General features: G+C 74.2%; 46 protein-coding genes and 2 pseudogenes (1 of these 48 running past the window's edge). 17 read left to right on the top strand and 31 right to left on the bottom strand.

Features of this window, described 5'->3' with window-relative positions; genetic code table 11:
• Positions 1–670: pseudogene (locus IR158_RS02355) on the bottom strand (GTPase HflX); the annotation flags it as partial.
• A gap of 110 nt (positions 671–780) precedes the next feature.
• Here IR158_RS02355 and IR158_RS02360 point away from each other — a divergent pair.
• Both IR158_RS02360 and IR158_RS02365 read left to right on the top strand, forming a co-directional pair.
• Positions 781–1398, top strand: a complete 618-nt coding sequence (locus IR158_RS02360) for a methyltransferase (protein ID WP_291808984.1) — start codon at positions 781–783, stop codon at positions 1396–1398.
• Positions 1395–2849, top strand: coding sequence for an MFS transporter (locus IR158_RS02365; protein WP_291808986.1), 1455 nt, complete (start codon positions 1395–1397; stop codon positions 2847–2849). Before IR158_RS02360 ends, IR158_RS02365 begins: the two co-directional genes overlap by 4 nt.
• Before the next feature lie 20 nt (positions 2850–2869).
• Here IR158_RS02365 and IR158_RS02370 read toward each other — a convergent pair.
• From IR158_RS02370 to IR158_RS02385, 4 genes and pseudogenes are all read right to left on the bottom strand, one after another.
• Positions 2870–3133, bottom strand: a pseudogene (locus IR158_RS02370) (thioredoxin family protein); the annotation flags it as partial.
• Positions 3130–4071: a diaminopimelate epimerase gene (gene dapF / locus IR158_RS02375; RefSeq protein ID WP_291809534.1), complete on the bottom strand. Its 942-nt coding sequence runs from the start codon at positions 4069–4071 to the stop codon at positions 3130–3132. The gene dapF and the pseudogene IR158_RS02370, both read right to left, overlap by 4 nt.
• A gap of 41 nt (positions 4072–4112) precedes the next feature.
• Positions 4113–5069 (bottom strand): tRNA (adenosine(37)-N6)-dimethylallyltransferase MiaA, encoded by a 957-nt coding sequence (miaA, locus tag IR158_RS02380; RefSeq protein ID WP_291808989.1) that lies wholly within the window; start codon positions 5067–5069, stop codon positions 4113–4115.
• On the bottom strand, positions 5066–5827 hold the full coding sequence (locus IR158_RS02385; RefSeq protein WP_291808992.1) for a hypothetical protein: 762 nt from the start codon (positions 5825–5827) through the stop codon (positions 5066–5068). Before IR158_RS02385 ends, miaA begins: the two co-directional genes overlap by 4 nt.
• A gap of 126 nt (positions 5828–5953) precedes the next feature.
• Here IR158_RS02385 and IR158_RS02390 point away from each other — a divergent pair, with 126 nt between their 5' ends.
• A complete protein-coding gene (locus IR158_RS02390) occupies positions 5954–6535 on the top strand; it encodes a YbjN domain-containing protein (protein WP_291808997.1) in 582 nt (193 codons plus the stop codon).
• Positions 6532–7053 carry a YbjN domain-containing protein gene (locus IR158_RS02395; protein ID WP_291809000.1) on the top strand — a complete coding sequence of 174 codons (522 nt, stop codon included), beginning with the start codon at positions 6532–6534 and terminating at the stop codon, positions 7051–7053. Before IR158_RS02390 ends, IR158_RS02395 begins: the two co-directional genes overlap by 4 nt.
• Before the next feature lies 1 nt (position 7054).
• Here the strand turns inward: IR158_RS02395 and IR158_RS02400 are convergent, their stop codons facing one another.
• Together IR158_RS02400 and miaB are read right to left on the bottom strand one after the other, a co-directional pair.
• Positions 7055–8644, bottom strand: coding sequence for a TrkA C-terminal domain-containing protein (locus tag IR158_RS02400; RefSeq protein ID WP_291809003.1), 1590 nt, complete (start codon positions 8642–8644; stop codon positions 7055–7057).
• Positions 8645–8762: 118 nt separating this feature from the next.
• Positions 8763–10385 carry a tRNA (N6-isopentenyl adenosine(37)-C2)-methylthiotransferase MiaB gene (miaB, locus tag IR158_RS02405; protein WP_291809006.1) on the bottom strand — a complete coding sequence of 541 codons (1623 nt, stop codon included), beginning with the start codon at positions 10383–10385 and terminating at the stop codon, positions 8763–8765.
• Between the two features lie 144 nt (positions 10386–10529).
• On the opposite strand from miaB, the gene IR158_RS02410 reads away from it, so the two are divergent.
• The 4 genes from IR158_RS02410 to IR158_RS02425 all read left to right on the top strand — a co-directional run bounded on the left by IR158_RS02410 (position 10530) and on the right by IR158_RS02425 (position 13892).
• Complete coding sequence (locus IR158_RS02410) at positions 10530–11324, top strand: amino acid ABC transporter ATP-binding protein (RefSeq protein ID WP_291809009.1); 795 nt, start codon at positions 10530–10532, stop codon at positions 11322–11324.
• Between the two features lie 47 nt (positions 11325–11371).
• Entirely contained in the window at positions 11372–12244 is an 873-nt protein-coding gene (locus tag IR158_RS02415) for a glutamate ABC transporter substrate-binding protein (RefSeq protein WP_291809012.1), read from the top strand.
• Between the two features lie 92 nt (positions 12245–12336).
• The gene (locus IR158_RS02420) at positions 12337–13026 is read left to right on the top strand and encodes an amino acid ABC transporter permease (protein WP_291809014.1); all 690 of its coding nucleotides are present in this window, start codon (positions 12337–12339) and stop codon (positions 13024–13026) included.
• Positions 13023–13892: an amino acid ABC transporter permease gene (locus IR158_RS02425; RefSeq protein ID WP_291809017.1), complete on the top strand. Its 870-nt coding sequence runs from the start codon at positions 13023–13025 to the stop codon at positions 13890–13892. The genes IR158_RS02420 and IR158_RS02425 overlap by 4 nt, the downstream gene beginning before the upstream one ends.
• A 7-nt stretch (positions 13893–13899) precedes the next feature.
• Here IR158_RS02425 and rny read toward each other — a convergent pair whose 3' ends face one another.
• The 6 genes from rny to IR158_RS02455 form a co-directional block, all read right to left on the bottom strand.
• Positions 13900–15432, bottom strand: a complete 1533-nt coding sequence (gene rny, locus IR158_RS02430) for a ribonuclease Y (RefSeq protein ID WP_291809020.1) — start codon at positions 15430–15432, stop codon at positions 13900–13902.
• 235 nt (positions 15433–15667) lie between these two features.
• Positions 15668–16261 carry a regulatory protein RecX gene (locus IR158_RS02435; protein WP_291809023.1) on the bottom strand — a complete coding sequence of 198 codons (594 nt, stop codon included), beginning with the start codon at positions 16259–16261 and terminating at the stop codon, positions 15668–15670.
• A 5-nt stretch (positions 16262–16266) separates the two neighbouring features.
• Positions 16267–17307 (bottom strand): recombinase RecA, encoded by a 1041-nt coding sequence (recA, locus tag IR158_RS02440; protein ID WP_291809026.1) that lies wholly within the window; start codon positions 17305–17307, stop codon positions 16267–16269.
• A 233-nt stretch (positions 17308–17540) separates the two neighbouring features.
• Positions 17541–18341, bottom strand: coding sequence for an MBL fold metallo-hydrolase (locus tag IR158_RS02445; RefSeq protein ID WP_291809029.1), 801 nt, complete (start codon positions 18339–18341; stop codon positions 17541–17543).
• Positions 18338–20536: an alkaline phosphatase family protein gene (locus IR158_RS02450; protein ID WP_291809031.1), complete on the bottom strand. Its 2199-nt coding sequence runs from the start codon at positions 20534–20536 to the stop codon at positions 18338–18340. Before IR158_RS02450 ends, IR158_RS02445 begins: the two co-directional genes overlap by 4 nt.
• Before the next feature lie 5 nt (positions 20537–20541).
• A complete protein-coding gene (locus IR158_RS02455) occupies positions 20542–20781 on the bottom strand; it encodes a DUF3046 domain-containing protein (protein WP_291809033.1) in 240 nt (79 codons plus the stop codon).
• 64 nt (positions 20782–20845) lie between these two features.
• Between IR158_RS02455 and IR158_RS02460 the strand changes: the two genes are divergently transcribed.
• Complete coding sequence (locus IR158_RS02460; protein ID WP_291809036.1) at positions 20846–25933, top strand: DEAD/DEAH box helicase; 5088 nt, start codon at positions 20846–20848, stop codon at positions 25931–25933.
• A 12-nt stretch (positions 25934–25945) separates the two neighbouring features.
• Positions 25946–26767 carry a DNA-formamidopyrimidine glycosylase family protein gene (locus tag IR158_RS02465; RefSeq protein ID WP_291809040.1) on the top strand — a complete coding sequence of 274 codons (822 nt, stop codon included), beginning with the start codon at positions 25946–25948 and terminating at the stop codon, positions 26765–26767.
• Between the two features lie 34 nt (positions 26768–26801).
• Here IR158_RS02465 and IR158_RS02470 read toward each other — a convergent pair whose 3' ends face one another.
• From IR158_RS02470 to pgsA, 3 genes are all read right to left on the bottom strand, one after another.
• A complete protein-coding gene (locus IR158_RS02470) occupies positions 26802–27161 on the bottom strand; it encodes a helix-turn-helix transcriptional regulator (protein ID WP_227577605.1) in 360 nt (119 codons plus the stop codon).
• 235 nt (positions 27162–27396) lie between these two features.
• Positions 27397–27882 (bottom strand): CinA family protein, encoded by a 486-nt coding sequence (locus IR158_RS02475; protein WP_291809047.1) that lies wholly within the window; start codon positions 27880–27882, stop codon positions 27397–27399.
• Entirely contained in the window at positions 27879–28472 is a 594-nt protein-coding gene (gene pgsA / locus IR158_RS02480; protein WP_291809050.1) for a CDP-diacylglycerol--glycerol-3-phosphate 3-phosphatidyltransferase, read from the bottom strand. The genes IR158_RS02475 and pgsA overlap by 4 nt, the downstream gene beginning before the upstream one ends.
• Before the next feature lie 111 nt (positions 28473–28583).
• Here pgsA and IR158_RS02485 point away from each other — a divergent pair, with 111 nt between their 5' ends.
• On the top strand, positions 28584–29900 hold the full coding sequence (locus IR158_RS02485; RefSeq protein ID WP_291809052.1) for a CapA family protein: 1317 nt from the start codon (positions 28584–28586) through the stop codon (positions 29898–29900).
• A 42-nt stretch (positions 29901–29942) separates the two neighbouring features.
• Here IR158_RS02485 and IR158_RS02490 read toward each other — a convergent pair whose 3' ends face one another.
• Positions 29943–32117: an EAL domain-containing protein gene (locus IR158_RS02490; RefSeq protein ID WP_291809053.1), complete on the bottom strand. Its 2175-nt coding sequence runs from the start codon at positions 32115–32117 to the stop codon at positions 29943–29945.
• 10 nt (positions 32118–32127) lie between these two features.
• Positions 32128–34746 carry a DNA translocase FtsK gene (locus tag IR158_RS02495; protein WP_291809055.1) on the bottom strand — a complete coding sequence of 873 codons (2619 nt, stop codon included), beginning with the start codon at positions 34744–34746 and terminating at the stop codon, positions 32128–32130.
• 118 nt (positions 34747–34864) lie between these two features.
• On the opposite strand from IR158_RS02495, the gene IR158_RS02500 reads away from it, so the two are divergent.
• On the top strand, positions 34865–36016 hold the full coding sequence (locus tag IR158_RS02500; protein WP_291809057.1) for a crosslink repair DNA glycosylase YcaQ family protein: 1152 nt from the start codon (positions 34865–34867) through the stop codon (positions 36014–36016).
• Positions 36017–36102: 86 nt separating this feature from the next.
• On the opposite strand, the gene IR158_RS02505 is transcribed toward IR158_RS02500, so the two are convergent.
• From IR158_RS02505 to IR158_RS02520, 4 genes are read right to left on the bottom strand one after another with little or no spacing between them, the layout of a single operon-like run.
• Positions 36103–37788, bottom strand: a complete 1686-nt coding sequence (locus tag IR158_RS02505) for a ribonuclease J (RefSeq protein ID WP_291809060.1) — start codon at positions 37786–37788, stop codon at positions 36103–36105.
• A gap of 37 nt (positions 37789–37825) precedes the next feature.
• Positions 37826–38755: a 4-hydroxy-tetrahydrodipicolinate synthase gene (gene dapA, locus IR158_RS02510; protein WP_291809062.1), complete on the bottom strand. Its 930-nt coding sequence runs from the start codon at positions 38753–38755 to the stop codon at positions 37826–37828.
• A gap of 43 nt (positions 38756–38798) precedes the next feature.
• A complete protein-coding gene (locus IR158_RS02515; protein ID WP_291809064.1) occupies positions 38799–39299 on the bottom strand; it encodes a dihydrofolate reductase in 501 nt (166 codons plus the stop codon).
• A gap of 3 nt (positions 39300–39302) precedes the next feature.
• Positions 39303–40139, bottom strand: a complete 837-nt coding sequence (locus IR158_RS02520; RefSeq protein ID WP_291809066.1) for a thymidylate synthase — start codon at positions 40137–40139, stop codon at positions 39303–39305.
• Positions 40140–40174: 35 nt separating this feature from the next.
• Here IR158_RS02520 and IR158_RS02525 point away from each other — a divergent pair, with 35 nt between their 5' ends.
• The 4 genes from IR158_RS02525 (at position 40175) to IR158_RS02540 (ending at position 43317) form a co-directional block, all read left to right on the top strand.
• On the top strand, positions 40175–41644 hold the full coding sequence (locus IR158_RS02525; RefSeq protein ID WP_291809068.1) for an NAD-dependent succinate-semialdehyde dehydrogenase: 1470 nt from the start codon (positions 40175–40177) through the stop codon (positions 41642–41644).
• An 85-nt stretch (positions 41645–41729) separates the two neighbouring features.
• Positions 41730–42425 (top strand): AzlC family ABC transporter permease, encoded by a 696-nt coding sequence (locus tag IR158_RS02530; protein ID WP_291809070.1) that lies wholly within the window; start codon positions 41730–41732, stop codon positions 42423–42425.
• Complete coding sequence (locus IR158_RS02535) at positions 42422–42736, top strand: AzlD domain-containing protein (protein WP_227577591.1); 315 nt, start codon at positions 42422–42424, stop codon at positions 42734–42736. The genes IR158_RS02530 and IR158_RS02535 overlap by 4 nt, the downstream gene beginning before the upstream one ends.
• 29 nt (positions 42737–42765) lie before the next feature.
• Complete coding sequence (locus IR158_RS02540; protein ID WP_291809075.1) at positions 42766–43317, top strand: GNAT family N-acetyltransferase; 552 nt, start codon at positions 42766–42768, stop codon at positions 43315–43317.
• A gap of 18 nt (positions 43318–43335) precedes the next feature.
• Here the strand turns inward: IR158_RS02540 and IR158_RS02545 are convergent, their stop codons facing one another.
• From IR158_RS02545 to truB, 9 genes are all read right to left on the bottom strand, one after another.
• Positions 43336–43824 carry a hypothetical protein gene (locus IR158_RS02545; protein WP_291809077.1) on the bottom strand — a complete coding sequence of 163 codons (489 nt, stop codon included), beginning with the start codon at positions 43822–43824 and terminating at the stop codon, positions 43336–43338.
• On the bottom strand, positions 43821–44579 hold the full coding sequence (gene dapB / locus IR158_RS02550; protein WP_291809079.1) for a 4-hydroxy-tetrahydrodipicolinate reductase: 759 nt from the start codon (positions 44577–44579) through the stop codon (positions 43821–43823). Before dapB ends, IR158_RS02545 begins: the two co-directional genes overlap by 4 nt.
• A gap of 56 nt (positions 44580–44635) precedes the next feature.
• Positions 44636–45466 (bottom strand): hypothetical protein, encoded by an 831-nt coding sequence (locus IR158_RS02555; protein WP_291809082.1) that lies wholly within the window; start codon positions 45464–45466, stop codon positions 44636–44638.
• Positions 45467–45503: 37 nt separating this feature from the next.
• Positions 45504–46829: a pitrilysin family protein gene (locus IR158_RS02560; RefSeq protein ID WP_291809085.1), complete on the bottom strand. Its 1326-nt coding sequence runs from the start codon at positions 46827–46829 to the stop codon at positions 45504–45506.
• A gap of 1 nt (position 46830) precedes the next feature.
• Positions 46831–49062, bottom strand: a complete 2232-nt coding sequence (locus tag IR158_RS02565; RefSeq protein ID WP_291809088.1) for a polyribonucleotide nucleotidyltransferase — start codon at positions 49060–49062, stop codon at positions 46831–46833.
• 236 nt (positions 49063–49298) lie between these two features.
• Complete coding sequence (rpsO, locus tag IR158_RS02570) at positions 49299–49568, bottom strand: 30S ribosomal protein S15 (protein WP_013116749.1); 270 nt, start codon at positions 49566–49568, stop codon at positions 49299–49301.
• 116 nt (positions 49569–49684) lie between these two features.
• Complete coding sequence (locus IR158_RS02575) at positions 49685–50698, bottom strand: bifunctional riboflavin kinase/FAD synthetase (protein ID WP_291809101.1); 1014 nt, start codon at positions 50696–50698, stop codon at positions 49685–49687.
• Positions 50699–50820: 122 nt separating this feature from the next.
• Positions 50821–54117: a glycoside hydrolase family 9 protein gene (locus IR158_RS02580; protein ID WP_291809104.1), complete on the bottom strand. Its 3297-nt coding sequence runs from the start codon at positions 54115–54117 to the stop codon at positions 50821–50823.
• Positions 54118–54267: 150 nt separating this feature from the next.
• Positions 54268–55152, bottom strand: coding sequence for a tRNA pseudouridine(55) synthase TruB (gene truB, locus IR158_RS02585; protein WP_291809537.1), 885 nt, complete (start codon positions 55150–55152; stop codon positions 54268–54270).
• A 262-nt stretch (positions 55153–55414) separates the two neighbouring features.
• Between truB and IR158_RS02590 the strand changes: the two genes are divergently transcribed.
• On the top strand, positions 55415–57671 hold the 5' portion of the coding sequence (locus IR158_RS02590) for a sodium-translocating pyrophosphatase (RefSeq protein WP_291809107.1). It continues 419 nt past the right edge of the window; 2257 of the gene's 2676 nt are visible here — the first part of the coding sequence; it begins with the start codon at positions 55415–55417; the stop codon falls past the right edge of the window.

The raw sequence follows: 57671 nt of genomic DNA on the forward strand, positions 1-57671 counted from the left end.
GCCGGCTCATCGACTCGCCCCAGCCGCGCAGGCGCGGCAGCAGGTACTCGAGCTGTGCGAGCTCGACCTGCGCCTTGCCCTCCCGGGACTTGGCGTGCTGCGCGAAGATGTCGAGGATCAGTGCCGTGCGGTCGACGACCTTGACCTTGACGATGTCCTCGAGCGAGCGGCGCTGCGACGGCGCCAGCTCGCCGTCGACCACGACCGTGTCGGCGCCGACGGCGGCCACGAGGGTCGCCAGCTCGGCCGCCTTGCCGGAGCCGAGGAACGTCCCGGGGTCGGGCGTGCGTCGACGCTGCAGGAGGCCGTCGAGCACCTCCGAACCGGCCGTCTCGGCGAGCGCCGCGAGCTCACGCAGCGAGTTCTCCGCCTCGTCCGCCGTGCCCGCGCCCCACAGGCCCACCAGCACCACCCGCTCGAGCCGCAGCTGCCGGTACTCGACCTCGGAGACGTCCTGCAGCTCGGTCGACAGGCCGGCCACACGCCGCAGCGACGTGCGCTCCTCGAGGTCCAGCTGGTCCCCGTCGTACGACGTGTGCGACGTGCCGCCCTCCTGCACCGCGGTACCGGCCCGGGCGAGCACACGAGCGACGACGTCGTCGGCCACCTCCTGAGCGCTGCGCGCCGGCGCCTCGTGCGCCTCGTCGGTGGTGTGCTCTCGGTCGTCCACGCGGGTCCTCTCGTCGTCGGTCGGCTGTGTCCAGGATCGCACGCACGTACGACGCCCGCGACGGGATTTCGCTGCAGGCACAGGGCGCGCGCACCGTTAGCCTCGGTCCGGTGAGCGGCACCGACGACCCGCAGGGCGACCACTACTTCACGGCCCGGCCGGCCTCCGCCGAGCAGCGCCGGACGCTGCACGTGCGGCTGGCAGGGCGCGACCTGGAGGTCGAGACCGCCGGCGGCGTGTTCTCGCCCGACCACGTGGACCTCGGCACGCAGGTGCTGCTGCGCACGGTCCCCCCGCCGCCCGCGGGCGGCGACCTGCTCGACCTGGGGTGCGGCTGGGGTCCGGTCGCGCTGACGCTCGCGCTGCACTCCCCCGACGCCCGCGTCTGGGCCGTCGACGTCAACGAGCGCGCCCTCGACCTCGTCCGGCGCAACGCCGCGCGTCTCGGCCTGCGCAACGTGGTCGCGACGACGCCCGACTGCGTCCCGGAGGACGTGCGCTTCGCCACGCTGTGGTCGAACCCGCCGGTGCGCATCGGCAAGCCCGCGCTGCGCGCGCTGCTCACGCACTGGCTCCCGCGCGTCGCGCCCGGCGGCGAGGCGTGGCTCGTCGTGGGCCGCAACCTCGGGGCCGACCCGCTCCAGCGCTGGCTGACCGACGAGGCCGGGCTGCCCACGACGCGTGAGGCGAGCGCCAAGGGGTTCCGCGTGCTGCGGTTCGCACCATGACCCTGCGCGCGGACAGCACCTCGCCCGACGCGATGTGGCGCGCCCGGCGCACGACCGCGTACGCCATGTTCGCGCTCGTGGTGCTGGTGGCTTTCGAGTCCTTCGCCGTCACGACCGTGATGCCGCAGGTCGCCGACATCCTCGACGGGCGGACCCTGTACGCGTTCGCCTTCGCCGGCCCCCTGGCGACCGGGGTCGTCGGGATGGTCGTGGCGGGCGCGTGGTCGGACCGGCGCGGACCCGCCGCGCCCTTCGCGGCCGGTGTCGCGCTGTTCGTCGTCGGGCTGGTGGTCGCCGGGTCCGCCGCCCACATGCCCGTCCTCGTGGCCGGGCGCCTGGCGCAGGGCCTCGGAGGCGGTGTCGTCAACGTCACGCTGCTCGTCGCCGTCGCGCGGGCCTACCCGCCGGTGCTGCACCCGCGGGTGTTCGCCTGGTTCTCGACCGCCTGGGTCCTGCCCTCGGTCGTGGGTCCCTCGCTCGCGGGCCTCGTCGCGGACCTCGCCGGGTGGCGCTGGGTGTTCCTGGGTGTCGCGGTGCTCGTGCTGCCCGCCGCGGTGCCCCTGCTCCGGACGGTCCGAGGCCTCGGGGCGGCGGTCCAGGACGCGCCCGGTCCGCGCACGGACGGCGAGCCGGACGACGCGCTGCGCCGCGTCGGCTGGTCGGTGCTCGTCGCCGTCGCGGTCCTCGCACTCAACCTCGCCGCACCGTTGCCGTCACCGTGGTCGCACGTCGTCGCGATCACCGCGGTGCTCGTCGCCCTCGTGGCTGCCCGCCCGCTGCTGCCCCGGGGCGCGCTGCGTGCCCTGCCGGGCCTGCCGGGCGTCATCACCACGCGCCTGATGCTGTCGGGTGCCTTCTTCGGGGCGCAGGTGTACGTGCCGTACCTGCTGGTCGAGCGCGACGGCTGGGGCACCACCGCGAGCGGGCTGGGCCTGTCGACGGCCGCGCTCGCCTGGTCGGGGGCCTCGGTGGTCCAGGGGCGGCTCGGGGCGAGGCTGCCGAGCAGGACCGCCGTGCGGATCGGGACGGCCCTCGTGCTCGTGGGCGTCGGGGGCGCGGCCGCCGTGACGGCGCTCGGCCTGCCGGCCTGGGCGCTGGTCGTCGTCTGGACGGCTTCGGGAGCCGGGATGGGGATCGGGTCCTCGCGGCTGAACGTGCTCCTGCTGGGCTGGTCCACGCCGCAGGAGCAGGGCCGCAACAGCGCCGCCAACTCGATCGCCGACTCGGTCGGTGCGGCGCTCGCGCTCGCGCTGACGGGTGTCGTGTTCGTCGCCGCAGGTGGCGACGAGGGCTACGCCGACGCCGGCCCGTTCGTGCTGGCGTTCGCCCTCACGGCGGTCCTCGCGCTCGGTGCCGCCGCCGTCGCACCGCGCGTGGGTGTCCCGCCGACCGAGCGCCCGGACGGCGCCTCGGCCTCCGGGACCGCGAGCGCCAGCGCTCCGAGGACCTGAGACGACGTCGGCACGCCCTGCGCCCGCACGACCACCGCGCCGGCGGCGTCGAGCACCACGACCGTCGGCGTCGCCGTGACCTCGAGGGTCGCCGCGAGTGCGGGGGCGTCCGCCACGTCGACGTCCACGTGACGCACGCCCGGCACGGCGTCCGCGACGCGCGCGAGCACCCGGTGCGCGGTCCGGCACGGTGCGCAGAACGCGGTCGACACCTGCAGGAGCGTCGCGCGCTCCCCCAGCGGGGCGCCGACCTGGTCGGCGGTGAGGGTCAGCGTCACGGTCACGCGGGCAGCGCGGCCAGGTCCACGGTGGCGTCGGCCACGAGGACCGCCGGTCCGGCGAGGTCGGCCCGGCCGTCGGCGTGCAGCGTGACGCGCACGGTGCCACCCGGGACGTCGACGAGCCACACGCCGGGGGCCTGGGGTCCGCCCCACGCGCGCACGGCAGCGGCTGCGGCCACGGCACCGGTACCGCACGACCGGGTCTCACCCACGCCTCGCTCGTGCACCCGCATGCGGATGCGGCCGACGACGGTACCGTCGGCCGCCGTCCGCTCCCCCAGCGGCACCACGAGCTCGACGTTCGTCCCGTCGACGGGGACGGGCTCGACGTCGGGCGGCACGGTCAGGTCGGCGGCATCCAGGTCGGACTCCTGCGCGAGCACGACGACGGTGTGCGGGTTGCCGACGTCGACCGACAGCCCGGGGCGCGGCACGGCCAGCCCGGCGACGTGGACCTGTGCGTCACCACCCGACCCGAGCGCCGCCGAGCCCGCCGGGAGCACGACCGCGCCCATCCCGACGGTGAACCAGGGCTCGTCCCCGCTCTCGGGACGCGTGGCCACGACGGTCCGCACGCCCGCACGCGTCCCGACGTCCAGCGGCCCGGTCGCCGGGTCCCACAGGCCGAGCCGGTGCGCGTACCGCGCGAAGACGCGGACACCGTTGCCGCACATCTGCGCGACCGACCCGTCGGCGTTGCGGTAGTCCATGAACCACGTCGTGCCCGTCACCGCGCCGGGCGCCTCGGCGAGCCGCTGCGTCGCGACCAGCCGGATCACGCCGTCCGCGCCCAGGCCTGCACGTCGGTCGCACAGCCGCCGGACCAGTACCGGCGTGAGGTCGAGCTCGCCGTCGCGGTCGTCGAGGAGCACGAAGTCGTTCTGCGTGCCGTGGCCCTTGGTCACCGCGAGCGTGCCCGCGCGCGGTCCGTCGGCCTGCAGCACGCCGGTGGTCGCGACGGGGCTCGGGGCGGTCGGGGTGGTCACGAACCCAGCGTACGGCGCACAGCCGTGCCCGGTTCCGGGTGAGGCAGCCGACCCGCGTCGGCGGCGGCCACGAGGTCGAGCGCCCGTGAGACGAGGTCCGGGTCCTGCGCGTCGAGCCAGTGCACCCGCGGGTCACGACCGAACCACCCCATCTGCTTGCGGGCCAGACGCCGCGTGCCGGCAGCCGTCGCGGCGCGGGCGGCGTCCGCGTCGAGCGTGCCCTCCAGCTGGGCGAGCGCCTGCGCGTAGCCGACCGCACGCGACGCGGTGCGTCCCATCCCGTGCTCCGCGAGCCGCCGGACCTCCTCGAGGAGACCCTCGTCCCACATCCGCTCCACACGCCGTTCGATGCGCGCGTCGAGCGTCGCGCGGTCGCAGTCGAGGCCGATCTGCAGCGCCGGGACCTCGTACTCGTGGCTCGGCAGGCTCGCGGAGTACGGCCGGCCGGTCAGGGCGATGACCTCGAGGGCGCGGACGATGCGGCGGGCGTTCCGCGGTCCGATGCCCTCGGCCGCCACGGGGTCGGCCGCCGCGAGCTCGGCGTGCAGCGCTCGGGCGCCCTCGTCCTCGACCCGCCGCTCGAGCGTCGCCCTCAGCTGCGGGTCCGTACCGGGGAACTCCATGCGGTCGAGCAGCGCCCGGACGTAGAGCCCCGACCCGCCGACCGCGACGGCGCGGACCGCGCGGCGGGCGAGGTCCGCCAGCACACCGCGTGCGCTGTCCTGGTAGTCGGCGACCGACGCCTCCTCCTGCGGGTCCAGCACGTCGAGGAGGTGGTGCGGCACGCCCCGCCGCTCGTGCGGCAGGAGCTTCGCGGTCCCGACGTCCATCCCGCGGTACAGCTGCATCGCGTCGGTGTTGACGACCTCGGCGCCCAGCGCCTGCGCGAGGTCCAGCGCGAGGTCGGACTTCCCCGTCGCCGTGGGGCCCACCACGGCGACCACGAGCGTCACGGCGTGCCCTGCCAGGCGACGACCGCGTGCCCCGCGCCGCGCCACACCGTGGCGTGCACGACGTCCGGCGCGGGCACGTCGGCGCCGCCGGCGTCGAGCGCCCCGACGAGGACCTGCCACGGCGCCCAGCCGGTCACCCCGAGGGCCACCGCCTGCGCGACGTCGAGGCCCGCGAGCGCGTCCCGTGCCGACGCGCCGCCCGCGCGGAGCGCCGCCAGCAGCTCGCGCTCCACCGCGGCCGCGCGGTCGTCGTGCGGCAGCGGCGCGTCGTGGCCGTGCCTCGCCGCACCGGACCCCACGACGACGAGCGCCGTCGGCCCGTCGGAGGTGGTCGACCCGCCGAGCTCCCGCAACGGGGCGGCACCACCCGGGGCGACCTCGACGACGTGGAGGCGGGAGGCGGGCACTCCCGCCTCCAGCGCGAGCCGCACGCCGGTGGCCGCGCCCGTCCCGGGTGGCCCGGGGACGTCCGCCGGGCCACCGGGCGCGCGCCCGAGCAGCACCCGCGGGACCTCGCCGGCCAGCAGGTGGTCGGGCACCCCTGCGGCGCCCGCGCCCGCGTGGACCACGCCGGTGACCGACCTGTCGACCGGTCCCGGCGCGACGACCACCACCCGGGGCGCGCGCTCGACGGCCCGGGCCACGGCGGTCGTCGCCGCGGAGCGCAGGGCGACGAGCTCGGGGTCGTCAGGGCCGCGCCCGGCCGCACCGGGCAGCAGCAGGACGGTGTCGGGGACGAGGGCGGCGGCGACGAGCACGGACCGACGGTAACGCCCAGCCGCGTGCGACCGGGCACCGCCCGACGCTGCCGGGACGTGCCCGTCACTGCCGGGCGGAGCCGGACCGGCGGGCCGGGCGTCCGCGTCGGCGGGTAGGGTCGGCGCATGGGGTGGTTCCGTCAGCTCGCCCGCCGATGGGTCGGTGCACGCCCGGCGGCGGACGCGTCGCACGCCCAGGTCGACGACGTCGAGCTGCACGACCGGGTCGCCGAGCTCCTCGTCCGCGAGCTGGGCACGGCCGAGCACGCGAGCACGGTGCCCACCGCCGTGTCGCCCGCGAGGATCGCGTCGTGGATGACCGACAACCAGTTCTCGTACTTCATCGACAACGACGGGGACCTCGGTGGCCTGTGGCGAGGCCGCCTGTTCTACTTCTTCCTGTTCGGCCAGCAGGCCGAGATCCTGCAGGTCCGCGGCCAGTGGCACCGCGAGCTGGCGATCGAACGGCTCGAGGAGGTGCTCGACCTGTGCAACGAGTGGAACGCCGAGCGCATCTGGCCCAAGGCGTACGTACGGGTGCGTGACAACGGCCGCGTCCACGTCGTCGCCGAGGTCGCCACCGACCTCGAGCACGGCGCGACCGACGCCCAGCTGAGCCAGATGCTGTTCTGCGGGCTGTCGACCGGCAGCATGCTGTTCGACGCGCTCGACGAGCGGTACCCGGACCCGGCGGGGGCGGCGCCGTGAGCACGCCCGGCTGGCTGCTGCGCGTGCTCGGCGGTCTGCCGAAACCGACCAAGGGCCACTCGCTCGACGACGAGCCGCCGCGCCCGCTGACGCGCGACCGCGTCGCCGACTACCTCCTCGCGCGCGGGTACCGGTTCGTGGTCGACGACGACGGTGACCTGACAGGGACGTGGGACGGCAGCCGCTTCTGGTTCCTGCTGCTCGGTGACCAGCAGGAGATCCTGCAGGTGCGAGGTCGTTGGCACCGCTCGCTGCCGCTGGAGCAGCGCCGCGCTCTCGCGCTGGCGATCAACGACTGGAACCGCGAGCGCATCTGGCCCAAGGCGTACGTCCGCGAGGAGGAGGGGATGCTCGCGGTCTACGCCGAGGTCTCCGCCGACCTCGAGCCCGGCGTCACCGACGTCCAGCTGGCGCAGCTGCTCGCGTGCGGCCTGGGGACCGGGGTGCAGCTCTTCGCCGCGCTCGACCCCATCGTGCCCGCGGACGGCGCCCCTCCCGCCGACGTGCCGGACAACTGAGTCACAGACCCCCGAGGATGCGTCCCACGACGATCTTGGTGATCATCGCCGCGGGGTACACGAGCGCGTAGCCGAGGGCCACGCGAGCGTCGTACCCGGTGCGCGCGTTGGCGAACGCCAGGACCGCGGGCTGGGTCTGCGCGCCGCCCATGATGCCGGAGAGCCGGGTCCCGCCGATCGCGAAGACGCGCCGCATGACGAGGTACAGCCCGGCAGCGACGACTGCCGTGACGACGACCCCGAGCGCGAGGATGCGCAACCAGTCGCCCGACGTGAAGGCGGCTCCGATCTGCGCGCCGGCCTTGGAGCCCGCCTGTGCGAGGAAGACCAGCAGGCCGAGCTCGGCGATGGCCTGCGCCGCCGTGTACGGCATCGCGGTGACCACCGGGCCGATGCGGCCGATGCGGCCGAGCACCAGGCCGACGAGGAGCGTGCCCGCCGCGGACCCGATCTTGAAGACGCTGCCGCCGACCGGGATCGCCGCCGCGCCCAGCAGGATCCCCAGGGCCATGCCGACGCCCAGCACGACCGGCATGATGTCGGACAGCCCGCGCGAGGAGTCGCCGAACCACGCCGAGACCTCCGCCATGCGCTCGCGCGGGGCGATGACCCGGACGCGGTCCCCCAGCTGGAGCTGGAAGTCGTCGGTGGCGACGACGTCCACGTCGCCGCGACGCACGCGGGAGATCGTGGCGCCGAACCGGTGCAGCAGGTCCAGCTCGGCGATCGTGTGACCCGCGGCACGCTCGTCCGAGACCGTGACGCGGCGCACGTCGAGGTAGAGCCTGTCCGCCTCGAGACGGTGCGACGACGTGTGCCCGAGCTCGCGCGTGACCGCGTCGACCTCCTCCGTCGGCCCGACGACGGTGACGAGGTCGTCGAGCAGCAGCAGGTCGGTCGCGTCCGCCGTCTTGATGGGCGACTGCTCACCGCGACGCACCCGCGAGAACTTGATGCGGTCGCCGTGCTGGTCCTCGAGGTCCTGGATGCGGGGCCGTCCCGTGACCTCGACGCGCACGGTCCGACTGACGAGCGTCGGCGGCGCGTCGGTGTCCTGCTCACGGTGGCGCAGCGCGGCGGACACGGCGACGAGCATCCCCACGACGCCGAACAGGTACGTCACGGCGTACCCGATGGTGGGGCCCGTCGCGTCACCCGCGGCGTCGCGTGCGGCCGCGAGCGCCGGTGTGTTGGTCACCGCCCCCGCCCAGGCCCCGGCGACCACCGCGCGGTCCAGGCCGAGCAGACCTCCGACCGCCACGGCGACACCACCGCTGGCCGCCAGCACGCCCGCCATGGCGAGGATGGGTCCGAGGCTGCGACGCAGCGAGGAGAAGAAGGTCGCGCCCGAGACGAGCCCCACGCAGAACGTGAACAGCGCCAGGCCGAGCGTGCCCAGCGCCTCGGTGATCTCGAGGTCGATGCCGTAGGACGACGCCCACGCCGACAGCGCGATCGCGAGGAACAGCACCGCGGCCGCACTCAGTCCGACGCCGCGCACCTTGACGTGCCCGACGGCGGAGCCGACGCCGATGACGATGAAGAGCAGGAGGACAGGCTGCTGGGCGAGGAAGACGAAGACCTCGGACATCACGGCTCCACGGGACGCTGCGGGCGCCGCGGGACGACGGCGTTGCCTCCCCCCATTGAAGACCTCGCCGCGTCCGGCTGCGTGGTCCCAAGGGCCCGGTCCGGGCCGGCGGCGTCCGTCAGCCGGTCGGGCGCCCGACCCCCGGCAGGCCGAGCACGACGGGACCCGTGGGCGCGCCGGTCGTGCCGCAGCCCGTGCCCGCGTCGCCGTGGGCGTGCTCCTCGCGGCCCTCGGCACGCGCCTGCCAGGCGTCCCCCGCCCGGGTACGACGCACGAGGAACGTCCCTGCGGGTGACAGCGCCGAGTCCGCCACGAGGTGGTGCGGAGCGGCCTGCGTGACCTGCACGGTCACCAGGTCCCCGGGGCGCGGTGCGTCGGCCGGTGCCAGACCTGCGGGCAGCGCGAGGTGCACGAGCCGGTTGTCCTGCGCCCGGCCCGAGATGCGGGCGGTCGCGCCGTCCTTCCGTCCTTCCCCCTGCGCGACGAGGACGTCGACCGTGCGGCCGACCTGGGCGGCGTTCTCCTCGCCGGAGATCCGCTCCTGCAGCGCGACGAGCCGCTCGTACCGCTCCTGCACGACGCTCTTCGGCAGCTGGTCGGGCAGGTCGGCGGCGGGCGTGCCCGGCCGTGGCGAGTACTGGAAGGTGAACGCGGACGAGAAGCGCGCCGCCTCGACCACGCGCAGCGTCTCGAGGAAGTCCTCCTCCGTCTCGCCCGGGAACCCGACGATCACGTCCGTCGTGATCGCCGCGTGCGGGATCGCGGCGCGGACGCGCTCGAGGATCCCGAGGAACCGGTCGGACCGGTAGGAGCGACGCATCGCGCGCAGCACCCTGTCCGAGCCCGACTGCAGGGGCATGTGCAGCTGCGGCATGACCGTCGGGGTGTCCGCCATCGCCTCGATCACGTCGTCGGTGAAGGCGGCCGGGTGCGGCGAGGTGAAACGGACCCGCTCCAGCCCCGGGACGGCACCCACCGCGCGCAGCAGCTTGCCGAACGCGTGCCGGTCCCCGAACCCCACGCCGTACGAGTTGACGTTCTGGCCCAGCAGGGTGACCTCGATGGCGCCCGTCGCGACGAGCGCCTCGACCTCGGCGAGGATCTCGCCCGGTCGCCGGTCACGCTCCTTGCCCCGCAGGTGGGGGACGATGCAGAACGTGCACGTGTTGTTGCACCCGACACTGATCGACACCCATCCCGCGTACACCGACTCACGACGGGTGGGCAGCGTGCTCGGGAAGACCTGCAGCGACTCGGCGATCTCGACCTCGGCCGCCGCGTTGTGGCGGGACCTCTCGAGGAGCGCGGGCAGCACGTCGAGGTTGTGCGTGCCGAACACCACGTCGACCCACGGCGCCCGCTCGACGATCCCCGCCCGGTCCTTCTGGGCCAGGCACCCGCCGACGGCGATCTGCATGCCCCCCGGACGCGACCTCTTGGTCCCCGCGAGGCGACCGAGGTTGCCGTACAGCTTGTCCGCCGCGTTCTCCCGGACCGCGCACGTGTTGATGACCAGGACGTCGACGTCCTCGGCGGCGGCGGCCGCCGCAGGAGCGGCCACGTAGCCGGCCTGCTCGAGCATGCCGGCCATGTGCTCGGAGTCGTGGACGTTCATCTGGCAGCCGAGCGTCTTGACGAGGTACGTGCGCGGGGTCCCGTCGGCGCGCACGGACCCGCCGACGGGGTCGGTCGCGGGATCGGGCGCGTCCGCGGGGGCGGGGGCAGGCAGGGTCGTGGACATCGCCTCCAGGGTACGACCCGACGCTCCGCGGACCGCGCGTCCGCCACGCGTCGGCCGCAACGGGCCATTACGCGCGAACCGGCCGTTACGGGACCGTGACGTGCAGTCATGGCGCCGGCAACAAGTCACCCGTAGGTTCGACCAATGGCCGACAGCATCACGGCGGGGCCCCGGCCCGCGGACGTCACGACACGACCCACCGGCGAGCCACTGATCGTCCTGGACCACGTCGACAAGCACTTCGGGGACCTGCACGTCCTGCGCGACGTCAACCTCACGATCCACCGGGGCGAGGTCGTCGTCGTCATCGGGCCGTCGGGCTCGGGCAAGTCGACGCTGTGCCGGACGATCAACCGGCTGGAGACGATCGACTCCGGCACGATCTTGGTCGACGGCAAGCCGCTGCCCGCCGAGGGGCGCGAGCTGGCGCGCCTGCGCGCGGACGTGGGCATGGTGTTCCAGTCGTTCAACCTGTTCGCGCACCGCACCGTGCTGGAGAACGTGACGCTCGGCCAGGTCAAGGCCAAGGGTGTGAAGCCCGCGGTCGCCAGGGCGACGGCCATGGAGCTCCTCGACCGGGTCGGGGTCGCGGACCAGGCGGCCAAGCGGCCCGCTCAGCTCTCCGGCGGGCAGCAGCAGCGCGTCGCCATCGCCCGCGCGCTGGCCATGAAGCCCCAGGCGATGCTCTTCGACGAGCCGACCTCCGCGCTCGACCCCGAGATGATCAACGAGGTCCTCGACGTCATGGTCGGCCTCGCGCACGACGGGATGACGATGGTCGTGGTCACGCACGAGATGGGCTTCGCGCGGCGCGCCGCGAACCGCGTCGTGTTCATGGACGCCGGCCAGGTCGTCGAGGAGGCCGATCCCGAGACGTTCTTCACGGCGCCGCGCAGCGGCCGTGCGAAGGACTTCCTGTCCAAGATCCTGACCCACTGACCCGCACCTCAGACGGACCGATGATGGACGAACGAAGGGAAGCGCTCATGCGTGCACGACGACTGGCGATCGCCCTCACCGCGGTGGCAGCACTCACGCTCGGAGCCTGCTCGGGCAACGCCGACGAGGCGGACGACGCCGCGGACCCGGGTGCCGCAGAGACCGAGACGAGCGAGGGCGGTGCCGAGGGGACCCTGCGCATCGGCATCAAGTTCGACCAGCCAGGCCTGGGCTACCAGGACGGCAGCGACTACACCGGCTTCGACGTCGCGGTCGCGAAGTACGTCGCCGACAAGCTGGGCTACGGCGCCGACCAGATCGAGTGGGTCCAGGCGCCGTCCGCGCAGCGCGAGACCATGCTGCAGAACGCCCAGGTCGACATGATCTTCGCGACGTACTCGATCACCGACAAGCGCAAGGAGGTCGTCGGGTTCGCCGGGCCGTACTTCGTCGCCGGGCAGGACCTGCTGGTCGCCGCCGACGACGACTCGATCTCCGGCCCCGAGGACCTCGAGGGCAAGAACCTGTGCTCGGTCACCGGCTCCACGTCGGCGCAGCGCATCAAGGACGAGTACGCGGCCGGCACCGAGCTGCTCGAGCAGCCGGGCTACGCCGAGTGCGTCACCGCCCTGGTGGCGGGCACCGTCGACGCGGTCACGACCGACGACATCATCCTCGCCGGTCTCGCCGCCATCCCTGCCAACGAGGGCAAGGTCAAGGTCGTCGGCAACCCGTTCTCCGAGGAGAACTACGGCGTCGGGCTCCCCAAGGACAGCGACGTCTGCGAGGACGTGAGCGCCGCCATCACCGAGATGATCGAGGACGGCTCCTGGCAGGAGGCGCTCGACGAGAACGTCGGTGCCTCCGGCTACGTCCCGAACGACGAGCTGAACCCGCCGACGGTCGCCGCGTGCGCCTGACCATCGCCTGACCGCCGCCCCCGGGGCCGGTCCCGCCCACGGCGGGACGGCCCCGGGGCACGCCCACCGCACCGCACCCTCGGGAGGCCCGGGTGGACGAGGGGTACCTCGACCAGTTCCTGTCCCTGTTCGACCAGTTCGACGTGCTCGGCGCGTTCTGGGTGAACATCCAGCTCACGCTGTACGCCGCCGTCATCGCCCTGGTGGTCGGCACGGTGCTCGCGCTCATGCGGATCTCACCGGTCCCGAGCCTGCGCTGGGCCGGTGCCACGTACGTGACGCTGCTGCGGAACACGCCGCTGACCATCATCATCGTGTTCTGCGTGCTCGGCCTGTGGGGGCAGCTGGGTCTCACGCTCTCGAGCGACTTCCAGACCAACTTCTTCCGGCTCGCGGTGCTGGGCCTGGCCGTCTACCACGCCGCGTTCGTGTGCGAGGCGCTGCGCTCGGGGGTCAACACGGTCCCCGTCGGCCAGGCCGAGGCGGCCCGTGCGATCGGGCTGGGGTTCTGGCCGGCGGCGCGGCTCGTCATCCTGCCCCAGGCGTTCCGCGGTGCGGTCGCGCCGTTGGGCAACGTGCTCATCGCCCTCATCAAGAACTCCACGGTCGCCGCCGCCGGCTCGGTGGCCGAGACGTCAGGACTCATGCGGACCATGATCGAGTTCCGTCCGGACGTCATCTTCGCGATCTTCCTCACCTTCGCGATCGGCTACGTCATCATCGTCGTGCCTGTCGGCCTCGCGACGACCTCCCTGTCCCGACGCCTGGCGGTGGCCCGATGAGCGAGCTCGTCCTCTTCGACGTCCCCGGCCCGCGCACGCGGCGGCGGATGGTCGTCGTCAACGTGCTCGCCGTGCTCCTGGTGGCCGCGCTCGGCGCCTGGGCGCTCGTGCTCCTCGGTCGCAAGGGCCAGCTCGCGGCCGACCTCTGGCAGCCGTTCCTCGCCAGCAGCACATGGGTCGACTACCTCCTGCCGGGCCTGCGCGACACGCTGCGAGCGGCCGGTCTGGCGATCGTGGCGTCAGCGGTGTTCGGACTCGTCTTCGGGCTCGGGAGGCTGTCGGGCTCCCGAGTCGTGCGCTGGCTGTCGGGCACCGTCGTGGAGTTCTTCCGGGCCGTGCCCGTGCTCCTCATGATGATCTTCTTCTACCAGGGCATCTCCCAGCTCCGTGTCGTCGAGCCCCGGGACGTGCCGTTGCTCGCGGTGGTGCTGGCGCTGACCCTGTACAACGGGTCGGTGTTCGCCGAGCTCGTGCGCTCCGGGGTCCACAACCTGCCGCAGGGGCAGCGCGAGGCGGCCCTGGCGGTCGGCCTGCGGCCGGCGCAGTCGCTGCGCCTCGTCGAGGTGCCGCAGGCGCTGATCGCGATGCTCCCGGCCATCGCCTCGCAGCTGGTCGTCATCCTCAAGGACACGGCGCTCGGCGCGATCATCACGTACCCGGAGCTGCTGGACGCCTCCCGACGCTTCGGGTCGGGCAACGGCAACATCCTGCAGTCGCTGCTCGTCGCCGCGCTCGTGTTCATCGTCATCAACTACGCGCTGACGTCGTTCGCGCAGCGGCTCGCCTCCCGGGTGGGGCGGCTCACCGCAGGCGCCGCGAAGGCCGAGGCGCCTCCGCTCGTGGTGGCCACCGGCGCGGACCGCTAGACGGGTCTCAGCCGGCGGTCGCACTCGCCCGCAGCTCGCGGACGACCGTCACCCGGATCTCCCCCGGGTACGTCAGGTCGGCCTCGATGTGCTTGGCGATCGACGACGCGAGCTGCGGCAGTGCGCGGTCGTCCACCTCGTCGGGCTCGACGACGACGCGCACCTCGCGGCCCGCCGCCATCGCGAGCGCCCGCCGGACACCGTCGTGGGCCGCGACGAGCGCCTCGAGCTCACCCATCCGCTCGACGTACTGGTCGATCTCCTGGCGGCGCGCACCGGGCCGTGCCGCCGAGATCGCGTCGGCCGCCTGGACGAGGACCGCCTCGACGGTCGTCGCGGGCACCTCGTCGTGGTGCGCAGCGATCGCGTTGACGACGGCGTCGGACTCACCCAGCCGACGTGCCAGGTCGGCGCCGACCGCCGCGTGCGTCCCCGGTACGTCGCCGGTGAGCGCCTTGCCCACGTCGTGCAGGAAGGCGCCCCGACGCGCGACCGTGACGTCGGCGCCGACCTCCGCCGCGATCCCGGCCGCGATCTGCGCGCTCTCGACGAGGTGCTCGAGCACGTTCTGGCCGTAGGAGGACCGCAGCCGCAGGCGGCCCATCGTGCGGACGAGCTCCGCGTGCAGCCCGTCGATCCCTGCTCGCTCGGTGGCGTCGTGCCCGGCGGCGTCGTGGCGGTCGTCCGCTCCTGCGAGGGCCTCGGCGTAGGCGGCCTCGATGCGCTGCGGGTGGATGCGCCCGTCTGCCATGAGCGCCTCGAGTGCGACCTGGGCGACCTCGCGGCGCTCGGCGTCGAAGCAGGACAGCACCACCGTGTCGGGCGTCTCGTCCACCAGGACGTTGACCCCGGTGAGTGCCTCGAAGTGGCGGATGTTGCGCCCTTCCTTGCCGATGATGCGGCCCTTCATCTCGTCCGAGGGCAGCGGCAGGATCGACACGACGGGTTGAGCACTCGTGGGCACGGCCACGCGCTGCACGGCGGTCGCGACGATGCGCCGCGCCCGGGCCTCGGCGGTGCGTCGTGCCTGGGCCTCGGCGCGCCGCACCTGGGCGGCCGCGGCAGCGACCGCCTGGTCCGTGATGCGCCGGGTCAGCTCGGCCAGGGCCTCGTCGTGGGTGAGGCCGCTGACCGACTCCAGCTCGGCGCGCGCCTGCTCGCGTGCGTCGGCGAGCCGCTCGTTCGCCGCACGTTCGGCGTCGGCCAGCGTCCGGGCCGCGGCGCGTTCGGCCTTGTCGAGCTCACGGGCGCCTGCTCGCCTCAGCTCGGCGAGAGTCTCCGCCTCGCTGCGGGCCCGCCGCTCGAGATCGGCCAGCTCGCCACGTTCGGCAGCGAGCTCGCGCTCCCGGTCTGCGACCCGTCGCTCGCGCCTCTCGGCGTCGGCGAGCATCGCCCGCGCGTCGTCACGGATCCGCGCGACGTCCTCGGTGGCGCCACGGCGGTGCTGGTCGGCCTCGCGGCGGGCGGTGAGCACCAGGATGAGTGCGACGAGGCACGCACCGAGCAGTCCCACGACGGTGGCGATCGGACCCGGCTCCACAGGACCTCCTGACGGGGACGTCCTGGGCGGACGCCACACCACCATTGTCACCGCTCACCGGGGCGGAACCGCCTCGCCGCGCCCGGCCGGGCGCCCGCCGACCTCGCCGGGCCGTGCGACGTCGGGGGCGGTCGCCGTCGATCGACCGGCACCTGCCGCCCGATCTCCGCCACGCCGTCACACCCCTGGGCATGCAGCAGCGGCCCGACCTGCCGCCCGACCCTCCGCCTGGACGTCAGACCTCGAGGTCGCCCAGGGACTCGTCGTCAACGTCCTCGGAGGCCAGTTCCTCGCGGACGATGCGGGCGACGAGGCCGGCCGAGTAGCCCTTGCGGCCCAGCGCACCGTAGATGCGCCGGATGCGCACCGCTGTCTCGAGGCCTGCGGTGGTGCGCAGCCGACGCCGGACGAGCTCACGAGCCGCCTGCTCCTCGTCGGCGTCGTCGACGTCCTCGAGTGCGACCGCCGCCGTCTCGTCGTCGATCCCCTTGCGCCGCAGCTCGACACCCAGCGCGCGACGGGACAGACCGCGCTCGGCGTGCCGCGACCGGACGAACATCCGCGCGTACTCCTGGTCGTCGATGAGCCCGACCTCGGTGAACCGGTCGAGCACCCGCGTCGCGACGTCCGAGGGGACGTCGCGACGGGCGAGCGCGTCGGCCAGCTGCCCGCGCGACTGCGCCGCAGCCGCCAGGCGGCGCAGGACGATCGCCCGGGCCAGGGACTCAGGATCGGGTTCGGCGTCGTGCGCTGCCGAACCACCGTCCGGCGGCTCCGGAGCCGACCGGCCGCGGCGACGTGCCGCGGGCCGGCCGGTACGGTCTGCCACGCCTGTCAGAAGTCGACCGGGGCCGGGGCGTCGGCGGGAGCGTCGACCTTCGCACCGATGCCGAGCTTCTCGAGGATCTTCTTGTCGAGCTCGTTCGCGAGGTCGGGGTTGTCGCGCAGGAACTTGCGGGCGTTCTCCTTGCCCTGCCCCAGCTGGTCGCCCTCGTACGTGAACCACGCACCCGACTTGCGGACGAAGCCGTGCTCCACGCCCATGTCGATGAGCGACCCCTCGCGGGAGATGCCCACGCCGTACAGGATGTCGAACTCGGCCTGCTTGAAGGGCGGGGCCATCTTGTTCTTCACGACCTTGACGCGCGTGCGGTTGCCGACCGCCTCGGTGCCCTCCTTGAGGGTCTCGATGCGGCGGATGTCCATGCGGACCGACGCGTAGAACTTCAGCGCCTTGCCACCGGTGGTGGTCTCGGGGCTGCCGAAGAACACGCCGATCTTCTCGCGCAGCTGGTTGATGAAGATCGCGGTCGTGCCCGAGGCGTTGAGCGCGCCCGTGATCTTGCGCAGCGCCTGCGACATGAGCCGCGCCTGCAGACCCACGTGCGAGTCGCCCATCTCGCCCTCGATCTCCGCCTTGGGCACGAGCGCCGCGACGGAGTCGATGACGATGATGTCGATCGCGCCCGAGCGGATCAGCGTGTCCATGATCTCGAGTGCCTGCTCGCCGTTGTCCGGCTGCGACACGAGGAGGGCGTCGGTGTCGACCCCCAGCTTCTTCGCGTACTCGGGGTCGAGCGCGTGCTCGGCGTCGATGAACGCCGCGATGCCGCCGGCCTTCTGGGCGTTCGCGACGGCGTGCAGCGCGACGGTGGTCTTGCCGGAGGACTCGGGTCCGTACACCTCGACGACCCGGCCGCGCGGCAGGCCGCCGATCCCGAGCGCCACGTCCAGGGCGATGGAGCCGGTCGGGATCACCTCGACGGGGGCGCGGCCCTCGTCGCCGAGACGCATGACCGATCCCTTGCCGAACTGGCGGTCGATCTGGCTGAGTGCGGCCTCGAGGGCCTTGGAGCGGTCCGGAGCAGCGGCCATGGGGTCCACCTCGTCGTCTCGTGCAGCGTCGTGCTGCGCCTGCGGGGGCTGGTCTTGTCGCGGTGACGCTATGCCCGACCACCGACATCGCGACCGGACCTCGCACGGACCCGTGGACCGGCTCGTCGCCGGGCGGGGCTGTGGTCGGTTCGACCGTGTCACCGTGGGCCACGCTACCCGAACACGTGTTCGATCACGCGCCACGACACGCGCGTGCCGTCACGCGCGTGTCGTCACGCGCCGTCCACCTCGCCGGTCGCCGCGACGACGACCGCACCGCCCGGGCGCAGCACGCACGGTCGCACCTCCGGTGCGAAGCGGTGCACGGCCGCCTCGAAGGCCGGGCCCGCCCGGTCCATCCAGCCGGGCGGCAGGCGCCGCGACGCCGGCGCGTGCAGCGTCCCCCAGTGCACGGGCACCGCGACGCGAGCCCCGACCAGCGCGCACACGCGTGCGGCCTCCACCGGGTCCAGGTGCCCGCCGGAGAGTCGCGGGCCCCACCCGCCGACCGGCACCAGCGCCAGGTCGACGGCCGCCCCGGCGAGCTCCGGCACCCGGGCAAGGCCGGGGAATGGGCCCGTGTCGCCCGCGAACCACACGGTGAGGCCGCCTCCCCGCACGACGAACCCCGTCGCGGCGTTGGGCCGGTGCGGCATCGGACGGTGACCGTGCTCCGCCGGCACCGTCCGCACCCGGGCCGTCCCTCCCGTCGCGCCCGTGACCGTGCACCACTCCCCCGGCGCGACGCCCACGCCACGCAGGCCGTTCTCGCTGAGCCAGTGCGCGCTCGACGGCGCCGCCAGCACGGGCACGGGGCCGAGCTTGCGCAGCGACCCGAGCTCGGCGTGGTCGTGGTGCAGGTGCGACACGAGCGCCGCGTCCGCGCCGCGCCAGTCCGACGTGCGCGGCGCCACCCCGCCGCGTCGACGCAGCAGGCCCGCGTGCCGCCGCAGCAGCGGATCGGTCACCATCCGCACCCCGCCGACGTCGAGCACGACGGTCGCGTGCCCGAGCCAGCACACCCGCACGCTCACACGTCCTCCCGGACCCGCCGTGCCGCCACGACCCCGGGCCGCACACCGCGCTCGACGAGCCACGCCACGAGCTGCGCGTGCACGGCGTCCGGCCCGACGAGCATCCGGTGCCCGCCGACCTCCTCGCGCCGCGCGTCGTCGACGACGAGGTCCGCCGGGTGCAGCAGGAACGCGAGGTTCTGCGCCCCGCCCAGGCCGCCGTGGGAGCCGACCTGACCCTCGAACGCGTGCACGTCGTCCCGCGGGCCGACCGCGGAGACGAGGAGCAGGTCGCCCGTGTCCGCCAACCGCGCCGCGCGCGTCAGGTCGGCGCGCGCCCGCGCCGGGTACGGCGCGAGGGGGTCCTCCCCCTCGACGACGTCGCCGTCCGCCTCCAGGAGCCGCAAGCCGCGTGCCCCGACCGCGACGAGCCCGCGCGTGCGGGAGTCGACGACGACGACGCCGACGGCGGGTCGGGCGGCGAGGCCCGGGACGAGGCCGGGCCACCGCTCCTGGAGCTCCTCCAGGAGCATCCTGCCCGGCGCGTCGGGGAACCAGACGAGGCCCAGGTTCCCGGAGCCGACGACCACGACGTCCGGCACGTCCCCCGCCGCCGGGTGGGCTCGGCCGTGCTCGCGGACGCGCGGGACGCCCTCCTCGCGGCGCGAGCGTCCGCGCCGCCGGTCCGTCCCCGCGTCCGGGCCGAGCACGACACGGTCACCGGGTCGGCCCAGGACACCCGTGAGCAGCGCGTTGACCGGGCCCCACTGCTCACCGTCGGTGCTCTGCAGGCCCTCGGCGTCCGGGTCCGCCATGAGCGCCCGCACGGTGTCCAGCAACGAGCGCCCCTCGACCTGCTCGAAGGTGGCGCCGAGCGTCTGCCCGTGGTCCGAGAGCACGACGAGGTCGTAGGCCCGCGGCGCGATCCTCGCCACCTCCTCCAGGATGCGCAGCACCTGGTCGAGCCCCTCGAGGGAGCGCAGCGACTCGGGTCGCGTCGGCCCCGCGTGGTGCGCGACCTCGTCGTAGTCGACGAGGTCGACGAACACCGTCGGGTCACCGCGCACGAGCGCGTCGGCGACGAGCGACGTGGCGAGGTCGCGCAGCAGCACGTTGCTCACTGCACGGAGCACGACGTACCACCCGCCGCGCGGCACCCGCGGACGCACGTCGTGGACCGCCTGGCGACGGGCCTGGTAGAGCTCCTTGACGACCTCCCCCACCGTGAGGACCACCGCACGGGCGAGCACGAAGGGCCGCGCGAACACCCGCGCGTAGCCCGCGCCCGGGCCGAGCCCGTGCCGACGGCCCCGGCTCATCACGAGGAACGCCGACGACGCGTCACCCGAGAACATGGTGGCGACGGCCGTCCCACCACCGGAGAGCAGACCGTGCCCGTCGCTGAGCCGCTCCTCGACCAGCGCCGCGTCGTCCGGGTGGTTCGTCACCACCAGGCGGCCCAGGCCGCGGTCCCACCACCGGAACGCGGGGATCCGGTCAGCCGCGCCGTGCAGCAGGCCCGCCTGCGCGGCCGGCGTCGTCGAGGGGACGGTCGACCACCAGGGCTCGACGCGGTGCGTGCCCTGCTCGACCCACCGCTGCATCGTCGGCACCAGACCCGCGTCCACGGCCTGGTCGAGGACGGGCGCGCTCACGCCGTCGAGCTGGACCACGAGCAGCCCGGGCGGTCGCGCGGCTCCCTCCGCGGCGACCCCCCGGGTGTGGCGACGTGCGCGCCGCACGACGTCCGCGACGACGTACTCGTTGTCGCTGGAGCCCCACACCCACCGGCCGACGGCCATCACCACGGAGGCGAGGAGGAGCACCCACACGACCGACCACCCGGAGGCCAGGGTGACGCCCGGCACGATGCGCAGCGCGAGCCACGTCACGAGCACCTGGGCGGCCACGCCGGCGATCAACGCCCCCCCGGCACCGGCGGCTGTCGCGAGCAGCCGCAGCGGGGCGCGCAGCACGAGGTCCCCGAGCCCGACGGCGAGCGCCACGAGCACCACCGCCCACGGTGTGGTCAGCGTGACGCCGTCGACCAGGGCGATCGCGGCAGCCAGGCCGAGGGCTGTGACGACGAGCGAGACGAGGGCGTCGGAGACGTCGCCCGCGCGCGGCAGCCAGCGCCCGCGGGCCGACCGCTGCGCGCTCCGGCGGTCTCCGTCCGTGTCACCGGCGCCCTCCGGCGCCGGGGCGACGCCGGTCATCGACGTCAGCGCCCGGGCCGCGGCGGCGCCTGCCGGTGCTGGTCCGTCCCCCAGCGGGCGGTGTCCGGGATACCGAGCGCGTCGCACAGCGCGTGCCACACGACCCGCGGCTCGACGCCGTCCGCGAGGGCCTGGGCACCGGTGCGGTGACCGAGGTCGCCGATGACGAGCTCCTCGAGCAGCAGCCGGCCCTCGACGGGGCCGAGGACGTCGGCGACAAGGTCGGCAAGCTCGCGGTTCCTCACGGACCCAGCCTGCCACCGGCGGGGGCGCCGCGCGCGTGTCGGTCCCTGCCGACACAATGGCCCGGTGGTGCTCGACCGCTTCTCCGACCCGACCCGGACGTGGTTCACGGGGGCGTTCGACGCACCCACCGCGGCGCAGGCCGGCGCGTGGGAGGCGGTCTCCGGCGGCGACCACGCCCTGGTCGTTGCCCCCACCGGGTCGGGCAAGACGCTCGCCGCCTTCCTGTGGGCCCTCGACGGGCTGCTGACGGGACAGGCCCCGCCCGACCCGGCGAGCCGGTGCCGTGTGGTCTACGTCTCCCCCCTGAAGGCGCTCGCCACGGACGTCGAGCGCAACCTGCGCTCCCCGTTGGTGGGCATCCGGCAGGCGGCGACCCGGCTCGGCTCGACCCTGCCGGAGGTCACGGTCGGCATCCGCACGGGTGACACGCCCCCCGCGGAGCGGCGCGCGTTCGCGACGACGCCCCCGGACGTGCTCATCACGACGCCCGAGTCCCTCTACCTGGTCCTGACGTCGGGGGCGCGGCGCGGCCTGGCAGGCGTCCGCACCGTGATCGTCGACGAGATCCACGCCGTCGCGGGCACGAAGCGTGGTGCGCACCTCGCCGTGAGCCTCGAGCGTCTGGACGCGCTGCTCGAGGCCGAGGGCGGACCGGGCCCGGCGCAGCGCGTCGGTCTGTCGGCGACCGTGCGCCCCGTCGACGCGGTCGCGGCGTTCCTCGGCGGGGCACGTACCCCGGCGGACGGCGGGCGGCCGGTGGTCGTCGTGCAGCCGCCGTCGCAGAAGGTCATCGAGGTCGAGGTCGTGGTCCCCGTGCCGGACCTGGGCGACCTCGCCGCCGCAGCGCGGCCGGGTGCGGGCGGCACGACACCCGGCACGGTCAACCGCTACGGGGGCCCCGGCATCGACCCCGATCTCGCCGGCTTCGGTGCGCCGGACCCCGGTGCGGCGGCCCCGGTCCTGCCCGACGCCGAGCGGCCGCGCGCGTCGATCTGGCCGCACGTCGAGGAGCGGGTGGTGGACCTGGTGGCGGGTCACCGCTCGACGCTGGTCTTCACCAACTCCCGGCGCGGGGCCGAGCGGCTCACGGCGCGCATCAACGAGGTCTGGGCGGAGCGGCAGGGTGCCGAGCCTCCCGACCCCGGCACGGTCCGGGCCGCGGCCGTGCCCGGCCAGTCGGGCACGGCCGCGGGCGTCGACACGCGCGACGCCACGACGATCGTCGCCCGAGCGCACCACGGGTCGATGAGCCGTGCCGAGCGGACCCGGACGGAGTCCGAGCTCAAGGCGGGTCGTCTGCCCGCGGTGGTCGCGACGAGCTCGCTCGAGCTCGGGATCGACATGGGTGCACTCGACCTGGTCGTCCAGGTGGGCTCACCGCCGTCGGTCGCCAGCGGGCTCCAGCGCGTCGGGCGCGCAGGGCACCAGGTCGGGGCGGTGTCGCGCGGCGTCGTGTTCCCGACGTACCGCGGGGAGCTGGTGCCGGCGGCGGTGACGGCCCAGCGGATGCGCACGGGCGAGCTCGAGGCGCTGGCCGTCCCGGCGAACCCGCTCGACGTCCTCGCGCAGCAGGTGGTCGCGATGGCGGCGGTCGACGACTGGCCCGTCGAGGACCTCGCCCGCGTGGTCCGGCGCGCGGCGCCGTTCGCGAGCCTGGGTGACGCGACGCTGCACGCGGTGCTCGACATGCTCGCGGGCCGGTACCCGTCCGAGGACTTTGCCGAGCTGCGGCCGCGCGTCGTGTGGGACCGCGTGTCCGACGTGATCTCGGGCAGGCCCGGCGCCCTGCGTCTCGCCGTGACGAGCGGCGGCACCATCCCGGACCGCGGCCTCTTCGGGGTGTTCCTCGCGGGCGGGGGCGAGACGAGCGACGTCCCCACGGACGCCGAGCGCTCGGGGGGCCGGGTCCGGGGCGGCAAGCGGGTCGGCGAGCTCGACGAGGAGATGGTCTACGAGTCGCGCGTCGGCGACACGTTCACGCTGGGGTCGAGCACCTGGCGCATCGAGGACATCACGCCCGACCGCGTGCTGGTCACGCCCGCGCCCGGCGTCCCGGGCCGGCTGCCGTTCTGGAAGGGCGACGCGCCGGGACGTCCGGCCGAGCTGGGTCGTGCCGTGGGCGCCTGGGTCCGGGAGGTGGCCGCCCTGCCCCCCGCGGCTGCGCGGGCGCGCGTCGAGGCCGCCGGGCTGGATCCCTGGGCGGCCGACAACCTGCTCGCGTACCTGGGCGACCAGCAGGAGGCGACCGGTCAGCTGCCGAGCGACGCGGTCGTCGTCGTCGAGCGGTTCCGCGACGAGCTGGGCGACTGGCGCATCGTGCTGCACTCGCCCTACGGGGCGCGGGTCCACGCACCCTGGGCCCTCGTGCTGGCCGCACGCCTGCGGGAGCGGTACGGGGTCGACGCCGCGGCCATGCACGCCGACGACGGCATCGTGCTGCGCCTGCCGGACGTCCTGGACGAGGCTGCGGACGAGGCCTGGGGCGACGATCCCGGTGCGGCCGCCGGTCCGCGGCTCACGCTCGAGGACCTCCTGATCGACCCGGACGAGGTGCTGGCGTCCGTCCGTGACGAGCTCGGCGCGTCCGCGATGTTCGCGGCGCGGTTCCGGGAGGCGGCCGGCCGCGCACTGCTGCTGCCCCGCCGGCGCCCCGACCGTCGCCAGCCGCTGTGGCAGCAGCGGCAGCGCGCAGCCCAGCTGCTCGAGGTGGCCGCCCGCTTCCCCGACTTCCCCATCCTCCTGGAGGCCGTGCGCGAGTGCCTGCAGGACGACTTCGACACCGAGGCGCTCATCGGGCTCATGCGGGACGTCGTCACCGGCCGGGTGCGCGTGGTCGAGGTGACGACGCCGCACCCGTCACCCTTCGCCCAGTCGCTGCTGTTCGGGTACACCGCCCAGTTCCTGTACGAGGGTGATGCCCCGCTCGCGGAGCGCCGTGCCGCCGCCCTCACGCTCGACCCGACCCTGCTGGCGGAGCTGCTGGGCACGGGGGGCGAGTCGCAGCTCGCGGACCTCCTGGACCCCGAGGCGGTCGAGCGCACGGAGGCCGAGCTGGCCGGCACCGCGCCGGACCGCCAGGCGGGATCGCTCGAGCAGGTCGCGGACGTGCTGCGGCGGCACGGCCCGCTCACGGCGCCGGAGGTCGCGGCGCGCGCCCGACCCGACGTGCGCGACGCCGTCCCCGACTGGCTCGAGGAGCTCGCGGCCGCCCGGCGCGCGATCCGGGTGCGCCTCGCGGGTGTCCCGGCCGACCGGGCCGAGCAGTGGGCGGCCGTCGAGGACGCGGGGCGGCTGCGTGACGCGCTCGGGGTCGCGCTGCCCGTGGGCGTCCCCGAGGTGTTCACCGAGGTGCTGCCCGACCCGCTCGCCGACCTGCTGCGCCGGCACGCCCGCACGCGCGGCCCGTTCCCGGCGGCACAGGCGGCCGCCCGGTTCGGGCTCGGGATCGCGGTGGTCACCGACGTGCTGCGCCGCCTCGAGGCGTCCCGCGTGCTGGTGCAGGGCCGGCTGCGCCCCGACGTGCTCGGGGGCACCGGTGACGAGTTCTGCGACGCCGACGTCCTGCGCCGGCTGCGCCAGCGGTCGCTCGCAGCCCTGCGCGCCCAGGTCGAGCCCGTCGACCCGCAGGCGCTGGGCGTCTTCCTGCCGCTGTGGCAGGGCGTGCAGGTCGTCGGCCGCCGCCCGAGCGGGCTGCGCGGCGTCGACGCGGTGGCACGGGCGGTCGAGCAGCTCGCCGGCTTCGCGGTGCCCGCCTCCGCGCTCGAGTCGCACGTCCTTCCCGCCCGCGTCCCCGACTACGTCCCCGGGATGCTCGACGAGCTGACGGCGGCCGGCGAGGTGCTGTGGGCGGGCCACGCGCCGCTGGCCGGGCACGACGGTCTGGTGTCGCTGCACCCGGCGGCCGTCGCCGACCTGACGCTGGCACCCGTGCCGGACCTCGACGACCCCGACGCACCGGCAGCCGACCGTGTCCACCGCGCCGTGCTGACCGCGCTCGAGGGCGGAGGGGCGTGGTTCCTGGGTGCGCTCGTCGACCGCGTGGCCGCGGTGTGGCTGGACGAGGACGCGCCGCCCGACGGCCCGGGCGTGCTCACCGCGCTGTGGGACCTGGTGTGGGCAGGCCGGGTCACGAACGACGGGCTGGGCCCGCTGCGTGCGTGGCTCGCGGGCGGTCCCACGGCGCACCGCACCCGCAGCACCCCGGCACGGGGCCGGCCGATGCGGCCGCGGCTCGGGCTGCGCGCGGGCGGACGGCTCGGGCTGCCGGCGTCCGCGCGTGACGGCGGCCTCGCGCGCGCGACCGGCACGACGTCCGGACCAGGGGCCGGCCGGTGGTCCCTGCTGCCGGCGCGCGAGCCGGACGTCACCGTCCGTGCGCACGCCCTCGCCGCACAGCTGCTCGACCGGCACGGGGTGCTGACGCGGGCCGTGGCGCCCGCCGAGGGCATCGGGGGGCGGTTCGCCGGCGTGTACCGGGTGCTCGCCGCTCTCGAGCAGTCGGGGCAGGTGCGCCGCGGTTACTTCGTCGAGCGGCTCGGGGGGTCACAGTTCGCGCTGCCGGGCGCGGTGGACCGGCTCCGCACCGACGCGGAGGTCGTCGAGCGGTCCCGCGAGCGCGCGGCGGACCGCCGGGACACGGCGCCGTCCGGCCCGCACCTGCCGTGGCAGGACGTACCCCCACCCGCGTGGGGAGCACCGTCCGGACCGGCGCCGTGGTCGGCGCAGATGCCTGCCCGCTCGTCGTCGCAGGACGACCCGTGGGTCGTCGTGCTCGCCGCGACGGACCCCGCCAACCCCTACGGGGCCGCGCTCGCGTGGCCCGATCCTCCCGAGGGCCGCGACGGGTCCGGCCATCGTCCCGGCCGCAAGGCGGGAGCCGTGGTCACGCTCGTCGACGGCGCGCTCGCGATGTACCTCGAACGCGGGGGCCGCACGCTGCTGACGTTCAGCGACGACCCGGTCGTGCTCACCGCTGCGGCGTCCGCGCTCGCGAGCACCACGCGGGCCCGCCACCTCGGGCGCCTGACGGTCGAACGCATCGACGGTGCGCAGGTGCTGTCCTCCGAGGTGCTCGGGTCACCGGTCGCGACCGCGCTGACGGCCGCCGGGTTCCTCACCACGCCGCGCGGCCTGCGCCTGCAGGCGTCGTGACGGGGAGGTGCGGTGCCCGAGGGTGACGTGCTGCGCCGCACGGCCGCGCACCTCGACCGCGCGCTCGCCGGACGCCGCCTCGTCCGCGCCGACCTGCGGTGGCCGACCGCCGCGACCGTCGACCTCACCGGCAGGACGGTGCTCGGGACGCGTCCCTACGGCAAGCACCTGCTGACCCGCTTCGACGACGGGCGCACGCTCCACACGCACCTGCGGATGGACGGGACGTGGCGTCTGGTCCCCACGACCGCGCAGCGCGCGGCGGCGCGGTCGCCCCAGGTCCGCGCCGTGCTGGGCGACGAACGGTGGACGGCGCTCGGGTACCAGCTCGGCATGCTGGACGTGGTCCGCACGAGCGCCGAGCGCACGCTTCTCGGGCACCTGGGACCGGACGTGCTCGACGGTGACTTCGACACCACGCCCGGCGTGCCGTGGGCCGGCCCGCCCGTGCTGGACCTGCCGACGCCCGGCATCGAGGAGGCGCTGCGTCGCTGGGCGACGCAGGGTTCCCGGCCGGTCGCGGAGGTGCTCCTCGACCAGCGCGTCGTGGTCGGGATCGGGACCATCTTCATGGCGGAGTCGCTGTTCGCACGCGGCTGGTGGCCCTGGGCCCGCGCCGACGACGTCGTCGACGCCGACGAGGTCCTGCGCTCGGCGCGCGCGCTGCTACGGGCGTCCGTCGCGACCGGCAGGCCGTCGTCGGCCGTGTACGGCCGCGCGGGCCGCGCGTGCACCCGTTGCGGCGCCCAGGTGGCGCGCGGCGACGTCGGCGCTCCCCCGACGCAGCGCCAGGTGTACTGGTGCCCCGGCTGCCAGGTGCGCGGCCGACGCTGAGCGCATCGCCACGGGTGGTGACCGACCGCTCGGCTCAGCCGACCGGTGCGAGCTCCGAGCGGGGCATCGCCCATCCGGCGTCGCCCCCGATGGCGCGGTCGATGCCCAGCCCCGCAGCGACGGTGAGGTCCGCCGGGACCGTGTCCGGGATCAGCAGCCCCTCGGCCACTGCGACGCGATCGCTCACCTCGCGCAGCACGAGCGACAGCGGGACGTCCAAGGCGTCGCAGATGCTGCTCAGCAGCTCCGACGACGCTTCCTTCTGCCCGCGCTCGACCTCGCTGAGGTAGCCCAACGACACGCGGGCCGCCGAGGAGACCTCTCGAAGGGTCCGCCCCTGGCGCTGGCGCGCGTCTCGCAGGACGTCGCCGATCTCTCGTCGTAGAACGACCATCCGGGCTCCTCCCCTCACGTCGTGTCCTCGGTCAGCTGACGGACCCGCCCCCCGCGGGACCGTCGAACCTGCTGCCCCCGGCCGTGCAGCCGGGAGACGTCCACCGTACCTCGCACCGCCCACGCGTGCTCCTGTCCCGCGCACCGGCGGTCGGGTCGTCGTCACACAGTCCCCAACGCGACCGCACCGCCACGTGTTCCCCAGCAGGTCGGTCGCCGCGGCGAACGGCATGGTGTCACGCGTCGTCGGCGAGGGCGTCGACGGCGAGGGCCAGGGCGCACGCGCACGCCGCCGCGCGCACGGCCGCCCGGTCGCCGGGCAGCTCCAGGCTCCGGACCAGCACCGATGCAGGCGTGGCCACCGCCACGTGGACCGTCCCGGGAGCGTGCCCGTCCTGCGGGTCGGGCCCGGCGACGCCCGTGGTCGCGAGCCCCACGTCGGCACCCAGCCGTCGCCGCACGCCGGTGGCCATCGCCGACGCCACGTCCGGGTCGACCGCTCCCCGTCGCTCGAGCAGCCCGGCGTCGACCCCGAGGACCGAGTGCTTGAGGTCCGTCGCGTACGCGACGACACCCCCACGCAGCACGGCCGAGGCACCCGGGACCTCCACGAGGGTCGCCGTGACCAGCCCGCCCGTGAGCGACTCGGCCACCGCGAGCGTCCACCCCCGGCGCGCGAGGGCGGCCAGCAGCCCCGCCGCGACGTCCCGCGCCGCGCTCACAACCCTGCGGCCGGCGGCAGCCCGGCGGCCCGTCGGATCCGGACGGCGTCGCGCACGTAGTCCAGCCCGGTCACGACGGTCACGACGACGGCGACCCCCATGACCACCGCGGCGACCACGGAGACGAACCCGGGCAGGTGCGCCAGCGGCAACAGGTAGAGCGAGATCGCGACGGCCTGCAGCACGGTCTTGAGCTTGCCGCCGCGTGACGCCGGCAGGACCACGTACCGCAGCAGGAAGAACCGCATCACGGTGATGCCGAGCTCGCGGACCAGGACGACGACCGTGACCGCCCACCACAGGTCCCCGAGCCACGACAGCAGCACGAGCCCGCTGCCGATGAGCAGCTTGTCCGCGATCGGGTCCAGGAGCTTGCCCAGGTCGGTGACCTGGCCGGAGCGTCGGGCGAGCCAGCCGTCGAGCCGGTCGGTCGCGGCAGCGGCGACGAACAGGGCGGTCGCCAGCAGTCGGCCCCCGACGGTGTGCCCGCCGTCGTGGAGCAGGGCCAGGGCGAAGACCGGCACGACGGCGATCCGCAGGGCCGTGACGACGTTGGCCGGGTTCCACACGGAGGGAGCGTCGTGAACCACCCGCACAGCCTACGGTCCGCGGCGGGGACGCCCGACCGCGCTCCGCTTCGCTCGCAGCACCACCCGTCCGGCGGCATTCACCTGGACGGATGACCGACTATCCTCCCGGGCGTGCCTCGACATGCCCGCGACCCGCACCGGCCGGTTCTCCCGGTCGCGGTCGCCGGTGCCCTGACGGGCCTCGTCCTGGTCGGTTCGGTCGGTGCCGCCGGGGCCTTCGGGACGACCTCCCGACAGGCCCCGCTCCCGCCCGCCCCTGCCGTGGCAGGCGCGTACACCTCCACGCCACCGTCCGTCCCGAGCCCCACGGCCGAGAGCACACCGGAACCCGACGTCGAGCTCAACGTCGTCGCAGCCGGCGACGTGCTCCCTCACATGCCCGTGCTGCGCTCCGCGCGCGACGGCGAGGGTTACGACTTCGGCCGACTGCTCGACCCGCTCGACCCGTGGGTGGAGCAGGCCGACCTCGCGCTGTGCCATCTGGAGGTCCCGGTCGCCCCGCAGGGGTCGGCCCCCTCGGGCTACCCCGTCTTCGGAGCACCGGCGCAGCTCGCCGGCGGCCTCGCCGACCAGGGCTGGGACGGCTGCTCGACCGCGTCGAACCACTCCGTCGACCGCGGGTGGAAGGGAGTCGGCGCGACGCTCGACGCGCTCGACGCCGCCGGGCTCGGCCATGTGGGGACCGCGCGCTCGGCCACCGAGGACGCGCAGCCGCAGCTCTACCGCCTCGAACGAGCGGGGCGCACCGTCACTGTCGCCCACCTGGCCGCCACCTACGGGACCAACGGGATGCCCGTCGACGCGGACAAGCCCTGGTCCGTCCAGCTCCTGGACGGCGACGACCTCGTCCGCCGCGCGACGGGTGCCCGTGCAGCGGGCGCGGACGTGGTGCTCGTCAGCCTCCACTGGGGCTCGGAGTACCGCACGGCACCGACCGAGGGACAGCGGGAGCTGGCGCAGAAGCTCGCGGAGTCCGGCGCGGTGGACCTCGTCATCGGGCACCACGCGCACGTGCCGCAGCCCGTGGAGCACCTCGCCGGCGGTCCCGGCGGCCACGGCATGTGGGTCGCGTACGGCCTGGGCAACTACGTGTCGAACCAGGACGACGCGTGCTGCGTCGCGCAGACCGCGTCGGGCCTGCTGCTGGCCGCGCAGATCGTGCTGCCGGGGCGTGGGCCGGGAGACGCGACGGCCGGTCCGGCACGGGTCACCGGCGTGCAGTGGACGCCGATCACCGTCGACCGGCAGGGCGGGCACCGCGTGCACGCACTCGTCGACCTCCCCGAAGGCACCGCCACGCTCGGTGCCGCCGAGATCGCGCGTCGGCTCGAGCTGGTCCGGGCGGCGGCCGGCGACGCCGCCGAGGAGCGCACGACGCCCGTGCTCGCGACGGGGCCGGCACCCGTCGTGCTGCCCCGCACGCGCTGACCGCACCGGCCGAACGCACGGGTCGTCGGGCGTGGCGTGCGCTCACTCCACGGGCCGCGCACCCCCGTACAGCCATCCCTGGCCGTACCGCCACCCGTTGCGCCGCAGGAAGTCCGCCTGCTCCTCGTTCTCGATGCCCTCCGCGATGGTCACCATCGCCAGCTCACGGGCCAACGCCCCGAGCGCGCGCACGACCTTCCCGGCCGTCGGGTCGTGCGGGATGCCGGACGTGAACGACATGTCGAGCTTGACGCCCGCGACCGGCAGGTCCCGCAGGTAGGACAGCGGTGAGACGCCCGTGCCGAAGTCGTCGAGCAGGATCGGGACGCCGGCCGCCGAGAGCTGCGTGAGCTCGTGCCGGATCCGCGTACCGGAGGCGACCAGGGACGACTCGGTCAGCTCCAGGACCAGCCGGCCGGCCGTCACCCGGTGCCGCGACAGGTCCTGGAGCAGACGCGTGGCCAGCTCCGAGTCCCCGAGCTGGTCCGCCGAGACGTTCACGGAGACCCACCGGCCGTCGTCCGCGTGCGTCGCGAGGAACTCGACGACCCGAGTCGCGACCAGCTGCCCGAGCAGCACCGAGGCACCTGCGTCCTGCACCTGGGACAGGAACGCCCCGGGCAGCAGCAGGCCGCGGTGGGGGTGCTGCCACCGCACGAGCGCCTCGTAGCCGACGACCCGGGCGTCGGACAGGTCGACGATCGGCTGGTAGTGCACGACCATCTGTCCGCTCTCGATGGCGTGCACCAGCTCGCGGTGCACGTTGGAGGGGGCGGCGAGCTCCATCGACGTGTCGTACACCTCGGTCCGTCCGCGGCCGCTCTGCTTCGCGCGGTAGAGCGCGGCGTCCGCAGCGGCCAGGAGCGTGGGTGCACCGGCCTCGACGAGGTGCGGCTCCGCGAGCGCGACCCCGATGCTCGCCCGCACGCCGAGTCGCCGGCGACCCACCCGTACCGGCTCGGAGAGCCCCGAGTGGATCTCGTTGGCGACCTCGAACACAGCCTTGGCCGCGTGCACGTCCTGCACCACCACGACGAACTCGTCGCCGCCGAGCCGCGCCACGGTCCCGTTGCCGGCCGAGGCAGCCCGCAGCACGCCCCCGACGTGGACGAGGATGTCGTCACCGGCCGCGTGCCCGTACCGGTCGTTGATCGCCTTGAACCCGTCGAGGTCGCACGCGAGCACGGCGATCCGGTCGACCGCACCCGGCTGGGCGAGCGCGGCCTGCAGCACCTCCTGCAGCAGCGTGCGGTTCGCCAGACCGGTGAGCGGGTCGTGCATGGCGCGGTGCGTGAGCATCTCCGCCTGCATCTTCGACTCCGTGGCGTCGCGGACCTGGACCACGAAGTGGTCGGCCTCACCGTCGGCCGCCCGCACGAGGGCCGCGTCGAGCACGACCCACACGAGCTGCTCGTCCGCGCGCCGGCACCGCATCTCGAGCGAGAAGCGCTGCTGACCGCCCCCGAGGAGCTTGTCCACCTCCATGCGCTGCGACGCGCGGTCCTCGGGTGCGCTGAGCTCGTCGACCCGGTAGCCCCGCAACGCCGCCGCATGCGTCCCCAGCAGCTCGGCCAGCGCCACGTTGGCCTCGGTGATGCGCCAGTCGAGGTCGACGAGCGCCATGCCGATCGGCGCGTTCTCCATCGCCACCTTGAACTGCGTCTCGCTGCGTGACAACGCCACCTCGACGTCGTGCCGGGCGGTGATGTCGACGATCGTCGTGAGGACCGCCGTCTCGCCGCCGTCGTCGCCCGGCATCAGGCGGCTGGTCACCTGCACGACCGACGGCCGCACACCCGGGCCCGGCGGGACCAACGTGACCACCGTCGTCCGCTCCGCGGTCTGTGCACCGTGCCGGCCGAGCACGAATCCGGGGTTCACCGCCAGACCGCGGTCGTCGAGCAGCACGACCGGCATCCGTGACACCGGCAGCCCGACGACGGCCTCGCGCGTGACGCCGAGGATCTGCGTGGCGCGCTCCGACAGGTCCAGCACGAGCCCGTCCCGGGAGAGCACGACCACACCTTCGCTGGTCACCAGCTGGAGCGCGTCGTACCGCCGGTGGAGGTGACCCGCGACGCGCACGAGCTCGGCGTTGCGGCGCGTCTGCGTGCGTTCCCTTCGGAGCAGGACCAGCACGGTGCCGAGCGCGATGATGGCGACCACCGCGATGACCGTCGTGACGACGCCGTACGGGCCGACCAGACCTGCGTCCACGCCGCGCCGCTCAGTCGTCGTCGACGGGGCCGCGCCCGCCGTCGCTCTCCTCGTCGGAGTGCGACGGTGCCGCCGGCTCGGGCTCGCCGCGCAGCATCGCCAGGGTGCCCGGCAGGTCGTCCGGCTGCAGCAGCACCTCACGCGCCTTGGAACCCTCGGAGGGCCCGACGATCTCACGCGACTCGAGCAGGTCCATCAGGCGCCCCGCCTTGGCGAACCCGACGCGCAGCTTGCGCTGCAGCATCGACGTCGAGCCGAACTGCGTCGTCACGACGAGCTCCGCGGCCTGGAGCAGCAGGTCCAGGTCGTCGCCGATGTCGTCGTCGACCTGCTTCTTGACGGCCTGGACCGCCACATCCTCACGGTAGATCGGCTTGAGCTGCGTCTTGACGTGCTCGACGACCGCGTGGATCTCGGACTCCGAGACCCACGCGCCCTGGGTGCGCATGGGCTTGGCGGCACCCATCGGCAGGAACAGCGCGTCACCCTGGCCGATGAGCTTCTCGGCGCCGGGCTGGTCGAGCACGACGCGTGAGTCCGTCAACGAGCTGGTCGCGAACGCGAGGCGCGACGGCACGTTGGCCTTGATCAGCCCGGTGACGACGTCCACGGACGGACGCTGCGTCGCCAGGACGAGGTGGATGCCGGCCGCACGCGCGAGCTGGGTGATGCGCTGGATCGACGCCTCCACGTCGCGTGGGGCGACCATCATGAGGTCCGCGAGCTCGTCGACGATGACCAGCAGGTAGGGGTAGGTCGCGATCTTCCGCTCGGACCCCGGCAGTGGCTTGACCTTGCCGACCCGCACCGCGGCGTTGAAGTCGTCGATGTGCTTGTAGCCGAACATCGCGAGGTCGTCGTAGCGCGCCTCCATCTCCCGCACGACCCACTCGAGAGCCTCGGCGGCCTTCTTGGGGTTCGTGATGATCGGGGTGATGAGGTGCGGGATGCCCTCGTAGAGGGTCAGCTCCACCCGCTTGGGGTCGACGAGGATCATGCGGACCTCGTCGGGCGTCGAGCGCATGAGGATCGACACGATCATCGAGTTCACGAACGAGGACTTGCCCGCGCCGGTCGCGCCCGCCACGAGGAGGTGCGGCATCTTGGCGAGGTTCGCGACGACGTACCCGCCCTCGACGTCCTTGCCGACACCGATGACCATCGGGTGCTCGCTGCGCTTGGCCGCCGACGAGCGCAGGACGTCACCCAGCGCGACGGTCTCGCGGTCGGTGTTCGGGATCTCGATGCCGATGGCCGACTTGCCGGGGATCGGCGAGAGGATCCGCACGTCGGCACTGGCGACCGCGTACGCGATGTTCTTGCTCAGCGCGGTGACACGCTCGACCTTGACGGCGGGGCCGAGCTCCACCTCGTACCGGGTGACGGTCGGGCCGCGCGTGAAGCCCGTGACCTGCGCATCGATCTCGAACTGGTCCAGGACCGTCGTCAGCGACTCGACGACGCGGTCGTTCGCGGCCGAACGCACCTTGTGCGGCGGGCCCTTCGCCAGGACGTCCTCGGTCGGCAGGATGTACACGACGTCGCCCTCGAGCATCGGCTGCTCGCCGCGGGGGACGCCGCTCGTGGGCGGGGCGGGCAGGTCGGCCTCGACGACCGCCGTGGGGGCGTCCGCGGGGGTCGAGGCCATGCGGCGGGTCGCGACGGCGTCGGCAGCAGCGGCAGCGGCGGCCTCCTCCTCCTCGCGCGCCACCACGGCGGCGCGCTCGAACGCCTCGTCGCCCACGTACTCGTCGAGGCGGCCCTCGTCGGGTGAGGCCGCGTCCTGTGCGCGACGGCGGCCCAGCAGACGACGGGGGGTCTTCACCGGCGGCTCCGGGCGCGCGCTGTGCAGCGCCTCGATCACGAGCGGCTCGTCCGGGTCCTCCGCCGCGTCGTCGGGGTGGCCGGTCAGGCGCCGGTACAGGCCCGCGAGCCGCGGCCCGATGAGGTGCACGGGCGTGGCCGTGACCACCAGGACGCCGAAGAACGCGAGGATCGCCAGGAGCACGCCCGCGACGACCGTCGTGAGCAGCGCCGCCAGGGGTGTGCCGACACCGAACCCGACGATGCCGCCGGCCGCACGCACCGCGGCCATGTCCTGCGTGGTCGGCAGGCCCTGCACGAGGTGGACGATGCCGCACACGGCGACCGTGATCGCCGTCAGCCCGATGCCGATGCGCGAGTTGGCCTGCACGCGGTCGGGGTGGCGCATGAGGCGGATCCCGAGCCCCAGCAGCACGACCGGGACCGCGATGCCCACGACACCGAACGTGCCGGCGACGATGTTGTGGATGACGTCGCCCGCGGAGCCCGACAGGTCCCACCACTCGCGGGCGGCGACGACGACCGCGAGACCCACGAGGGTCAGCGCGAGGCCGTCGCGCCGGTGCGCGGGGTCGAGCTCGCGTGCACCGGCGCCGACGTGACGCGCGGTACCGCCGACGAGGTGGGCCGCCCCCATCCAGACGCCGCGCACGATCCGCAGCGGGAGGGCGGGCCGGGCCGGCGCCGGGGCCTGGCGGCCCGCGGGACGCGTGCCCCCGCGCGCCGGCGTGCCCTTCGGTGACCGGGACGCCGCACCGGAGGCACGCGTCGGACGCGCGGGGCCGGGGGTCGTACGGGTCGCCATGGTCCTCACGGTAGCGTCGCGACGGCCCCAGACCCTGCTGGAGGGCGTCCGTGTCGCCCGTCAGGAGGACCGCACGCGTGCCGGCGGCGGTGTCGGTGGCCCGTGGCACGATGCCCGCATGGCACCCGCAGGGGCGGCGCGCGCAGCGGTCACGGTCGACCGCGTGACGGTGCTGCGCCACCGTGCCGGTGTGCAGCAGCTCGACCGCGCGCACGGGTCCGTGGCGGAGTGCACGGATGCGGACGTCCTCGACGGGGGCGTCCAGGACACGGGGCCCGACGGCGCCCTGTGGGCGCTCGCGGTGCGCGGCGTCGCGGTCTCGGCGGCCGACCGGCCCGGGGCCCTCGCGTACGCCTGGACGCTTCGCGGGGCGCCGCACGCCTACCGCCGGGCCGACCTGCGCGACGTGGAACGGGCGCAGCGCCCGTGGTCGGACGCGGACGCCGCCAAGCGGGTGTTCGACGCGGCGCGCCCGCTGCGTGCCGCAGGCATCCCCGTCACCCAGGCGCTGGCCACGGCTGCGCGCACGATGCACGACGTCGTCGGGCGGCCGATGGTCAAGGGCGAGGTGTCGACCGCCATGACGGCCGCGCTCCCCGAGCCGTACCTGCGCTGGTGCCGTCCGTGCGGCGCCACCCACATGTACGAGCAGACGTTCCGCCTCGCCGCGCTGCACGGGGGCCTGGAGCTCGAGCCCGGCACCTCACCACCCGTCATTCGCCGGATCCCGCGCTGGCCGTCCTCACAGGTCGGGCGCACGGAGCCGGCGGCGGCCGGCGCCAGGCGCGACCCCGTCCGCACGGCGCTGCACCTGCTCGGACCGAGCACACCCTCGCTGGTCGCCGAGCACCTCGACGCGCCCGTGCGCGAGGTCGCGGCTCGCTGGCCGTCCGACGTGGTCGGCGTCGACGTCGAGGGCCGTGCGCGTCAGGTGCTCGACGCCGACCTGGACGCGCTGCGCGCGGCCGCGACGGTGCCGCCCGCGTCCACCGTGCGCCTGCTGGGGCCGTACGACCTGTTCCTCCAGGTCCGCGACCGTGACCTGCTCGTCCCTGACCCGGCGGGCAGGAGCGCGCTGTGGCCCGTGCTCGGTCGCCCCGGGGCGGTGCTCGCCGACGGCCAGATCGTGGGGACGTGGCGGCCACGGGCACGCGGTGGCACCCTCGGTCTCGACGTCACCCCCTGGGGCCGGTGGACGCGCGCGCTGCGCGAGCAGGTCGCGGAGCAGCACGAGCACCTCGCGAGGTTCCGGGGGTTGCGGACCGCCTGACGTGTCGGACCACGATCAGGCCGATGCCGGCGCCGAACGTCACGAGCCTGCGGCGAGGACCACCGCGCCCTCGCTCCGCTCCCGGCTCAGGCCTCCACGACGACGGGGATGATCATCGGCCGACGGCGCAGCTTGTTGGACACCCACCGGCCGACGACGCGACGCATCACCTGCTGCAGCTGGTGGGTGTCGGTGGCACCGGCACGCACGGCCTCCTCGAGCGCCTCGGTGAGCACGGGCAGGATCTCGTCGAAGACGTCGTCCTGCTCCGCGACGCCCCGTGCGTGGATCTGCGGGCCCGCGAGCACCTTGCCGTCGCCGGAGGACACCACCGCGAAGATCGAGACGAACCCCTCGTCACCGAGGATCCGCCGGTCCTTGAGCTCGGCCTCCGTGAGCTCTCCGACGCTCGACCCGTCGACGTACACGTACCCGCACGGCACGGCCCCGACGACCTGCGCACGACCGTCGACGAGGTCGACGACCACGCCGTCCTCCGCCAGGACGACCCGGTCCGCCGGCACGCCCGACTTCACCGCGAGCGCGCCGTTGGCGATGAGGTGGCGCACCTCGCCGTGGACGGGCATCACGTTGCGCGGGCGCAGGATGTTGTAGCAGTACAGGAGCTCGCCGGCGCTCGCGTGGCCGGAGACGTGCACCTTCGCGTTGCCCGAGTGCACGACGCGCGCGCCCAGGCGCATGAGGCCGTTGATGACACGGAAGACGGCGTTCTCGTTGCCGGGGATGAGGCTCGAGGCGAGCACCACCGTGTCGCCGGTACCGACCGAGACCTTGTGGTCACCGTTCGCGATCCGCGACAGGGCCGCCATGGGCTCGCCCTGCGACCCCGTGCACATGAGGACCACGCGGTCGTCGGGCAGCTTCTCGATCTGCTTCTGGTCGACCAGCAGCCCGTCGGGCACCCGCAGGTAGCCGAGCTCGGCGGCGATGCCCATGTTGCGGACCATCGACCGGCCGACGAGCGCGACCTTGCGCTCGTTCGCGGCGGCCGCGTCGATGACCTGCTGGACGCGGTGGACGTGCGACGCGAACGACGCCACGACGACGCGCCCGGTCGACTCCGCGAACACCTGCTCGAGCACCGGGCCGATCTCCCGCTCGGGCGTGACGAACCCGGGCACCTCCGCGTTCGTCGAGTCGACCATGAACAGGTCGACGCCCCGCTCGCCGAGGCGGGCGAACGCCCGCAGGTCGGTGATGCGTCCGTCGAGCGGGAGCTGGTCCATCTTGAAGTCACCCGTGTGCAGCACGGTGCCCGCGGGCGTGTGGACGGCGACCGCGAGCGCGTCGGGGATCGAGTGGTTCACGGCGACGAACTCGCACTCGAACGCGCCGAGCTGCTCGACCTGACCCTCGCGCACCGTGAGGGTCAGCGGGGCGATCCGGTGCTCCTTGAGCTTGGCCTCGACGAAGGCGAGCGTCAGCTGCGAGCCCACCAGCGGGATGTCGCCGCGCAGCCGCAGCAGGTACGGCACGGCACCGATGTGGTCCTCGTGGCCGTGGGTCAGCACGATCGCGTCGATGTCGTCGAGGCGGTCCCGGATGTAGTCGAAGTCCGGGAGGATCAGGTCGACGCCGGGCTGGTGGTCCTCGGGGAAGAGGACGCCGCAGTCGATGACGAGCAGGCGACCGGCGTGCTCGAGCACCGCCATGTTGCGTCCGACCTCACCCAGCCCGCCGAGCGGGACGATCCGCAGACCGCCCTCCGGGAGCGGCGGCGGCAGCGTCAGGTCCGGGTGCGGGTGACTCATGGAGCTCCTGAGGGATCGGTGGGCGCCGACCGGTGCGTCACGCGCGATCGGTGCCCGCGACGACGTCCAGGAGGCCACCGGCCGCCAGACCGGCGCGCACGTCGGCCACCTCGTCGTCGCTGAACGGGAGGAGGGGCAGCCGCGTCGCCCGGCTGCGCAGGACGCCGAGCTCGACGAGCGCGGCCTTCGCGGCGGGCGTCTGGAAGCCGGCGCCGTTGAGCGCCGTGGCGACCGGGAGCAGCGAGCGGAAGGTCTCGAGGGCACGGGCGGCGTCCCCGGCACGCCAGGCGTCGAACAGGCGGGCGTACCCGCGCGGGGCCACCTGCGTCGCGACACCGACGAGACCGACGGCCCCGTGGGCGAGGAACGACAGGGCGAGCACGTCGTCACCGCTGTACCAGGCCAGGCCCGTCCGCACCAGGGCGCCGGCCGCAGCGACGACGTCACCCGTCGCGTCCTTCATGGCGACGACGCGCTCGTGCGCGGCGAGGCGGTCGATGGTGGCCGGCGCGAGCCGGACCCCCGAGCGGCCGGGGACGTCGTACAGCATGACCGGCAGCCCCGTGGCGTCCGCCACCGCCGTGACGTGGGCGACCACACCGTCCTGCGACGGACGCGAGTAGTACGGCGTGACGACGAGGAGCCCGTGCGCACCGGCCTCGGCGGCCTGCTCGGCCATCCGGACGGCGTGCGCGGTGTCGTTGGAGCCTGCACCGGCGACGACGTACGCGCGGTCACCGACGGCCTCGACGACGGCCGCCACGATCTCGGCCTTCTCGGGGGCGTGCGTCGTGGGCGCCTCACCGGTGGTGCCGTTCAGCACCAGGCCGTCGTGGCCCGCGTCGACGAGGTGCTTCGCGAGCCGGACCGTCGCCTCGAGGTCGACGGCGCCGTCCGGGGTCATCGGGGTGACCATGGCGGACAGCAGCGACCCGAACGGGTGGGTGGCAGAGGTCACGGCGGGCATGGGCACACGGTACCGCTCGCACGAACGTGCGCGTCGCGCGATTTCACCCGATGTCGCGGGCCTCACGACGCCACGAGTCGAACCGGTAGCGCGTGCCCGTGCGCGAGACGCGCCACGACGTGTCGTCCCCTCCGGGCTCGATCGACCAGCCCCGCCCCACGGCCGGCGCTCGCGTGTCGCCGGGGACGTCGAGGTCGACGACCGTGATCTCGAGCCGGTCGGCGCGGTCGATGGTGCTCGCGTAGACCGCTCCCCCGCCGATCACCCAGACGTCGGATGCGCTGCGCAGCGCGGCGTCGAGGTCGTCCAGCACGGTCGCTCCCGGCGCGTCGTACGCCGGGTCGCGCGAGAGCACGACGTTGCGCCGGCCGGGCAGCGGCCGGAACCGCTCGGGCAGGGACTCCCACGTGGCGCGCCCCATGACGACCGTCGCGCCGGCGGTGACCTCGCGGAAGTGCGCCATGTCCTCCGGCACGTGCCACGGGATCGTCCCGGCGTCGCCGATCACGCCGGCGGGCGTCTGCGCCCAGACCAGACCGATCACGCGTCAGACCGCCACGGGCGCGGCGATCGCCGGGTGGTGCCGGTACCCGAGGACCTCGACGTCGTCCCACGTGTACTCGAACAGCGACGGCGCGCGCCGCAGCTCCAGCGTCGGGTACGGGTAGGGGTCGCGCGCGAGCTGCTCGCGTACCTGCTCGACGTGGTTGTCGTAGACGTGGCAGTCCCCGCCCGTCCACACCAGGTCCCCCACCTCGAGGTCGACCTGCTGCGCGATCATGTGCGTGAGCAGCGCGTACGACGCGACGTTGAACGGCACACCGAGGAACAGGTCCGCCGAGCGCTGGTACACCTGGCAGGACAGGCGGCCGTCGGCCACGTAGAGCTGGAAGAACGCGTGGCACGGGACCAGCGCCATGCGGTCGAGCTCGGCGACGTTCCAGGCGGAGACGACGTGCCTGCGCGAGTCGGGGTTGGTGCGCAGCTCGCGCAGCAGCCGCTCGAGCTGGTCCACGTGCCCGCCGTCGGGCGTCGGCCACGAGCGCCACTGGACGCCGTACACGGGCCCCAGCTCGCCGTCCTCGTCGGCCCACTCGTCCCAGATGTGCACACCGCGCTCGACGAGCGAGGAGATGTTCGACTCCCCGCGCAGGAACCAGAACAGCTCCTCGGCCACACCGCGGAAGAACACGCGCTTCGTCGTGACCAGCGGGAAGCCCGCACGCAGGTCGTACCGCAGCTGGTGCCCGAAGACCGAGCGCGTGCCCGTGCCGGTGCGGTCGGCCTTGGGCGTCCCGGTCGCCAGGACGAGGCGCAGGAGGTCCTCGTACGGCGTCGGGACGTCGGTCGTGAGGTCGCTCGCTGCTGCTCCCGGCTCCGTCATGGCGACATCGTAGGCGCGGCGCCAGGATGGGAGGCATGAGCCGGTCGCTGCCGCCCACCGTCGCCGCCCACGTCCCCACCGGCATGCTGGTCGGGGGCCGCTGGCGGCGCGCCCGCTCGGGCGCGACGTTCGAGGTCGAGGACCCGGCCACCGCCCGCACGATGTTCGAGGTCGCCGACGGCGACGAGGACGACGCGCGCGACGCGCTCGACGCCGCGGTCGAGGCCTTCGACCCCTGGCGGCGCACGGCACCGCGCGTGCGCTCCGACCTGCTGCGCGCCGTCTTCGAGACCCTGACCGCGCGTGCCGAGGACATCGCCGCCCTGGTGACGTTCGAGGGCGGCAAGCCGCTCGCGGAGTCGCGCGCCGAGGTCGCCTACGCCGCCGAGTACGTCCGCTGGTACAGCGAGCAGGCCGTGCGCGTCGACGGGCTCGCGCGACGCGCCCCCGCCGGGACGCACCACCAGCTCGTGCTGCGCCGACCGGTGGGGCCCGCGCTGCTCATCGCGCCGTGGAACTTCCCCATCGCGATGATCGCCCGCAAGGTCGCACCGGCACTCGCCGCCGGGTGCACCTGCGTCGTCAAGCCGGCCCAGCTGACGCCCCTGACGACGCTGTACGTCGCGGAGATCATCCGCGCGGAGCTCGAGGCCCGGGACCTGCCGACCGGGGTCCTCAACGTCGTCGCGTCGTCGTCGGCGCGACGGATCAGCGAGCCGCTGCTGGCCGACCCGCGGCTGCGCAAGCTGTCGTTCACCGGTTCGACCCAGGTCGGCGCGACGCTGCTGGCCGCCGCCGCGCCGTCGGTGCTGCGGACGTCGATGGAGCTGGGTGGCAACGCGCCGTTCCTGGTGTTCGCCGACGCGGACCTCGACGCCGCCGTCGAGGGCGCCGTGCAGGCCAAGATGCGCAACTCCGGCCAGACGTGCGTCGCGGCCAACCGGTTCCTCGTGCACGCGTCGGTGGCCGACGAGTTCTCGCGCCGTCTGACGTCGGCGTTCGAGGGGCTGGTCCTCGGCCACGGCGCGGACGCCGGCGTCACCGTCGGTCCGCTGATCGAGCGCTCCGCGGTCGAGCGCGTGGCGGAGGTCGTCGCGCAGGCCAGGGACGGCGGCGCGCGCGTCCGGACGGGTGGCGGCACGCCACGACGTGACGGGTACTTCTTCCAACCCACCGTGCTGACGAAGGTCCCGCCCGACGCGCGGGTCGTCACCGAGGAGACGTTCGGACCCGTCGCCCCGGTCGTGACGTTCGGCGACGAGGACGAGGCGCTGCGGCTGGCCAACGGCACCCCGTTCGGCCTCGTCGCGTACGCCTACACGCGGGACGTCGGGCGTGCGATGCGGCTGGCCGAGGAGCTCGAGGCGGGCATGGTGGGGATCAACCGGGGCATGGTCTCCGACGCGAGCGCGCCGTTCGGCGGCGTCAAGATGTCCGGACTCGGCCGCGAGGGCGGCGAGCTGGGGCTCGAGGAGTACCTGGACCCGGTCTACGTCGCGCTCTGAGGCGGCCGCGCGAACCGGCGCCGTCCGCGCGACGCGGTGCGCGGACAGCACCGGACCCCCGCGGTCCCTGTGCGACAGTGACGACGTGACCCCGCACGACCCCGTCGCCGCCGCACGTCGGCAGGCGGTGTCCGTGTCGGTCGCGACGGGCCTGTACGGCGTGTCCTTCGGGGCGCTGTCGGTCGCGGCCGGCCTGAGCGTCCCGCAGACCATGGCGCTGAGCCTGCTGATGTTCTCCGGCGGTTCCCAGTTCGCGTTCATCGGCGTCGTCGGCGCGGGCGGTGCCGTCGGGGCCGCCGTCGCGTCCGCCGCGCTGCTGGGTGCGCGCAACGGCCTGTACGGCGCCCAGCTCACGCCGTTGCTCGACCTGCCGTGGCGCTGGCGGCTGCCGGCGGCGCACGTGACGATCGACGAGTCGACCGCCGTCGCGACCGCCCAGCCGTCGCGCCGTGCGGCACGCGTCGGGTTCTGGTGGACGGGCGTGGGCGTGCTCGTGCTGTGGAACCTCTTCACGCTGCTCGGGGCCCTGGCCGGTGACCGGCTCGGCGACCCGCGCGCCTACGGCCTCGACGCGGCCGCCGGCGCGGCCTTCCTGGCGCCCGTCTGGCCGCGCCTGGCCTCCCGCACGGCCCAGGGCGTGGCCGCGGCCGCCGTCGTCGTCGCGCTGGCCACCACGCCCGTGCTGCCGGCAGGGGTCCCGGTGCTCCTGGCGGCGCTCGTCGCGGTCGTCGTCGGACTCCTCACGCAGGAGCGGCCTACGACGACCGGGGGCACCGCATGACGCCGCTGTGGGGCGCCGTCCTGCTCGCCGGGCTGGCCTGTCTGGCGATCAAGCTCGCGGGCCACGTCCTGCCGGAGCACTGGCTCGCCCAGCCGCGCGTCGCGCGCGTCGCCGCGCTGGTCACGGTCGCGCTGCTGTCGGCCCTCGTGGCCGTGCAGACGTCGACGAGCGGTGGCCAGGTCGTCGTCGACGCGCGGCTGCCCGCCCTCGGTGTGGCGGCCGTGGCGCTCGTGCTCCGCGCACCGTTCGTGGTCGTCGTCGTCCTGGCGGCCGCCACCGCGGCCGGGCTGCGGCTGCTCGGCATGCCCTGAGACGGGCGACCCGCGGTTAGGCTCGCGGGGTGCTTCCCACCGCCGACGTGTCGGTCCGCCCCGCCGTCCCGGGTGACGAGACCCGGATCGCCGCCATCCAGCTCGCCGCCTGGCGGGCCGCGCACGTCGACGTGCTCGGGGAGGTCGTCCTCGACTCGCTCGACGAGCAGGCCTTCGTCGAGCAGTGGCGCCAGGCCGTGACGAACACCCCCGGGCCGGGCTACCACGTCCTCGTGGCGTGCGACGGGCCGCGGGTCGTCGGCGTCGCGTCGGTCGCGCCCGTGGCCGCCGCCGACCCCCTGCAGGCTCCGGGCGGCATCGTGCTCGCCCTCGAGGTCGACCCGCCCGACCAGCGGGTCGGTCACGGGTCGCGGCTGCTCGCGGCGGCCGTCGACCTGCTGCGCGCCGACGGCGCCGACCAGGTGCAGACCTGGGTCGTCGACGGCGACACGGCGCGCGAGCACTTCCTGTCCGGCGCCGGCCTCGGCCCCGACGGTCGCACACGCCGCCTGGCGACCGGTCCCGGTCCGGACGACGAGGCGCACGTCGTCACCGAGGCCCGCTGGTACGCGGCCATCTGAGTCCGGCCGCGTCCACCGTCAGGGCAGGTCGCTGCCTGCGGGCCTGCCGCGGTGCAGGCGGCTCGCCGTGCGCAGCGCCGCCCGCGCCCGGGACCTGTCCCCCGCGGCGTCGTACGCGAACGCCAGGTGGTACCAGCCCTGCCACCGACCCGGGTCCGCCTCGACCTCGTCGCGGTACGGCCCGAAGGCCGCCCGCGCCGCCACCCGGTCGACTCGACCGCTGGGCGAACGCGGCAGGTCGTCCACCGGCAGGTCGCCGGCTGCGGCGAGCTCGTCGGCCATGCGCTGCACATCGAGCGCGAGCAGCCACTCCCGCGCGATGAGCGCGAGCACCAGGAGCGGGACGACGAGCAGCGCGACGCCCAGCACGATCCCGACGGTCTCCCCCGTCCCGATCAGCTGCACCGCCCGCAGCGCGACCAGCCACACGTAGATCCCGAGCAGGGCCGTCAACGCGACGGCGGCGACCAGGCCGGTGCGCCGGCGAGGAGCTGCGGGCTCGCTCACGCGTGCAGCCCCAGGAGGTCCTCGAGTCCCACGGTGAGGCCGGGACGACCGGCGACCTGCCGCACCGCGAGCAGCACCCCCGGCATGAAGCTGACGCGGTCGAACGAGTCGTGACGGATCGTGAGCATCTCGCCCGCGTTGCCGAGCAGGATCTCCTCGTGCGCCACGAGGCCCCGCAGCCGCACGGCGTGCACGCGCACGCCGTCGACGTCGGCACCGCGCGCACCGTCCAGCGTCTGGCTCGTCGCGTCCGGCACGGGACCCAGCCCGGCGGACGCGCGCGCGGCGGCGATGCCCTGCGCGGTGTGCCGGGCGGTGCCCGAGGGTGCGTCGACCTTGTCGGGGTGGTGCAGCTCGACGACCTCGACGGACTCGAACCACCGTGCGGCCTGGCGCGCGAACGACATCGCCAGGACCGCGCCGAGCGCGAAGTTCGGCGCGACGACGACGCCGACGCCGGGTGCGCGCAGCAGGTGGTCGCGGACCCGCCCCAGCGACGCGTCGTCCCAGCCGGTCGTGCCGACCACGACGTGCACGCCCGCATCGAGCATCGTGTGGACGTTCTGCTCCGTCACCGACGGCACGGTGAAGTCGACGGCCACCTGGGCGCCGGCGTCCACGACCGACCGCAGGTCGTCACCCGCGTCGAGCGCTGCCACCAGCTCCAGGCCGTCGGCCTCCTGCACGGCGCGCACGGTCGTCGCCCCCATGCGTCCTGACGCTCCCAGCACGGCCACCCGGATCGGTTCGCTCACGGCACGCCACCCTAGTCGTCGCCGGCCCGCAGCCCTCCGTCCGTCCGGGGCGCGTGTCAGCCCCGGGCGGACGAGCCGACCCGCTGCGCGAGGTGGTCGGCGAGCCTGCGCAGGTCGGCCGGTGGCAGACCGCTGAACCGCTCGACCTCGCGCGGCGGGTACCCGGCGCCGACGAACCACTCGACGGCGCCCACCGTGGCGGTGGGGTCGACGGGTCCGGAGCCCACCGACTCGCGGACGAACGTGCTGAACCGCACGGCGGACAGGTACTGCGCGGGCGACATCCCGAGCAGGTGCGTGCACCAGCGGTGCAGCTCCCCCAGGCTCGTCGCGACCTCCCGGGCCACGTCGGTCTGCCGGACGAGGCCGCGGCGCTCGTCGATGAACGCCAGGGCGTCCTCGAGGTGGTCCAGGTCGGCACCGGTCCGCCGGGGCAGGGCCGCGAGCGCGTCGAGCACCGTGCCCACCGCGGCGTCGTCGTCCCGGGCGTCCAGCAGGTCCCCGACACGCGCCGCGACGTCCGGGGGGAGCACCTCGTCGAGCGGCAGCCAGGTGTCGGCCGCGGATCGCAGCACGCCCAGCCGCGCGACGCCGAGCGGGTGCAGCTGCACCCCCAGCCGCGCGACGGGACCCGTCTGCTCGGCGATCACCGCTCGCGTCCACGCACCGCGCAGGCCGTCGCGGTCCGGGGTGTCCGCCCCGGTCAACGGGTCGACCAGACGCCCTCCCCTGCCACGCACCACCTGCAGGAGACCACGACCGTCGGGCAGGAGCACCTCGGTGTGCTGCCGCCCGCCGTCGTGACGCGCGACCCACGCGTGCTCGGCGACGCCGTGCAGCGCGGCGGGGACGGCGAAGCGACGGTAGGACTCCACGGCGACGGCCATGCCTCATCATGCCGCCGACGGGCCCTCCGTGGGGCCGTCAGTCGCCGAACGGCCCCACCCGCACGACGCTGCGCGGTGCCGCCGCGAGCTCGGCTGCCAGCTCCTGCACCTCGCGCGCGGTGACCGCACGGACCCGGGCGAGCGACTCGTCGATGTCGAGCAGCTCCCCGTGCACCAGCTCGGCCTTGCCCAGCCGGCTCATGCGCGACCCGGTGTCCTCCATCCCGAGCACGAGCCCGCCGCACAGCTGCCCGATGCTGCGGGTCAGCTCGGCGGCACCCATCGGCTCCTGCGCCATCCGCTCGAGCTCGACGACCAGGAGCGCCGTGACCTCGTCGACCTTGGCCGGGGTGCATCCCGCGTAGAGGCCGAACATCCCGGTCTCGGCGTGCCCGCTCGCGAACGAGTACGTCGAGTACGCCAGGCCGCGCTTCTCGCGGATCTCCTGGAAGAGCCGCGACGACATGCCGCCGCCAAGGGCCGCGTTGAGGACCGAGAGGACGAACCGGCGCTCGTCGGTGGCGTTCAGGCACGTGCCGCCGACGATCACGTTGGCCTGCTCGGTGGGACGGCGGACCGTCAGCTCTGCGCCGGTGGCCGCGGGCCCGGGTGCTCCCGCCGGACGACGCGACGCCGGGACGGCCGCTGCCGCCAACGTCCAGCCACCGTCGGCGAGCGCGTCGGCCACCTGCGCGCACAGCGCGTCGTGGTCGACCCCGCCGGCCGCGGTCACGACGAGCGTGTCGGACCGGTAGTGCTCGCGGTAGTGCTCCCAGACGGCGTCGCGGGGCACGGACCGGATCGCGTGCGGCGTACCGCCGATCGGGCGCCCGAGGGGCGTGTCGCCGAAGACTGCCGTGGCGAACTGCTCGTGCGCGACGTCCGACGGGTCGTCGTCGTTCATCGCGAGCTCCTCGAGGATGACCCCGCGCTCGGTCTCCAGCTCGTCGGCGTCGAGCCGCGCCGACGTCACCATGTCGGCGATCACGTCGACGGCCATGGGCACGTCGGTGTCGAGCACCCGTGCGTAGTAGCAGGTGTGCTCCTTGCCGGTCGCCGCGTTGGCCTCGCCCCCGACGGCGTCGAACGCCTCGGCGATGTCCATCGCGGTGCGCCGCGCGGTGCCCTTGAACAGCAGGTGCTCGAGGAAGTGCGTCGAGCCGAAGTGGCCCGACGTCTCGTCCCGCGAGCCCACGCCGACCCACGCCCCGACGGTGGCGGAACGCAGGCCCGGCATGTGCTCGGTCAGGACCCGGACGCCGCCGGGCAGGACGGTGCGCCGCACTGCGGCGCCACCGTCCTGCCCGACGACGAGCTCCGCGCCCGGCGAGCCGGGCGCGACGAGCGGGAGGATCTGCGGCACGTCAGGCGTCGGTGCTCGCCGGCTCGGCCGCCGGCTCGCCCTCGCCCTGCGCCTCGTCGAGGACCGCGTGCAGCGACAGCTTGCCGCGCGGGTCGATCTCGCCGATCTCGACCTGGACCTTCTGGCCGACCGCGAGGACGTCCTCGACGTTCTCCACGCGCTTGCCGCCGACGAGCTTGCGGATCTGCGAGATGTGCAGCAGACCGTCCTTGCCCGGGGACAGCGAGATGAACGCGCCGAAGGTCGTCGTCTTCACCACGGTACCGACGAAGCGCTCGCCGATCTCGGGCATGTGCGGGTTCGCGATCGCGTTGATCGCGGCCCGCGCGGCCTCCGCCGACGGTCCGTCGGTGGCGCCGATGTAGACCGTGCCGTCGTCCTCGATCGAGATGTCGGCGCCGGTCTCCTCCTGGATCTGGTTGATCATCTTGCCCTTCGGGCCGATGACCTCGCCGATCTTGTCGACCGGCACCTTCACCGAGATCACGCGAGGCGCGAACGGGCTCATCTCGTCGGGCACGTCGATCGCCTCGGCGATGACGTCGAGGATCGCCAGGCGAGCCTCCTTGGCCTGGGTCAGCGCGCCACCGAGGACCGAGGCGGGGATGCCGTCGAGCTTGGTGTCGAGCTGGATGGCCGTGACGAACTCACGGGTACCGGCGATCTTGAAGTCCATGTCGCCGAACGCGTCCTCGGCACCCAGGATGTCGGTGAGCGCCGCGTAGCGGGTCTCACCGGCGACCGTGTCGGACACCAGGCCCATGGCGATGCCGGCGACGGGCGCGCGCAGCGGCACACCCGCGTTGAGCAGCGACAGGGTCGCGGCGCAGACCGAGCCCATGGACGTCGAGCCGTTGGAGCCCAGCGCCTCGGAGACCTGGCGGATCGCGTAGGGGAAGTCCTCACGCGCCGGCAGGACCGGGACGATGGCCCGCTCGGCGAGCGCGCCGTGACCGATCTCGCGGCGCTTCGGCGAGCCGACGCGGCCCGTCTCACCCGTGGAGAACGGCGGGAAGTTGTAGTGGTGCATGTAGCGCTTGCGCGTCTCCGGGGAGAGCGAGTCGATCTGCTGCTCCATGCGCAGCATGTTCAGCGTGGTGACGCCGAGGATCTGCGTCTCGCCGCGCTCGAACAGCGCCGACCCGTGCGTGCGGGGCAGCACCTCGACCTCGGCCGACAGCGTGCGGATGTCCCGCAGGCCACGGCCGTCGATGCGGAAGCCGTCGGTGAGGATGCGCTGACGGATCAGCTGCTTCTGCACCGAGCGGTACGCGGCGGAGATCTCCTTCTCGCGCCCCTCGAACTGCTCGGCGAGCTCGCCCTGGACCTCGGCCTTGATCTCGTCGAGGCGACCCTCGCGCTGCTGCTTGTCCGCGATCGTCAGCGCGTCCGACAGACGCGCCGTGGCGGCCTGCTCGACGGCGGCGTACGCGTCCGGCTGGTAGTCCGGGAACGTCGGGAAGACCTGGGTCTCCTTGGCGGACTGCGCGGCGAGCTGCTGCTGCGCCTCGGCGAGCGCGCGGATCGACGGCTTGGCGGCCTCGAGGCCCTGCGCCACGACGTCCTCGGTCGGCACGGTGCCGCCGCCGCCGTGGATGAGGTTCCAGGCACCCTCGGGCGCCTCGGCCTCGATCATCGCGATCGCGACGTCGTCACCGACGATGCGGCCTGCGACGACCATGTCGAACGTCGAGCGCACGCGCTCGGAGTAGCGCGGGAACGCGACCCACTGGCCGTCGACGAGCGCGAGGCGCGTCGCGGCGACCGGGCCGGAGAACGGCAGGCCGGACAGCTGGGTCGACATCGACGCCGCGTTGATCGCGAGCACGTCGTACGCGTCGTCCGGGTTGATGGACAGGACCGTCACGACGACCTGGACCTCGTTGCGCAGGCCCTTGACGAACAGCGGGCGCAGCGGGCGGTCGATCAGACGGCAGGCCAGGATCGCCTCGGTCGAGGGGCGGCCCTCGCGACGGAAGAACGAGCCGGGGATCTTGCCGGCGGCGTACTGCCGCTCCTCGACGTCCACCGTCAGCGGGAAGAAGTCGAAGCCCTCACGGGGGTGCTTGCCGGCCGTGGTGGCCGACAGCAGCATCGTGTCGTCGTCGAGGTACGCGACGGCGGCGCCGGCTGCCTGCTTGGCCAGGCGGCCGGTCTCGAAGCGGACGGTGCGGGTGCCGAAGCGACCGTTGTCGATCGTGGCCTCGGCGAACTGGATCTCGGGACCCTCCACGGGTGCCCTCCTTGTTCTCGAAGGCGCCGCCCTGCCCCGCGGCGGTCTTCGACCGTGGTGCCCGGACACGTGTTCCGGGAGCCACTACCGAGGACCGGACGAGCGGGGTCGGCGCGGTGGTTGTGCTGGTCGTGCGGTGGTGCGGGTCGTGCTGTTCCTGCGTCAGCCCCGACTCAGGGACGGGGCCTCACGCAGGACCAGCCCGGACCGACACGGTCCGGGCTGGTGCGGGTCGTTCAGCGCCGCAGGCCGAGGCGCTCGATCAGCGCGCGGTAGCGGTTGATGTCGACCTTCTGCAGGTAGCCGAGCAGCCGGCGACGGCGCCCGACGAGCAGAAGCAGCCCACGGCGGCTGTGGTGGTCGTGCTTGTGAGCCTTGAGGTGCTCGGTCAGGTCCTTGATGCGCTGCGTCAGGACGGCGATCTGGACCTCGGGCGAGCCGGTGTCGCCCTCGTGGGTGGCGTACTCGGCCATGATGGACTGCTTCGTGGCAGTGTCGAGCGACACGGTGCTCCTCAGATTCTCGTTGCGCGGTGCGCCGGGGCATGTCCACCCGGGCTCTCTCGTTCCGCGGCCGGTCGTACGGCGTGCACAAGCCTACCAGTGCGGGAGGGTTCCCCCGGTCACCCTCGCTCGGAGGGCGACGTGAGCGCGGTGCCGAGCACCCGGCGGACGTCCTGGACGTCGCGGGCCATCTGCTCGAGCAGCGCGTCGGCCGAGTCGAAGCGCAGCGTCGGGCGCAGCCGCTCGACCAGCTCGAGCACCACCTCGTCGTCGTACAGGTCGAGGTCCGTGCGGTCCAGGACGTACGCCTCAACGCGGCGGTCGCGCCCGTCGAACGTCGGGTTCGTGCCGATCGACACGGCGGCGGGCAGGAGCCGGTCCTCCGCGGCGACGGGCGTGCCGTCGTGCCGCCGCTCACCCCGACGCAACCAGCCGGCGTACACGCCGTCGGCGGGCACCATGCCGGTCGTCGCGCCCAGGTTGGCCGTCGGGTACCCGAGCTCACGCCCACGGGCGTCGCCGTGCACGACCACGCCGCGCACCCGGTGGTGCCGGCCGAGGACGTCGGACACCGCCCGCACGTCACCCTCGGCGAGGAGCTCACGCACCCACGTCGACGACCACCGCCGGTGCGCCGGCCCGGCGTCCGGGATCCCACCGGGCCGCACGTCCTCGATGACGTCGACCTCGAACCCGTACCGCTCCCCCAGCTCGCGCATGGTGGACAGGTCCCCGGCGTTCTGCCATCCGAAGCGCACGTCACGGCCCACCACGACGGTCCGCGCCCGCAGCGCGCCGACGAGGTACCGCTCGACGAACTCCTGCGGGCTCTGCCGGGCGAAGTCGAGCGTGTACGTCACGAGCAGGACGGCGTCCAGGCCCGTGGCCGCGAGCAGCTCGATCCGGTCCGCGTCACCGAGCAGGAGCGGGGGCGCGTCGTCCGGCCGGTGGACCTGCGCGGGGTGCGGCGTGAACGTCACCGCGACCGCACGCGCGCCCACCGCCCTCGCGTCCTCCACCATGCGCGTCAGCACCGCGACGTGCCCGCGGTGCACGCCGTCGAAGTTGCCGAGCGTCACGACGGACGGCCCCCACCCCGTGGGCACCTGCGACACGTCGGTCCAGACCTGCACACCAGCTCCCGTTCGTCGGCCCGCCCGTCGCGGGGCCCGACGGACAAGCCTGCCACGCCGGACGGGCACGCACGCACGGCGCAGCCCGACCCCGGGATCGCCCCGGGGTCGGGCTGCGCGCGTCAGCGACCGAAGCGCGGTGTCAGGTGCGCGCCGTCCGTGGCCACCGTCCCGGCCGGGTTGGTGAACACCGCCCGGTACTGCGTGCCGTACGCCAGCGGCGTCACCAGGACCCGCAGGGTCGTGCTGTGGGCGAACGGCACCGGGAGCCAGGGCCCGCTGCCCCACCGGAACTGCCAGCGGACCGTCGGCGTGGGGTTGCCCGACGCGCCCGCCGTGAACGACACGAACGTGCCGATGCGGCCCGAGACGTCCGCCGGGTGCTTCACGACCACCGGTGCCTGCTTCTCGACGAGCAGCCGCGCCACGTCCGTGGTCGCCGAGCCCGACGCGTTCGTGAAGACCGCGCGGTACTGCGTCCCGGCCTTCGCGGCCGTGGCCACCACCTGGAGCGTGGCCGCCGTCGCGCCGGGCACGTCACGCCACTTGCCGCCGTCCCGCACCTGCCACTGCACCTGCGGCGCCGGGACGCCGGACGCCGCGGCCGTGAACGTGGCCGTGCCGCCGAGCGCGACCGTCACGTCGACGGGCTGCGTGGTGATCGCCGGTGCGACCGCCACGACGTCACCGTCCTCCTGGTCCGCCGCGAACGACGCGACCCACGAGAGCGACGAGTTCCAGTTGATGGTGATCTCGTTGGACGCCCACGAGCTGATCTCATCGAGGTAGCACGTCGCCGGTGCGCAGTCCTCCGGCAGCGTGGCCTGCATCGTCGGGTCCCACGTGCCGCGCATCGAGTTCGGTCCGCCCGCCAGCGAGCCCGGCGGCGGGTGCGGCAGGGACGGGTCGAGCTGCGCCGCGAACCAGCGCGAGTGCTGGTTCTGCGACGACACGGTGCCCCACCCGGTGACGTAGGACTGGTTGAGCGCGTTGCGCCCGAACAGGTAGTCCAGACCCTCGAGGGTCCCGCGCAGGTACTTCTCGTCACCCGTGAGGTCGTACGCCGTCGCGACCACCACGAGGATGTTCGTCACCGACGAGTTGGATCCCCAGTCGTAGCTGCCGCCCGTCGGGGAGTACACCGACCCCCAGGGCTGCTCCGCCTGCGCGGCGAGGTAGCGGTCCGCACCGGCCACGACGGAGGCGCGCACGTCGTCGCGGTCCGGCAGGGCGTTGGGCACGGTCGCAAGCGTGAGACGGCCGAGAGCCGCCGTGCCGCCCCAGTGGAAGCCCCCGGGCCCGAACACGTCACCCGTGTGGTGCGCGCTGGCCGTGAGGTCCGTCGCGTACCGGTCCTCCCCCGTGCTCACGTACAGCTCGGCCGCGGCCCAGTAGAACTCGTCCGTCACGTCGGAGTCGTCGTACGGTCCGCCGCCGTCGCTGCCCGCCGCAGCGGGCGCGTACACGTCGGGGTGCGCGAGCGCGGCCTCGTACGTGCTGCGAGCGGTCTCCAGCAGCGTCGCCGCGAACTGCTCGTCGTACTCGGCGAACAGGCGGGCCCCCTGCGCGGCGACCGCCGCGACGTTGAGCGTCGCCGCGGTGGACGGCCGGTGCAACGACCGCGCCTGGGGGTCGTCGGCCGGGGCGAGCGGCAGACCCGTCCACCCCTCGTCGTGGATCTTGTGGTGCACCATGCCGGCGTACTCGCCGGACGGCGCGACCATCTTGAGCATCCACTCCAGCTCCCAGCGCGCCTCGTCGAGGACGTCGGGCACGCCGTTGCCGTGCTCGGGGAGGTTGAGCGTGCCGTCGTCCAGCGCACCGGCGCGCGCGCCGGCGGTGGTCAGCGTGCGCTCGTACGTCGAGAGCAGCTGCGCCACGGCGATGCCGCCGTTGACGACGTACTTGCCGTGGTCGCCGGCGTCGTACCAGCCGCCGGTGACGTCGAGCGTGTAGTCGCACGTCCAGCCGTCGTAGTAGTCACGCGGGCCGATGCACGGCACGTCCGTGTCGCCCTGGTTGGGCGCGACGCCGACGTGGCCCGCCTCGCGTGCGTACTCCTCGCCGACGATCGAGGCCTCGATGTCGATGCCGGAGCGTGCGAGGTAGAAGTAGTTCAGCGCGTCGTAGCGCAGCTGGGAGTACAGGCCCTCCGCGATGTCGAACGGGTGGCTCGTCTCGCCGTCGGCGACGAGCGTGAGGCCCGCGCCGGCCGTCTCGACGTCCGAGAAGTCGATGACGTGCACGTTCTCGCCGGACGACGCGTCGGCGCCCACGGGCTGCGACTCACCGGTCGCGACCTCGGCACCCTCGGCGTCGAGGAGCTGCCACGCCACGGCGTCCGTCGCCTCGGTGACGAGCGTCGCCCGCTTGGGACCGAACGGCAGGTAGCCCACCTGGTTGACGCGCACCCGCGGGCCGGTGTCCGGCTCGTACGGCGGCGGCGGCGTGGCGGACGTGGTCAACGAGACCTCCGAGAGGCAGAACGTGTACGCCGCGGACTTGCCGAGGTGGAGGGCGACCTGACCGGGCGCCTCACCGTCGGCGGGGAATGCCAGGCCCGCGGTGAAGGGGTACGACAGTGTGGTCTGCTCGACGCCCAACGGGGCCGCCGACTGCTCGAGGACCATCCGATACGCCCCGCCACCCTCGCCGACGATCACCCGCACGGGGGTCGCCGGCTCGGTCCGCCCGGTCAGGGACAGGACGTAGTTCTGGCCCTCCTCGATCGGCAGACCGGTGAAGGACAGGCCGGCGTCCCAGGGGTTGGCGTTGCCGCCGGGCACCTCGACGCACATCTCCCCGTCCGCGAAGGTCGGCTCGCCGGTGCCGTACAGGCCCCACGGGCCCAGGCCCTCGGCGAACGACGTGTGCGGCAGGAGCTCGCTGTCGCTGCTCAGCGAGACGTCGTCGAGGCAGAAGGTCCACGCCTCGTCGGTGAACCCGCCGAGCTGGAAGGCGATCTGGCCCTCCGGCGACTCGTCGGTCGCGGTCGCGGGGTACGACGCGGACGCGGTGAAGGTCTCCTCGACCGGCGTCGCCTCGGACGTCAGCGCGGGCGTGGTGTCCAGCACGGTCCCGTAGGGAGCACCGTTCTGGCCCACGAGCGCGCGGATCGTCACGTCCGTCGTCGCGCTCGCCGTGTAGGCGAACGTGTAGGTCGCGCCCTCCTCGACGGCCACGCCGTTGAGCACGACGCCCACGCCGTACTGGGCCGAGTCGGCCGGCACGTCGACGCACAACGCACCGCTGCTGGTGTCGATGTCGCCGTCGGTCCCGTACGCGATCCACGCGCCGGGTCCGTCGTCGAAGCCGTCGTCGACCGCGACGGCGGGCAGCAGCCCGACCGCGGCGAGCACGCCCGCGCTGGTGATCGCTGTGGCCGCGCGCAGCGCGCGGCGCGTCCTTCGAGAAACCACGTCGTCTCCCCGTGTGTAGGGAGCGCTCCCAGACCTCGGCGTCGGGGCGCTCGTCGTGCGACCGTCAGGGTAGGTGCGAAGCGGACGAACCGGAAGACCGAGGGCGAAGCCCGCTCGGATCGAATCGTTTCGCAGCCCGGTGACCAGCGGTCACGCCGGGCTGAACACCACCGCGGGCCGCAGGCGCGCGCCGCGGCGTTCGACGACCGCCACGAGGTTGCCGTCGGGCCCGATCCCTGCGACGGGTCCCTCCGGCTCGTCGACCGGGTCGATGCCCTGGCCGTACGACAGCGCGCGGGCGTCCGCCTCGCTGAGCTCCCGCACCGGAAGGACCGCGCGCGCCGCCTCCGCCATCGGCAGGACCGGCACCGCCTCGTCGTCGGGCGTCGTGCCGAGGTCGTCCAACGTGCGCGCCTGCGCGAGGCCGAACCCGCCCACGCGCGACCTGCGCAACGCCGTCAGGTGCCCACCGACGCCGAGGGCAGCCCCGAGGTCCCGCGCGAGGGCGCGGATGTAGGTGCCGGACGAGCACGTGACCTCGACGTCCACGTCGAGCACCGCGACGCCGTCGTCCTGCGCGGCACGCACGTCGAGCACCGCGAACCGCGCGACGTGCACGGGACGCGCCGCGAGCGCGACGTCCTCACCGGCGCGCACGCGCGCGTAGGCGCGCTGACCGTCGACCTTGATCGCCGAGACCGAGCTCGGGACCTGCAGGAGGTCACCCGTCAGCACCGCCACCTGCGCGTCGAGGTCGGCGCGCGTCAGGTGCGCCGCATCCGCCCGTGCGAGCACCTCGCCCTCCGCGTCGTCCGTCGTCGTGGCGACGCCGAGCCGGACGGTCGCGGCGTAGTCCTTGTCCGCACCCGTGACGTAGGTCAGCAGCCGTGTCGCGCGGCCCACGCCGATGACGAGGACCCCCGTGGCCATCGGGTCGAGCGTCCCGGCGTGCCCCACCTTGCGGGTCGACGCGAGCCTGCGCACACGCGCGACCACGTCATGGCTCGTCCAGCCCGCGGGCTTGTCGACCACCAGGAACCCGTCGTCGGCGGTCGGCCGCCGCGGCTCGACCGGACGCGGCTCGGCCGGACGGGAGTCGGCAGCGCGACGGGAGGGCGGGGGCGTGGGGGGCACGCTCCCAGGCTATCGGCCGTGCCCGCACACCCGGGCGCCCGCACACCCCGCCCGCCCGCGGACGGCCCGGGGACACGGGCCGTCGTCGCCGGCGACCTCGGCCGCTGCCACCCGTGACGTAGGTCATGGGCGGACGCCTCGCTCGGTCCCTACCGTGCGAGAGGTGGACGCACACGCGCCGCGGGACGACGAGGTCCCGCAGACCACCTCCGTGCGTCGGCCCTCGCGCCGACGCCGCGCCGCTGCCCCGCTCGCCGCCGGGGCCCTCCTCCTCGCGGGGTGCGCCGCTCCGCCGGGTGACGAGCAGTCGTCGACGGTGCACGGCGGTGAGGCGAGCCTCGTGCTCCCGGACCTCGGCGCGATGTCCGCGCTCGGCGGGGTCCCCGGCCGGACGCTGCTGACGCTCGGGCTCGTCGTGTGCGCGCTCGGGCTGGTCTTCGGCGGCGTCACGCTGGGCCGACTGCGCCGGCTGCCCGTGCACGACTCGATGCGCCAGGTGTCCGAGCTCATCTACGCCACGTGCCGCACCTACCTCGCGCAGCAGGGTCGGTTCCTGCTGATGCTGTGGGCGTTCATCGCCACCGTCATCATCGTCTACTACAAGGCCCTCGTCGGCTTCGGCTGGGGCAAGGTCGGCATCGTCGTCGCCTTCTCCCTGATCGGCATGGCCGGCTCGTTCGCCGTCGCGTGGTTCGGCATCCGCGTCAACACGTTCGCCAACTCGCGGACCGCGTTCGCGTCGCTGTCCGGACGCCCGCTGCCCGTGCACCGCATCCCGTTGCAGTCCGGCATGGCCATCGGCATGGTCCTCATCAGCCTCGAGCTGCTGCTCATGCTGGTGATCCTGCTGTTCCTGCCGCCCACCGTCGCGGGCGCGTGCTTCATCGGGTTCGCCATCGGCGAGTCCCTGGGAGCCGCGGGCCTGCGGATCGCCGGCGGCATCTTCACCAAGATCGCCGACATCGGCTCCGACCTCATGAAGATCGCGTTCCGGATCAAGGAGGACGACGCGCGCAACCCCGGCGTCATCGCCGACTGCGTGGGCGACAACGCGGGGGACTCGGTCGGCCCGTCGGCCGACGGGTTCGAGACGTACGGCGTCACGGGTGTCGCGCTCATCACGTTCGTGCTCCTCGCCGTCCACGACCCGGCGGTCCAGGCCGGGCTGCTCGTGTGGCTGTTCGTCGTGCGCGCCGTCATGGTCGTGGCCTCGGGCGCGTCGTACCTGCTGAACGACCGGTGGACGCAGCGCCGCTACGCCACCGCGGCACGCATGAACTTCGAGACGCCGCTGACGACGCTCGTGTGGCTGACGTCGGTCGTCTGCACCGTCCTGACCTTCGCGACGTCCTGGTACGTCATGTCACCGCTCGACGACGCCGAGGGGCTGTGGTGGAAGCTCGCCGCGATCGTGTCGTGCGGCACCCTGGCCGGCGCGCTCATCCCCGAGCTCGTCAAGGTGTTCACGTCGACGGGCTCGCGGCACGTGCGGGAGGTCGTCACGAGCTCGCGCGAGGGAGGCGCGTCGCTCAACATCCTCTCGGGGCTGGTGGCCGGCAACTTCTCGGCCTACTGGCTCGGCATGGCGATCGTCGCCCTGATGACGGGTGCGTACGGCCTGTCCGAGCTGGGGCTCGGTGAGCTCATGTCGGCACCTGCGGTGTTCGCGTTCGGGCTGGTCGCGTTCGGCTTCCTCGGCATGGGCCCCGTGACGATCGCCGTGGACTCCTACGGCCCGGTCACGGACAACGCGCAGAGCGTGTACGAGCTCTCGACCATCGAGGACCTGCCCGGGATCGAGCCGGAACTGCGCCGCGACTTCGACCTCGCGCCCCAGTGGGACCGTGCCAAGCGGATGCTCGAGGAGAACGACGGCGCCGGCAACACCTTCAAGGCGACCGCCAAGCCCGTGCTCATCGGCACCGCCGTAGTCGGTGCGACGACGATGATCTTCTCGATCATCATGTCGCTCACGGAGGGCCTGACGGTCGACCTCGACCACCTGTCCCTGATGCACCCGCCGTTCCTGCTCGGCCTCGTCACCGGCGGCGCCGTCATCTACTGGTTCACGGGTGCCTCGATCCAGGCCGTAACGACGGGGTCGCACCGTGCGGTCGCGTACATCAAGGACACCATCCGCCTCGACGGCGTCACGCACGCGAGCCCCGAGCAGTCGCGCGAGGTGGTCCGGATCTGCACGCAGTACGCCCAGCGCGGCATGCTCACGATGTTCCTCGGCGTGTTCTTCACGACCCTCGCGTTCGCGTTCGTCGAGCCGTTCTTCTTCATCGGCTACCTCGTCTCGATCGCGGTGTTCGGCCTCTACCAGGCGATCTTCATGGCGAACGCCGGCGGTGCGTGGGACAACGCCAAGAAGATCGTCGAGGTCGACCTCAACGCCAAGGGGACTCCGCTGCACG

The sequence above is a fragment of the Cellulomonas sp. genome (assembly GCF_015234515.1).
GTDB lineage: Bacteria > Actinomycetota > Actinomycetes > Actinomycetales > Cellulomonadaceae > Cellulomonas.

Coding starts and splice junctions, on each gene's coding strand:
- IR158_RS02365 (WP_291808986.1), top strand. CDS start 1,395: ATGACCCTGCGCGCGGACAGCACCTCGCCCGACGCGATGTGGCGCGCC.
- IR158_RS02390 (WP_291808997.1), top strand. CDS start 5,954: ATGGGGTGGTTCCGTCAGCTCGCCCGCCGATGGGTCGGTGCACGCCCG.
- IR158_RS02400 (WP_291809003.1), bottom strand. CDS start 8,644: ATGTCCGAGGTCTTCGTCTTCCTCGCCCAGCAGCCTGTCCTCCTGCTC.
- miaB (WP_291809006.1), bottom strand. CDS start 10,385: ATGTCCACGACCCTGCCTGCCCCCGCCCCCGCGGACGCGCCCGATCCC.
- IR158_RS02410 (WP_291809009.1), top strand. CDS start 10,530: ATGGCCGACAGCATCACGGCGGGGCCCCGGCCCGCGGACGTCACGACA.
- IR158_RS02415 (WP_291809012.1), top strand. CDS start 11,372: ATGCGTGCACGACGACTGGCGATCGCCCTCACCGCGGTGGCAGCACTC.
- IR158_RS02425 (WP_291809017.1), top strand. CDS start 13,023: ATGAGCGAGCTCGTCCTCTTCGACGTCCCCGGCCCGCGCACGCGGCGG.
- recA (WP_291809026.1), bottom strand. CDS start 17,307: ATGGCCGCTGCTCCGGACCGCTCCAAGGCCCTCGAGGCCGCACTCAGC.
- IR158_RS02450 (WP_291809031.1), bottom strand. CDS start 20,536: ATGACCGGCGTCGCCCCGGCGCCGGAGGGCGCCGGTGACACGGACGGA.
- IR158_RS02470 (WP_227577605.1), bottom strand. CDS start 27,161: ATGGTCGTTCTACGACGAGAGATCGGCGACGTCCTGCGAGACGCGCGC.
- IR158_RS02495 (WP_291809055.1), bottom strand. CDS start 34,746: ATGGCGACCCGTACGACCCCCGGCCCCGCGCGTCCGACGCGTGCCTCC.
- IR158_RS02500 (WP_291809057.1), top strand. CDS start 34,865: ATGGCACCCGCAGGGGCGGCGCGCGCAGCGGTCACGGTCGACCGCGTG.
- IR158_RS02505 (WP_291809060.1), bottom strand. CDS start 37,788: ATGAGTCACCCGCACCCGGACCTGACGCTGCCGCCGCCGCTCCCGGAG.
- dapA (WP_291809062.1), bottom strand. CDS start 38,755: ATGCCCGCCGTGACCTCTGCCACCCACCCGTTCGGGTCGCTGCTGTCC.
- IR158_RS02520 (WP_291809066.1), bottom strand. CDS start 40,139: ATGACGGAGCCGGGAGCAGCAGCGAGCGACCTCACGACCGACGTCCCG.
- IR158_RS02525 (WP_291809068.1), top strand. CDS start 40,175: ATGAGCCGGTCGCTGCCGCCCACCGTCGCCGCCCACGTCCCCACCGGC.
- IR158_RS02535 (WP_227577591.1), top strand. CDS start 42,422: ATGACGCCGCTGTGGGGCGCCGTCCTGCTCGCCGGGCTGGCCTGTCTG.
- IR158_RS02555 (WP_291809082.1), bottom strand. CDS start 45,466: ATGGCCGTCGCCGTGGAGTCCTACCGTCGCTTCGCCGTCCCCGCCGCG.